At 71.2% G+C, this 56228-nt stretch carries 55 protein-coding genes (1 of these 55 running past the window's edge); 13 read left to right on the top strand and 42 right to left on the bottom strand.

Annotated features, from left to right (window positions below; all coding sequences use genetic code 11):
* From DDE18_RS21395 to DDE18_RS21340, 13 genes are all read right to left on the bottom strand, one after another.
* Positions 1 to 186 carry the 5' end (the start) of an acyl-CoA dehydrogenase family protein gene (locus DDE18_RS21395; RefSeq protein WP_116574439.1) on the bottom strand. 975 nt of this gene lie to the left of the window's left edge, so only the first 186 of its 1161 coding nucleotides appear in the window; the start codon lies at positions 184 to 186; its stop codon lies beyond the left edge, outside the window.
* Positions 186 to 635 carry a Zn-ribbon domain-containing OB-fold protein gene (locus DDE18_RS21390; protein WP_116574437.1) on the bottom strand — a complete coding sequence of 150 codons (450 nt, stop codon included), beginning with the start codon at positions 633 to 635 and terminating at the stop codon, positions 186 to 188. Before DDE18_RS21390 ends, DDE18_RS21395 begins: the two co-directional genes overlap by 1 nt.
* Complete coding sequence (locus DDE18_RS21385; RefSeq protein WP_116574435.1) at positions 632 to 1780, bottom strand: acetyl-CoA acetyltransferase; 1149 nt, start codon at positions 1778 to 1780, stop codon at positions 632 to 634. The genes DDE18_RS21390 and DDE18_RS21385 overlap by 4 nt, the downstream gene beginning before the upstream one ends.
* On the bottom strand, positions 1777 to 2241 hold the full coding sequence (locus DDE18_RS21380) for a MaoC/PaaZ C-terminal domain-containing protein (RefSeq protein WP_116574433.1): 465 nt from the start codon (positions 2239 to 2241) through the stop codon (positions 1777 to 1779). The genes DDE18_RS21385 and DDE18_RS21380 overlap by 4 nt, the downstream gene beginning before the upstream one ends.
* Positions 2238 to 2747, bottom strand: coding sequence for an FAS1-like dehydratase domain-containing protein (locus tag DDE18_RS21375; protein ID WP_116574432.1), 510 nt, complete (start codon positions 2745 to 2747; stop codon positions 2238 to 2240). Before DDE18_RS21375 ends, DDE18_RS21380 begins: the two co-directional genes overlap by 4 nt.
* Entirely contained in the window at positions 2744 to 3973 is a 1230-nt protein-coding gene (locus tag DDE18_RS21370) for a Rid family hydrolase (protein ID WP_116574430.1), read from the bottom strand. Before DDE18_RS21370 ends, DDE18_RS21375 begins: the two co-directional genes overlap by 4 nt.
* Positions 3970 to 5370: an MmgE/PrpD family protein gene (locus DDE18_RS21365; protein ID WP_245916924.1), complete on the bottom strand. Its 1401-nt coding sequence runs from the start codon at positions 5368 to 5370 to the stop codon at positions 3970 to 3972. Before DDE18_RS21365 ends, DDE18_RS21370 begins: the two co-directional genes overlap by 4 nt.
* Positions 5367 to 6590 (bottom strand): CaiB/BaiF CoA transferase family protein, encoded by a 1224-nt coding sequence (locus DDE18_RS21360; protein ID WP_116574429.1) that lies wholly within the window; start codon positions 6588 to 6590, stop codon positions 5367 to 5369. The genes DDE18_RS21365 and DDE18_RS21360 overlap by 4 nt, the downstream gene beginning before the upstream one ends.
* A complete protein-coding gene (locus DDE18_RS21355; protein ID WP_116574427.1) occupies positions 6587 to 7621 on the bottom strand; it encodes an LLM class flavin-dependent oxidoreductase in 1035 nt (344 codons plus the stop codon). The genes DDE18_RS21360 and DDE18_RS21355 overlap by 4 nt, the downstream gene beginning before the upstream one ends.
* Before the next feature lie 4 nt (positions 7622 to 7625).
* The gene (locus tag DDE18_RS21350) at positions 7626 to 8162 is read right to left on the bottom strand and encodes a MaoC family dehydratase (protein WP_116574426.1); all 537 of its coding nucleotides are present in this window, start codon (positions 8160 to 8162) and stop codon (positions 7626 to 7628) included.
* A gap of 112 nt (positions 8163 to 8274) precedes the next feature.
* Positions 8275 to 8994, bottom strand: a complete 720-nt coding sequence (locus tag DDE18_RS21345; protein WP_165821302.1) for a FadR/GntR family transcriptional regulator — start codon at positions 8992 to 8994, stop codon at positions 8275 to 8277.
* A complete protein-coding gene (locus tag DDE18_RS23185; protein WP_165821301.1) occupies positions 8991 to 9629 on the bottom strand; it encodes a hypothetical protein in 639 nt (212 codons plus the stop codon). Before DDE18_RS23185 ends, DDE18_RS21345 begins: the two co-directional genes overlap by 4 nt.
* Positions 9630 to 9711: 82 nt before the next feature.
* Positions 9712 to 10290, bottom strand: coding sequence for a hypothetical protein (locus DDE18_RS21340; RefSeq protein ID WP_116574422.1), 579 nt, complete (start codon positions 10288 to 10290; stop codon positions 9712 to 9714).
* A 177-nt stretch (positions 10291 to 10467) separates the two neighbouring features.
* Here DDE18_RS21340 and DDE18_RS21335 point away from each other — a divergent pair, with 177 nt between their 5' ends.
* Positions 10468 to 12003, top strand: a complete 1536-nt coding sequence (locus DDE18_RS21335; protein ID WP_116574420.1) for a class I adenylate-forming enzyme family protein — start codon at positions 10468 to 10470, stop codon at positions 12001 to 12003.
* Between the two features lie 48 nt (positions 12004 to 12051).
* Here DDE18_RS21335 and DDE18_RS21330 read toward each other — a convergent pair whose 3' ends face one another.
* Positions 12052 to 13704 (bottom strand): alpha/beta fold hydrolase, encoded by a 1653-nt coding sequence (locus DDE18_RS21330; protein ID WP_116574418.1) that lies wholly within the window; start codon positions 13702 to 13704, stop codon positions 12052 to 12054.
* 168 nt (positions 13705 to 13872) lie between these two features.
* On the opposite strand from DDE18_RS21330, the gene DDE18_RS21325 reads away from it, so the two are divergent.
* Together DDE18_RS21325 and DDE18_RS21320 are read left to right on the top strand one after the other, a co-directional pair.
* The gene (locus tag DDE18_RS21325; protein ID WP_116574417.1) at positions 13873 to 14817 is read left to right on the top strand and encodes a VOC family protein; all 945 of its coding nucleotides are present in this window, start codon (positions 13873 to 13875) and stop codon (positions 14815 to 14817) included.
* A gap of 8 nt (positions 14818 to 14825) precedes the next feature.
* Complete coding sequence (locus DDE18_RS21320) at positions 14826 to 15548, top strand: SDR family oxidoreductase (RefSeq protein WP_165821300.1); 723 nt, start codon at positions 14826 to 14828, stop codon at positions 15546 to 15548.
* A gap of 53 nt (positions 15549 to 15601) precedes the next feature.
* Here DDE18_RS21320 and DDE18_RS21315 read toward each other — a convergent pair whose 3' ends face one another.
* The 6 genes from DDE18_RS21315 to DDE18_RS21290 are packed head-to-tail and all read right to left on the bottom strand — an operon-like array spanning position 15602 to position 21505.
* Positions 15602 to 16696: an ABC transporter ATP-binding protein gene (locus tag DDE18_RS21315; RefSeq protein ID WP_116574414.1), complete on the bottom strand. Its 1095-nt coding sequence runs from the start codon at positions 16694 to 16696 to the stop codon at positions 15602 to 15604.
* Positions 16693 to 17745 carry an ABC transporter ATP-binding protein gene (locus DDE18_RS21310; protein WP_116574412.1) on the bottom strand — a complete coding sequence of 351 codons (1053 nt, stop codon included), beginning with the start codon at positions 17743 to 17745 and terminating at the stop codon, positions 16693 to 16695. Before DDE18_RS21310 ends, DDE18_RS21315 begins: the two co-directional genes overlap by 4 nt.
* Positions 17742 to 18698, bottom strand: coding sequence for an ABC transporter permease (locus DDE18_RS21305; RefSeq protein ID WP_165821299.1), 957 nt, complete (start codon positions 18696 to 18698; stop codon positions 17742 to 17744). Before DDE18_RS21305 ends, DDE18_RS21310 begins: the two co-directional genes overlap by 4 nt.
* A 5-nt stretch (positions 18699 to 18703) precedes the next feature.
* Positions 18704 to 19669, bottom strand: a complete 966-nt coding sequence (locus DDE18_RS21300) for an ABC transporter permease (RefSeq protein WP_116574410.1) — start codon at positions 19667 to 19669, stop codon at positions 18704 to 18706.
* Between the two features lie 31 nt (positions 19670 to 19700).
* The gene (locus DDE18_RS21295; protein WP_116574408.1) at positions 19701 to 20630 is read right to left on the bottom strand and encodes a hypothetical protein; all 930 of its coding nucleotides are present in this window, start codon (positions 20628 to 20630) and stop codon (positions 19701 to 19703) included.
* Positions 20631 to 20683: 53 nt separating this feature from the next.
* Complete coding sequence (locus tag DDE18_RS21290) at positions 20684 to 21505, bottom strand: IclR family transcriptional regulator (protein ID WP_116574407.1); 822 nt, start codon at positions 21503 to 21505, stop codon at positions 20684 to 20686.
* Positions 21506 to 21780: 275 nt separating this feature from the next.
* Here DDE18_RS21290 and DDE18_RS21285 point away from each other — a divergent pair, with 275 nt between their 5' ends.
* Entirely contained in the window at positions 21781 to 22521 is a 741-nt protein-coding gene (locus DDE18_RS21285; protein WP_116574405.1) for a hypothetical protein, read from the top strand.
* Positions 22522 to 22608: 87 nt separating this feature from the next.
* On the opposite strand, the gene DDE18_RS21280 is transcribed toward DDE18_RS21285, so the two are convergent.
* The 12 genes from DDE18_RS21280 to DDE18_RS21230 form a co-directional block, all read right to left on the bottom strand.
* Positions 22609 to 23058: a YybH family protein gene (locus DDE18_RS21280; protein ID WP_116574404.1), complete on the bottom strand. Its 450-nt coding sequence runs from the start codon at positions 23056 to 23058 to the stop codon at positions 22609 to 22611.
* Positions 23055 to 23801, bottom strand: a complete 747-nt coding sequence (locus DDE18_RS21275; RefSeq protein WP_116574402.1) for a hypothetical protein — start codon at positions 23799 to 23801, stop codon at positions 23055 to 23057. Before DDE18_RS21275 ends, DDE18_RS21280 begins: the two co-directional genes overlap by 4 nt.
* Before the next feature lie 89 nt (positions 23802 to 23890).
* Positions 23891 to 25486, bottom strand: a complete 1596-nt coding sequence (locus tag DDE18_RS21270) for an ABC transporter substrate-binding protein (protein ID WP_116574400.1) — start codon at positions 25484 to 25486, stop codon at positions 23891 to 23893.
* 77 nt (positions 25487 to 25563) lie between these two features.
* Positions 25564 to 26283 (bottom strand): DUF3108 domain-containing protein, encoded by a 720-nt coding sequence (locus DDE18_RS21265; RefSeq protein WP_116574399.1) that lies wholly within the window; start codon positions 26281 to 26283, stop codon positions 25564 to 25566.
* Positions 26284 to 26320: 37 nt separating this feature from the next.
* Complete coding sequence (locus DDE18_RS21260; protein WP_116574398.1) at positions 26321 to 27661, bottom strand: aldehyde dehydrogenase family protein; 1341 nt, start codon at positions 27659 to 27661, stop codon at positions 26321 to 26323.
* Positions 27658 to 28437: an SDR family oxidoreductase gene (locus DDE18_RS21255; RefSeq protein WP_165821298.1), complete on the bottom strand. Its 780-nt coding sequence runs from the start codon at positions 28435 to 28437 to the stop codon at positions 27658 to 27660. Before DDE18_RS21255 ends, DDE18_RS21260 begins: the two co-directional genes overlap by 4 nt.
* A gap of 4 nt (positions 28438 to 28441) precedes the next feature.
* The gene (locus tag DDE18_RS23180; protein ID WP_165821297.1) at positions 28442 to 28909 is read right to left on the bottom strand and encodes a hypothetical protein; all 468 of its coding nucleotides are present in this window, start codon (positions 28907 to 28909) and stop codon (positions 28442 to 28444) included.
* 63 nt (positions 28910 to 28972) lie between these two features.
* Positions 28973 to 30001: a nitrilase-related carbon-nitrogen hydrolase gene (locus DDE18_RS21250; RefSeq protein ID WP_211754682.1), complete on the bottom strand. Its 1029-nt coding sequence runs from the start codon at positions 29999 to 30001 to the stop codon at positions 28973 to 28975.
* Positions 29998 to 31047: an ABC transporter substrate-binding protein gene (locus tag DDE18_RS21245; protein ID WP_116574395.1), complete on the bottom strand. Its 1050-nt coding sequence runs from the start codon at positions 31045 to 31047 to the stop codon at positions 29998 to 30000. The genes DDE18_RS21250 and DDE18_RS21245 overlap by 4 nt, the downstream gene beginning before the upstream one ends.
* A 74-nt stretch (positions 31048 to 31121) precedes the next feature.
* Positions 31122 to 31934, bottom strand: a complete 813-nt coding sequence (locus tag DDE18_RS21240) for an ABC transporter permease (RefSeq protein ID WP_116574393.1) — start codon at positions 31932 to 31934, stop codon at positions 31122 to 31124.
* Positions 31931 to 32746 carry an ABC transporter ATP-binding protein gene (locus DDE18_RS21235; protein WP_116574392.1) on the bottom strand — a complete coding sequence of 272 codons (816 nt, stop codon included), beginning with the start codon at positions 32744 to 32746 and terminating at the stop codon, positions 31931 to 31933. The genes DDE18_RS21240 and DDE18_RS21235 overlap by 4 nt, the downstream gene beginning before the upstream one ends.
* Positions 32743 to 34503 (bottom strand): thiamine pyrophosphate-dependent enzyme, encoded by a 1761-nt coding sequence (locus tag DDE18_RS21230; protein ID WP_116574391.1) that lies wholly within the window; start codon positions 34501 to 34503, stop codon positions 32743 to 32745. The genes DDE18_RS21235 and DDE18_RS21230 overlap by 4 nt, the downstream gene beginning before the upstream one ends.
* A gap of 183 nt (positions 34504 to 34686) precedes the next feature.
* Here DDE18_RS21230 and DDE18_RS21225 point away from each other — a divergent pair, with 183 nt between their 5' ends.
* Positions 34687 to 35397, top strand: a complete 711-nt coding sequence (locus tag DDE18_RS21225; protein ID WP_165821296.1) for a FadR/GntR family transcriptional regulator — start codon at positions 34687 to 34689, stop codon at positions 35395 to 35397.
* 32 nt (positions 35398 to 35429) lie between these two features.
* Here the strand turns inward: DDE18_RS21225 and DDE18_RS21220 are convergent, their stop codons facing one another.
* The 5 genes from DDE18_RS21220 to DDE18_RS23175 all read right to left on the bottom strand — a co-directional run bounded on the left by DDE18_RS21220 (position 35430) and on the right by DDE18_RS23175 (position 41680).
* Positions 35430 to 36875 carry an FAD-dependent oxidoreductase gene (locus tag DDE18_RS21220; RefSeq protein ID WP_116574387.1) on the bottom strand — a complete coding sequence of 482 codons (1446 nt, stop codon included), beginning with the start codon at positions 36873 to 36875 and terminating at the stop codon, positions 35430 to 35432.
* Positions 36876 to 36971: 96 nt separating this feature from the next.
* On the bottom strand, positions 36972 to 38333 hold the full coding sequence (locus tag DDE18_RS21215) for a DUF4437 domain-containing protein (RefSeq protein WP_116574385.1): 1362 nt from the start codon (positions 38331 to 38333) through the stop codon (positions 36972 to 36974).
* A 4-nt stretch (positions 38334 to 38337) separates the two neighbouring features.
* Positions 38338 to 39390, bottom strand: a complete 1053-nt coding sequence (locus DDE18_RS21210; protein WP_116574384.1) for a VOC family protein — start codon at positions 39388 to 39390, stop codon at positions 38338 to 38340.
* Complete coding sequence (locus DDE18_RS21205) at positions 39387 to 40850, bottom strand: FAD-dependent oxidoreductase (protein ID WP_165821295.1); 1464 nt, start codon at positions 40848 to 40850, stop codon at positions 39387 to 39389. The genes DDE18_RS21210 and DDE18_RS21205 overlap by 4 nt, the downstream gene beginning before the upstream one ends.
* Complete coding sequence (locus tag DDE18_RS23175; RefSeq protein ID WP_165821294.1) at positions 40847 to 41680, bottom strand: VOC family protein; 834 nt, start codon at positions 41678 to 41680, stop codon at positions 40847 to 40849. The genes DDE18_RS21205 and DDE18_RS23175 overlap by 4 nt, the downstream gene beginning before the upstream one ends.
* A 160-nt stretch (positions 41681 to 41840) precedes the next feature.
* On the opposite strand from DDE18_RS23175, the gene DDE18_RS21200 reads away from it, so the two are divergent.
* Positions 41841 to 43226 (top strand): MFS transporter, encoded by a 1386-nt coding sequence (locus tag DDE18_RS21200; RefSeq protein WP_116574381.1) that lies wholly within the window; start codon positions 41841 to 41843, stop codon positions 43224 to 43226.
* On the opposite strand, the gene DDE18_RS21195 is transcribed toward DDE18_RS21200, so the two are convergent.
* Both DDE18_RS21195 and DDE18_RS21190 read right to left on the bottom strand, forming a co-directional pair.
* Complete coding sequence (locus DDE18_RS21195; protein WP_116574379.1) at positions 43186 to 44031, bottom strand: alpha/beta fold hydrolase; 846 nt, start codon at positions 44029 to 44031, stop codon at positions 43186 to 43188. The two genes, DDE18_RS21200 and DDE18_RS21195, sit on opposite strands and share 41 nt — an antisense overlap.
* Positions 44032 to 44126: 95 nt before the next feature.
* On the bottom strand, positions 44127 to 45713 hold the full coding sequence (locus DDE18_RS21190; RefSeq protein WP_116574377.1) for an ABC transporter substrate-binding protein: 1587 nt from the start codon (positions 45711 to 45713) through the stop codon (positions 44127 to 44129).
* 291 nt (positions 45714 to 46004) lie between these two features.
* Here DDE18_RS21190 and DDE18_RS21185 point away from each other — a divergent pair, with 291 nt between their 5' ends.
* The 7 genes from DDE18_RS21185 (at position 46005) to DDE18_RS21155 (ending at position 53239) form a co-directional block, all read left to right on the top strand.
* On the top strand, positions 46005 to 47183 hold the full coding sequence (locus DDE18_RS21185; RefSeq protein ID WP_245916923.1) for a CaiB/BaiF CoA transferase family protein: 1179 nt from the start codon (positions 46005 to 46007) through the stop codon (positions 47181 to 47183).
* A gap of 61 nt (positions 47184 to 47244) precedes the next feature.
* On the top strand, positions 47245 to 48075 hold the full coding sequence (locus DDE18_RS21180; protein ID WP_116574373.1) for a cyclase family protein: 831 nt from the start codon (positions 47245 to 47247) through the stop codon (positions 48073 to 48075).
* Positions 48072 to 49553 (top strand): MmgE/PrpD family protein, encoded by a 1482-nt coding sequence (locus DDE18_RS21175; protein WP_116574372.1) that lies wholly within the window; start codon positions 48072 to 48074, stop codon positions 49551 to 49553. The genes DDE18_RS21180 and DDE18_RS21175 overlap by 4 nt, the downstream gene beginning before the upstream one ends.
* Entirely contained in the window at positions 49546 to 51012 is a 1467-nt protein-coding gene (locus DDE18_RS21170; protein ID WP_116574371.1) for a dihydroorotase, read from the top strand. Before DDE18_RS21175 ends, DDE18_RS21170 begins: the two co-directional genes overlap by 8 nt.
* Before the next feature lie 99 nt (positions 51013 to 51111).
* A complete protein-coding gene (locus tag DDE18_RS21165) occupies positions 51112 to 52158 on the top strand; it encodes an MDR family NADP-dependent oxidoreductase (RefSeq protein WP_133241300.1) in 1047 nt (348 codons plus the stop codon).
* 231 nt (positions 52159 to 52389) lie between these two features.
* The gene (locus DDE18_RS21160) at positions 52390 to 52692 is read left to right on the top strand and encodes an oligopeptide/dipeptide ABC transporter ATP-binding protein (protein ID WP_116574367.1); all 303 of its coding nucleotides are present in this window, start codon (positions 52390 to 52392) and stop codon (positions 52690 to 52692) included.
* Between the two features lie 94 nt (positions 52693 to 52786).
* Complete coding sequence (locus DDE18_RS21155) at positions 52787 to 53239, top strand: DUF3598 family protein (RefSeq protein ID WP_116574366.1); 453 nt, start codon at positions 52787 to 52789, stop codon at positions 53237 to 53239.
* A 152-nt stretch (positions 53240 to 53391) separates the two neighbouring features.
* Here DDE18_RS21155 and DDE18_RS23170 read toward each other — a convergent pair whose 3' ends face one another.
* From DDE18_RS23170 to DDE18_RS23165, 3 genes are all read right to left on the bottom strand, one after another.
* On the bottom strand, positions 53392 to 54120 hold the full coding sequence (locus tag DDE18_RS23170) for a thermonuclease family protein (protein WP_165821292.1): 729 nt from the start codon (positions 54118 to 54120) through the stop codon (positions 53392 to 53394).
* Positions 54121 to 54335: 215 nt separating this feature from the next.
* Complete coding sequence (locus DDE18_RS21145) at positions 54336 to 54857, bottom strand: helix-turn-helix domain-containing protein (RefSeq protein ID WP_165821291.1); 522 nt, start codon at positions 54855 to 54857, stop codon at positions 54336 to 54338.
* 712 nt (positions 54858 to 55569) lie between these two features.
* On the bottom strand, positions 55570 to 55926 hold the full coding sequence (locus DDE18_RS23165) for a hypothetical protein (protein ID WP_165821290.1): 357 nt from the start codon (positions 55924 to 55926) through the stop codon (positions 55570 to 55572).
* Positions 55927 to 56228: the final 302 nt, after the last annotated feature.

The raw sequence follows: 56228 nt of genomic DNA, 5'->3' as shown, positions 1-56228 counted from the left end.
GAGGCCGCCGTACTCCTCGGGCACGGTGATGCCGAAGAGCCCCATCTGCTTCATGGCCTCGACGATCTCGGTCGGGTAGCGGCCGGCCTGCTCCCACTCCCGGGCGACCGGCACGATCTCCTTGTCGACGAACTGGCGCAGCAGGGACTTGAAGTCGCGTTGGTCCTCGTCGAGCTCGAACTTCATCAGTACTCCTCGGTGGGTGCGGGACGGAAGTAGGGCAGGGCGCGCCCGTCGGACAGGACGTGGAAGTGGACGACCACACGGGTCCCGGCGGCGTAGCCGCTCCCCTCCGGGTCGGGGGGCTCCAGCCGGGTGAGGACCAGGGGGCCCTCGGCGAGCCGGACTCTGGCGACCGTGTAGGGCACGACGACGTCGGGCCGGGGGGCGCGGTGCACCGTGGTCGCAACGTCCACCGTGGCCTCGCCGGTGGCGTCCACCTGCGCTAGGTGCTCCATCGACGAGCACCCGGTGCAGACCGCGCGCGGCGGGTGCTGGACGCTTGCGCAGGCGGAGCAGCGCTGGACGGTGAGTCGGTGCTCCCCAGTGGCCTGCCAGAACGCCGCGGTCACCTCGTCGGCCGGCGGTACCTCGGCCGGGGACCAGCCTGTCCCAGGACGAACGCTCTCGTTCATCGGTCTACCCCCAGGACAACCGTCGCGTGGGAGGACAGGATCCCTCCGGTGCCGTGGGCCACGGCGACCTCGGCTCCCTCGACCTGGCGCGGGCCGCACTCCCCTCGCAGCTGCCGGACCGCCTCGACCAGGAGCAGGACGCCGTACTGACCGGGATGGCAGTAGGACAGCCCCCCGCCGTTGGTGTTCAGCGGGAGCTCGCCACCCGGCCGGGTCCGGCCGTCCGCGATCAGGTCCAGGGCCTCCCCTGGCGCGCACAGGCTTAGCCCCTCGAGGCTCAGCGCTGCGGTGATGGTGAACGAGTCGTAGACCTCGACCACGTCCACGTCCGCGGCGGTGATCCCGGCCCGGGCGTACGCGTCGCCCGCCGATCCGAGGGCCGCGGGCACGGTGAGGTCCTCGACCGCGGTGAACGACGTGTTGGTGCTGCGCTCGCCGTACCCAAGCACCCGCACCGGGGGGCGCCTCAGGTCCCGTGCCCGCTCGAGCGAGGTCAGCACGACGGCCCCTCCCCCGTCGGTGACCAAGCAGCAGTCCGCCGTGGTGAGGGGGGTGGAGACGACCGGCGCGCTCAGCACGTCCTCGGCGGCAATCGATCCCTTGCCGTAGCGGAAGGCGGCCGGGTTGAGCAGCGCCCACTCCCGGGCCGAGACCGCGATCTCGGCGAGCTGCTCGTGGGTCTTCCCGTAGCGGTCGAGGTACGCTCGGGCCGCCATCGCGTAGTAGGAGACCGGGTAGAGGACGTCGTAGGGCTCCTCGAACTGCGCCTCCGGGATCCACGGCTCGTGGACGCCGCTCATCTTCCGGGAGCGGGCGGAGCGCTGGTTGGAGGCGAAGGAGATCACGACCACCTCGCACTGCCCGGCCTCGATCGCCTGGGCTGCGCGGGCGACGAACATCTCGTAGGCGCTGCCGCCGGCGAAGGTCGACTCGGTCCATCGCGGCGTGATCCCGAAGTAGTCGGCCAGCTGGGTGGCGGAGAAGCGAGAGACGCCGGTGGTCGCGATGCCGTCCACGTCGGCCAGGGTCAGACCGGCGTCGGCCAGGGCGCGCGTGACCGCCTGCGTCTGCAGGCCCAGGATCGACCGGTCGGTCACGCCGAGGTCGGACTCGGCGGCCCCGACGACGGCGACGCCGGCGCTCATGCCGGGGCCTCGGCGCCCGGTCCGTCAGGACGCCCGACGAGGACCGTGGCGGAGCAGGGCGCGGCGGCGACGCGCCCCTCGGAGCCGTCCTCTTCGAGCACGACCACGCTCATCCGCACCTCGATCCGGTCCTCGCCCACACCGACGACCTCACCGCTGCAACGCAGCGTCTCACCGGCGAAGACCAGGTTGCGGAAGGTGAAGGACAGGGTGTGGACGAAGGACTGCGGACCCAGCCAGTCCTGAAGCATTTGGACCAGCAGTGCCCCGTAGACCTGCCCGTCCACGATCGGCCCCGGCAGCTGCTTCTGCGCTACGTACTCGGTGTCGTAGTGGAGTCGGTGAAAGTCCCAGGTGGCCCCGGCGTAGGCGACCATGTCAACCAGCCTGAACGTCCGCTGCAGCTCCGGCACCTGGTCGCCCACGCTGATCGAGGCGAGGTCCGGCCACGTGGCACTCATCGCTGGCTCCCCTCCAGGCTGACGAAGATGATGGTCTCTGAGTTCTCGGCCAGCGGCTCGCCCTCCACAGTGGCGAAGCGGGCAGTGGATGTGATGACCAACATCTCCTTGCCGGAGCCCGTCGTCTTCGCCGCCACGTCGTCGATCGTCCAGGTCGCCACGACGCGGTCGTCGGGACGGATCCGACGGTGGAAGGTGTAGCTGTTGCCCCCGCGGACCTGGCGGGTGCCGGGCAGGTCCAGACCCCAGGTGTGCCCGGGATAGCCCTCCTCGTCCATTGGGAGGCCGGCGTACTGGTTGGTCTCACAGATCAACGTCAGCGGTGCGGTGACCCCGGCCAGACCCTGCTCCCGGGCGTACTCCGCGTCGGAGTAGAGCGGGTTGTCGTCGCCCACGGCCATGCCGAAGTAGCGACCGGCCACCGCCCCGAAAGGCTCGGGCGCGGTGTAGGTGACGGTCCGGCCCCGGAGCGCGAGGACCTCCTCGGTCAGCAGCGAGCCGGTCACCGGTCGTTCCCCCCGGGCTCGGGGTACAGCGCCAGTGGGAAGACCTCCAGCAGGAACTCCGGCCGGAGCAGGCTGTGGCAGATCGCTCCCGTCGAGGCCGGCCACGGCGCGGAGAGCATCCGCTCCCGGACGCCGGCCACGGCACGGTAGTCCGGGATGGCCGCCTCCACGCAGTACTCGGTGGTCTCCAGGAGGTCGGTCGGCCCCAGCCCGGCGTGCTTCAGCAGGGTGAGGATCGCGTCGAAGGTGACCTGGGCCTGTGCCTCGATGTCGCCGGGGTGCAGTGCCTGCTGGGTCTCCATGTCCAGCGCCGCGAAGCCGGACATGAAGAGCGTGCGACCGGCCTTGATGCCGGGGGCGTAGGTGAGGGTGTCGTAGCGGGACCAGCCGGGGTTGACCAGCTCCAGCGGGTGGCGCGACGCGGTCACGTCGATCGCCACCATCTGACCCGGCGCGTGCAGCCTGCTCATCAGGATCCCGCCCGCACCGGGGTAGACACCGCCGGGGTTGTTGCCGAGCAGCTCCTCGCGGATCCGGTGGGTGCTCCGGTAGACCTCGCGGGTCTCCGGTGTCGAGTAGTCGTACGTCGTCACCGCGTGGCCGAGGTCCAGCCCGACGTCGCGCAGCAGGCCGTCGGCCCGCTCAAGGCAGTAGCGGTACTGGGCGGCGAAGTCACCGGGGTGGACCACCTCGCCGTGCTCGCCGAGCGGGACCATGGTCGGCAGGTAGACGACGCCGTCGCGCCCCTCGGTGACGGGGGACCTCTGCCAGGCGCCGGCCTCGCGGGCCTCGCTGGCCACGCGCAGCTGCTCGCCCCCGCCCCTGACCGCGTGCAGCTCGACCTCGAGCCAGGCTGCGCGACGGACCAGCCGCTCGACCACGACGGTCCGCACGGTCGGCTCGTGGCCACCGAAGAGCTCCCGTCGCACCGAGGCGGCGGTCTCGTAGTCCGACAGCCCGGCGATCGTCACGTTCTCCGTCACGCGGGTGACGTCCTGCGGGCCGAAGCCGGCGCCGGCCAGGATCGTCAGGCACTTCTCATAGGCGATCCGCGCCTGCTCCTCCATCGTGCCCTGGACCGCCATCTTGCCGATCGCCGGGTCGTGCCGGGCGGAGGTGTGGCCCGAGGTCCAGGCCGCGTCCCCCTCGCTGAGGCCCAAGCAGAAGGTGAACCCCTCGTAGGGGAACCAGGGGAAGGACTCGGGCGTGATGGCGTGCAACGTCATGGGGAGCTCTCCTCGCTCGGCGGAACGGGTGCGGCGGCCTCGGCGGCCAGGGTCAGGGGTGCGGACAGGTCGGGAGCCTCGGGCAGGGCTCGCAGCACATCGGCCAGGGCGCCCGCGCGGGCGCCGACGTTCCCCGTCAGCTTGGCTTCCAGGGCGGCCTCGGACAGCGGGGAGCTGCCGCCGCCGGGGCTGCGGTCCACGTGGCCGGTCACGGTCCGGCCGTCGTCCAGGACCAGGGTGACGTCGCCCGGGGCGTCCGCCGCCACCACGGCGGGGTCGCCTTCCTCCCACGTCACCCGGGCGGCCAGCGAGGAGACGTCCGGCCGGCGCAGGCCGTCGGGGCTGTAGGTGTCGGTGCCGACCCGGCCGTCGAGCAGGATCGCCGCGACGCTCCAGGGCAGGGAGAACTTCGCGGCGTAGCCGCTGGCGGGCCGGGTCAGGTCGCGGTCCGTCGCGCAGACGACGGGCGCCGAGTCCGGGTGCACCCGGGCGTGCACCGCGCGGATCCTGTCCGGGGTCGCCCCCGACTCCGCCAGGGCGACCTGGGCGGCCGCCATCGAAGCGTGCGCCAGCTGGCAGGTGGGCCAGGGCTTGATGCCGATCCGGGTGGTCTCCCACCGCTGTCCCAGCCCCTCGAGGATGGAGCCGGCGTCCACCGACCCGGCAGCCCACGCGGCCGGGGCCAGCGCCTGGTAGACCCCGTGCGGACCGTCGAAGACGGTCTCCGGGCCGGTGGCGCCCGCGGCGGCGAGCCGCGCGGCGAGGATGCCCGCCTGGGAGGCGAAGCCCGGGTGCAGCTGCTTGGTGCTCGCGCCCGTCCCGAGGAAGGCCAGCAGGCCGCCCGCCTGGCTGCCCGCGATCCCGAAGGCGTGGGTCGTCGTGGCGGCGTCGAGGCCGGCGAGCCGCGCCGCGACCGCAGCGGAGGAGAAGACCCCCGCCACCATCGTCGCGTGCAGCCCGCCCGCGTGGAAGGCGTGCGGAGCGGCGGCCGCGACGCGACAGGCGACCTCGTAGCCGACGACCGCGGCGTCTACCACCGCGCGACCGTCCGCACCGGTCTCCTCGCCCACCGCGAAGGCCGCGGGCAGCACGACGGCGGTGGCGTGGACCAGCCCGCCCGCGTGGGTGTCGTCGAAGTCGAGGGCGTGCACCAAGGTGCCATTCGCGAGTGCCGCCGCCGGGGCCGAGACGCGCGTGCTGGTGCCCAGTACCGTGGCCTCGGGAGGTCCGCCGAGCCCGGTGGCCACCGCCACGGCGGGTGCCGCCGCCCCGAGCCGGGCGCCGGCCACGGCGTTGCCGAGCCCGTCGAGCAGGTGCCGCAGCGCGGCCTGCTCGACGGCGACGGGCACCTCGACAGTGCCCACCACCCACTCGGCCAGCGCGGGGGCGATCATCATCGTGCCTCGGTCGCGCCTGCCGGCGCACCGAAGGCACCGGCACGGGCCAGCTCCGCGATCCGCTCCTCGTCCAGCCCCAGGATCCCGCGCAGGACCTCGTCGGCGTGCTCGTTGCGCTGGGGCGCCCGAACGTAGGTGGGCTGCTCGGCCCCCACCCGGACCGGCGACGCCACCTGCTGCACCGTGCCGTAGCGGGGGTGCTCCGTCGTGACCAGCATGTTGCGCGCGCTCAGGTGCTCGTCGCGCAGCGCGGTCGGCACGTCGTTGATCGGTCCGCACGGGATGGAGGCGGGGTAGAGATCGGCCAGCCACTCCTCGACCGTGCGAGTGCGGAAGATGGCCTCCAGCTCGGCGATCAGCGCCTCCTTGTGCTCCCGGCGGCCGCCGAAGTCGGCGTACGGCGAGCCGGTCCGGGCCCACTCGGGACGCCCGATGACGTCCGCCAGGCGGACCCAGAACTTCTCCTTCGCGCAGCCGACCACGAACCAGCCGTCGGCCGCCTCGAACGCCTGGAAGGGCACCAGCGAGGGGTGCGCGGAGTGCCGGGTCCGGACCGGCACGAAGCCGGCGTTGAGGTGCCACGTCGCGGGATAGGTCAGCATCGACATCGCGGTGTCGTACAGGCTGACGTCGCAGTCCATGCCCAGACCATCACGCTTGGCGGCGTGCAGGCCCGCGAGCAGCGAGACCGCGGCGACGTAACCACCGGAGAAGTCGACCAGCGAGAGCCCGGACTTGGCCGGCGGACCGCCGGGCTCACCGGTGAGGTCCATCCAGCCGGCCAGCCCCTGCAGCACGTAGTCGTAGCCCGGCTCGCTCTTGCGCGGCCCGGTCATCCCGAAGCCGGTCAGCGAGCAGCAGACGATCGCGGGGTTGAGGTGCTTGAGCTGGTCGTAGGTGATGCCGATCTTCTCCGGCACGTCACCGCGCAGGTTGGAGTAGACGGCGTCCGCGGTCCGCACGAGCTCCTCGAAGACCTCCCGCCCGGCGGGCGAGGAGATGTCGAGGGAGACGGACTTCTTGTTCCGGTTGAAGGTCTCGAAGAAGAGGGAGTCACCGTCCTCGGCGTACGGAGGGACGTAGCGCCCGACGTCGCCGCCGACCCGCGGGTCCTCGATCTTGATCACCTCGGCGCCGAGGTCGGCGAGGTGGACCGATCCGAAGGGCCCGGCGCCGTACTGCTCCAGGGAGATGATCCGGACGTCCTGCAGGGGCTTCACTGTCGACCTCCGGTCACGTGGGAGATGAGCTCGATGATCCGGTCCTGGGCGGCGCGGGTCTCGTCGGCGGCGATGCCGTGGGTGGGCGGGCTGAGCTTGACGGCGTCCGCGAGTCCGTCATACTCCGCGATCCGCGCGGCGACCCGGTCGAAGTCCCCGGTGAGAGTGAGCGCGTCGACCATCCGGTCACTGACGGAGTCGGCCAGGTGGTCGGCCCCGCGGCCGGCGCGGAAGGCCGCGATGACCTGCTGCTGCTCCTCGGCGAGGCCGTGGAAGTCGAAGAAGTCGGCGTAGGTCCGCACGCTGGCGTAGAAGCCAACCAGTCCGGCCACCCGCTGCGTAGCCACGGCGGGCTCGGGGTCCACCGAGCAGCACGCCGAGACGACCAGCTCGATGTCCGAGCGCTGACGGCCCTCGACCGCTTCGAGCCCGGCCTGGATCTCGGGCAGGACCCGCTCGCGCAGGTAGGACGGCGAGCACAGCTCGTGGCTGATCCAGCCATCGGCGATCCGACCGGCCAGCCGCGTCATCGCCGGTCCCATCGCCGCCAGATAGACCGGGATATCGGTGCGGAGCACCGGGAAGGGCCGCTCATAGCCGCGGATGCGCATCGGCTCGAACTCGCCGTCGAGCTCGATGGGGTCGCCTGAGGTGCAGCAGGCCCAAAAGTGCCGCACGTCGCGGACGACCTCGCGCAGGTGGCCGACGGGCTTGCCCCAGCGGGCGTTGTGCCAGTCCTCGTTGAGCCGCTGGACACCGGTGCCGAGGCCGAGGACGAAGCGGCCGCCGGACAGCTCGTCGAGGTCGAGCGCCTCCAGGGCGGTGATCATCGGCGAGCGGGTGAACGCGAGCGCGATGGCTGTCCCGACTTGGGCGGTGGTGGTGGCCTGGGCGATCGCGGCTGCGCTCAGGGTGGCGGAGCGGTGGAGCTCCGGGACCCAGAGCGCCTCGGCGCCGGCCTGCTCCGCGCGCCGCGCGGCGTCGGCCAGTTCCTCCAGGCTCTCGCCCCAGGGGGCGTAGGTGATCCGCATCGGCTCAGGCCTCGTCGAAGGGAGTGCCGGCGGCCAACGGGACTTTGCCCTCGGGGAAGATGCCCTCGAGCTGCTCGGCGCCCCGCTTGTAGACGTAGAAGGTGCGCTTGAAACTGCAGACCTCGTCGCCGTCCTGGTTGACGGTGCGGGTCTTGACAGTGACGATGCCGGCGTGCGGGCGCGTCCCCGACTCGCGCTTCTCCAGCACCAGGGACTCGCTGTAGAGCGTGTCTCCGGCGAAGACCGGGTGGGTCATCCGGATCTCGTCCCAGCCGAGGTTGGCGAAGGCGTTCTGGGTGATGTCGGTGACGGACTGGCCGACCGCGATGGCGACGGTCAGCGTGGAGACGACCAGCGGCTGCCTGAACTCCGACTTCGCCGCGTAAGCGCGGTTGAAGTGCATCTGGTTGGTGTTCATGGTGAGCAACGCGAACGAGGTGTTGTCGTACTCGGTGACGGTGCGTCCCAGCGGGTGCTGGTAGACGTCCCCGATCTCGAAGTCCTCGAAGAATCGCCCGGTCCACCCGCTCTTCACGCCCACTGCACTCTCCTCGATCAGCCACTGGTCCCCGTCACTGTAAACATCAGACATATGCGGGTCAAGGCTTTCGGGGCATTCTGCGGAACATTGTTCCAGATTCGGGGCGAGACTGCTACACCTCGTACACCTCGCGCAGCCAGCGGAGGTGGGTGGCCATGAGGGAGGCCGCCGCGTCGGCGTCGCCCTGCTCCACCGCGGCGAAGATCGCCGTGTGTTCCTCGTCCACCCGGGCGTAGTACCCCTCGATACCCTCCGGCCGCAGGAACTGCGCCTCCAGTACTCGGAAGAGCGGCTCGGTCATCATGGACAGCAGCGGGTTCTGCGCGGCGTCGACCACGATCTGGTGGAAGGTGCGGTGCTCCACGAACCGCCCCTGCCGGCCCTCGGTCGCCACCTCCCGCCGCAGAGCCTGGCGCAGTCCCTCCAGGTGGGCCTCGCTGCGCCGCTCCGCGGCCAGCCGGGCTGAGGGCACCTCGAGGATCTCGCGCGCCTCCAGCATGTCGTGCACGCCGAGCCCGTCTCGTCCTGACATCAGGCCCAGGCTCGTCTCGAGGTAGGCCGAGACCTGGCGTGCATCCACCGCGCTGACGAACGTGCCGCCCGTGACCCCGCGGCGGGTGTGCACCAGGTCGCGCGAGGTCAGCGCGCGCAGCGCCTCTCGCACCGTGCTCCGGGAGACGCCGAACTGGGTCACCAGCTCGGTCTCGCTGGGCAGTCGGTCGCCTGCCCGCAGCTCTCCGCTCAGGATCAGGGAGCGCAGCTGGTCGGCCACCTGCTGGTAGGCGGGGAGCACCCGGCTGACCGGGAGCGCCGGCCGCTCGGTCCCGGTCACGATCGTGCTCCCTCCGGCGCCGGCGCGGACGCCGCGGCGCGCCAGATCACCAGGTCCTCGGCCGTCCCCTGCCACGCGGACGCTCCGGCCGCCCACCGCCGGGCGTCGAACCCGTCGGCCCGGGCCGGCCACTGTGCCGCCGCACCACGGGTCCACCGCGACACCGACGTCACGAGGAGGGGCGCCTCGGTCGCAGTCCCGCCCGGGGCGTCCGCGAGCCGATCGTCCCGCAGGTCGGCCAGGTCGACGACGTGGCACGGCGCGTCGGGGACGGTCGGCAGCTCCGCGGCCGGGACGAAGTGCGGCGGGCCGTCAAACCAGACGAGTGCGAGGCAACCGTCCGGCGTTCGCAGCTCCTCGCGCAGCCGACCGGCGCCGACGTGCACCAGCATGCCGGGGCCCAGCCGACGACCATCGAGCCACAGGGCTCCGGAGAGCACCACGAACTCCTCCGCCACCAGGTAGCCGCCGGGGGTCGACCGCACGAACCCGACCGGGAAGCGGCCCAGCACCGAGAACGGCGCCGAGACCGAAGCCAGCGGGATCGTGCTGAGGTCGTGACTGGCACCCGGCATCGCGGCAGGTCGCCACCGCTCCGGCGGACGGCTCAGGTCCAGCTGCTCCGCGCGCGCCATGGCTCTCCGCTCAGGTTTGGAGGGGCCCATCCACCTCCGAGGTGACCGTAAAAGGTCTGACATCTGGGGTCAAGAGGACCGATCAGACCCAGCGCTTGATCACGACCGGCCCCTCGCCCGCCGGGAGCGGCTCCCCCGCCGGCACATGTGCCCAGCGGTGGCTGGCGGGCCACAGCAGGTCCACGCCTGTCTCGAGCACCGTGCCGACAGCGTGCTCGCGCACCTCGACGGAGCCCTGCAGACCCTCGGCCGGGGGTCGCACCACGCCCGGCGCCAGGTCGAGCACCCGGACCTCCCGGGGAGGGTCGGCGGGCCCCTCGACCCAGCCGCCCGCCTTCCCGGAGAACCACGCGACGACCCGGGTGTCCGGCTCGTTCCTCGTCTCCAAGCGGGTCGCCCAAGGGGCGCAGACAAGCAGCTGGCCGGGCGCCGACCGCCTGCCGCTGAGCCACATCGCCCCGGAGAGGGCGACCATCTCCTCCTGCGAGGGCTGCCGGCCCACCGCGTCGCGGCGCCAGTCGTCGGGGAAGTCCACCAGGACCGTCCGGTCTCCTCGCACCGGGTCGTGGTGCAGCACCGCCATCCGGGCAGGCGCGTCGGCGCCGGCGGGGGTCAGCTCCCGCCACTCGAGATCGGCGGTGCGGAGGTCGACGACGACCATGGCGGCTCCTTCAGCTCGGAGGGCCGGCGCCGCTCGTTCGCGGACAGGCTCTCCCCGGATGGGACTCGATCGGTCTAGACTCAATCTGAAACGCTGTTTCAGTCTTGCATATCCCTGCGCACCACGACCCCGGCGGAGCGCGTTCACAACGGCGCGCAAACCGCCCAGGAGGACCACATGGCCATCACGCCCGGAGGAGCTCCGCTGTCGATCGTCGACGGCGTCCGCGAGTTCGCCCGTTCGACGCCGGGTGCCACCGCCGTGATCGACGGCGGGCGGACCCTGACCTACGCCCAACTCCACGAGCGCTCCAGCAGGCTGGCCAACCACCTGACCGGGACGGGCCTGCGTCCCGGCGACCGGGTGGCCGTCCTGCTCGGCAACCGGTTGGAGTTCCCCGAGGTCGCGGCGGGAATCGCGAAGGCCGGTCTGATCATGGTGCCGCTCAACCCCCGCCTCACCAGGAGCGAGGCCGGCTACATCCTCGAGCACAGCCGCAGCAGCGCGATCGTCCTCGACGCGGCACTGACCTCCCTGGTCGACGACCACGCGGCCAACCACGGGCTGACCGCGACCAGCCTGGACGGCGGACCCCTCGGCCTCCCTTACGAGGAGGCCCTGGCCGCCGCCGACGACCGCGACCCCGAGACCGCCGTCGACGAGCTCGACCCCTTCTGCATCACCTACACGTCGGGGACCACCGGGCGTCCCAAGGGTGTCCTGATCTCCCACCGGAGCCGGGTCCTCACCATCTACATGAGCGCGCTGGAGTGGGGCTTGGGTGCGGGGCGCGTCTCGGCCGCGGTCGCGCCCATGTACCACGGGGCGGGCTTCGCCTTCGGTTACGCCCCGGTGTTCACCGGCGGCACCGTCACCATGCTCAACCGGTGGGACGCCGCCGCCTTCCTCGATCTTGTCGAGCGGGACCGTGTGCAGTCGGCGTTCCTGATCCCGACCCACGCCCAGGGCCTCCGCAGCCTGGGTCCCGAGGCCCTGACCAGCCGCGACCTCGACAGCCTCGACACGCTCTACTTCAACGCCGCCGCGCTGCCCTGGGCCCTGAAGCAGTGGGTGATGGAGTCCTTCCCCCGCTGCGGCGTCCACGAACTCTACGGCTCCACCGAGGCGGGCATCGTCACCAACCTCCGGCCCGCCGACATGCGACGCAAGCCCGGCTCGGTGGGCCATCCCTGGCACATGACCGAGGTCCGTGTGGTCGACGACGAGGGTCGGCCCGTCCCGCCCGGCGTGCCCGGGGAGCTCTTCAGCCGCTCCCCATTCCTGATGAACGGCTACCTGGACGACCCGGAGGCCACCGCCGCCTGCACCACCGAGGACGGCTTCGTGACCTGTGGGGACGTGGTCGTCGTCGACGAGGAGGGCTACATCTCCATCGTCGACCGGAAGAAGGACCTGATCATCTCCGGCGGCACCAACGTGTACCCCCGCGAGATCGAGGAGGTGGTGGCCACCCACGACTCCGTCGTCGAGTGCGCGGTCGTCGGCGAGCCCGACGAGACGTGGGGCGAGTGCGTGGTGGCCCACGTGGTGCTGCGACCGGGCGCGACCCTGGACCCGGTGGCGCTGGAGAAGCTGTGCCGCACCAGGCTGGCCGGCTACAAGGTGCCCCGCCGCTGGTACGCCCTGGACACGCTGCCGCGCAACGCCGGCGGCAAGGTGGTGAAACGCGACCTGGTCGCGCCGCGCGCCTGACGGTGCCACGGGGCGCGGCCCGGACGGGCCGGACCGCGCCCAGGCGCATCAGGACTGGCGCACCGCCCAGGCCGCGTCGCGGCCCGCAGCCGGGTCCAGCTCGACGAAGCTGACGGCTCCGGCGCTGGCCGCCTCCGACCCCTCCCGGAGCATGTCCTCGGAGGTGGCGCACACCAGGACCGGTACCGACACCGCCGCCAGCCGCGAGCGGGTGTCGTATCCGAAGGCGGCCCGGTAGGAGTGCTGGTAGGTCGGTCCGCTCTTCACCCACTCCATCACCAGCGCGTGCAGACGCTCCACTTCGGCCGGGGCAGTGGGGCGCGCGGCGTCCGCGGTCGGCCTGTACCACGGCCACCACAGCTGCGCGTCACGCGTCACGTGCCACGCCCGGACCAGGTGCTCGCCGTGCGGTTGCGGGGCCAGGTCCACGAAGTAGTTCGCCAGGATGTCGCGGCGCAGCTCCTCGTCCAGGAACGGGACCCCGTCGGCCACGACACGGGAGACCAGGTCAGGGCGTCGGCAGGCCAGCTCCAGCGCGATGCAGGCACCGGTGTGCGAGCCATAGACCTCCACCGGCCCCAGACCCAGCTCCTCCAGCACGGCGGCGCTGGCGTCGGCGAAGTCGCCGATCTGCGGTGCGTCCCCGCGCGGAGCCGAGGAGTAGCCGTTGCCGAGGGTGTCCGGCGAGACCACGAGGTGGTCGCGCGCCAGGTCCGCGATCAGGGGGGCGAAGCTGTCGGCCGAACCCGGGGAGCCGTGGACCAGCAGCAGCACCGGGGCGTCCGGGTCCCCGTCGATCCGCACGTGGCTGGTGCCGTGGCCGGTCCGGACGTAGCGCCGACTGGTCCCTCCGGTGTGCGTCACCGCCGGGGACGCCGGCGCCGCGGGCAGACCGAGGTCGTCGGAGAACGCCGCGAACAGCGTGACGAGGTGGTCCACGTCGGAGACGCTGCGCACCGACAGCCCCGAGAGGTCAAGGCCCAGCCGGTCCAGGTGCTCGTGTAGCGGGTCGGCGTGCTTCGCGACGAGCACCGCGGGCACCTCGAGCCGTATCAGCGCGGCCCGGGCGTCGTACTGAAAGGCCGCCCGGTAGGAGAGTCCCCAGTCCGGGCGCGCCCGGAGCATGTCGAAGGTCATCTGCTGCAACTCCGCCAGCGGCGGCATCGACTCCGGGAGCCGGCGCTCGGCCTCCTGGCGGTACCACGGCCAAAAGGTCCACATGTTGCGGATGCGGTGCCACGCCTCGAGCAGGTGGCCGCCGTACCAGTCGGGCACCACCGGCGGGGTGTAGCGCTCCAGCTGGTCGCCCAGCTCCTCGGGGGTGTAGAGCCCCAGTCCGTCCATCACCAGCTGCGCCACCCGGGTGGGGGCGGCGACCGCGACGCCCAGGGCGATCTTCGAGCCGGTGTGGGTGCCGGCGATGACGAAGCGGTCCAGGCCGAGCGCGTCAACGAGCTCGATCACCCGGGCGGCGTAGTCCTCGATCACCGGCACCTCGACCCCGGGGAGCGGGTCCGACTGGCCGTACCCCGCGGTGTCGACCGCGTAGACGGTGAAGCGCCCCGCGAGCGGCTCGATCCAGTGGCGCATCATCTCCGCGGACATCGGCGAAGAGTGCATGAGGACCACCGGTGGCCCCTCCCCCGCCCGCAGGTAGTGCATCTGCCCCCCGGACAGCGAGACGTAGTGGCGCTCGATCACATCGGACCTCCATTATCGGAACGTTGTTTCACTACAGGCAGTCAACCGGACGCCGGCCGTCGCGGCAAGGAGTGTCCGGTCGGCGTGCGATTCCCCTTGACAGCCGGAGCTCGGCAGCACCACGATGAGGTAAGAAACAATGTTCCACACAGCGGAATATAACTGAGAGTGAGTGTCAAGGTGATCAGCGAGATCCGCGTCAGCACCCTGGGCGTCAGCGACCTGGAGGCTTCTCGGTCCTTCTACCAGCAGTGCTTCGACTACGTCGTCCTCGGCGAGGGCCCGGTGAGCACCGAGGAGACCACCGCGCTGTGGGGCGGCACCGCCCAGCAGACGGGCCGGCAGGTCCTGCTCGGCCCCGCCGGTGCGACCTCCGGCCTGCTGCGGCTGGTCCGGTACGACGAGCCGGGCACGCTCTACTGGGGCGACTACTCCCGGATGCAGGACTACGGCCACTACGCGCTCAACGTGCGGGTCCCCGAGATCAACGAGGCGATCGCGGCCATCCAGGCCCACGGAGGACGCACCCGATCCGGGCCGACGCACTGGACCGTGATGCCGGACCTGTCCGCCTGGGACTCGCTATCCTTCGACCCAGACGGCGTCCTACTCGATGTCTTCCAGCTCGAGCCCGGTCCCGACAACCCGTTGGCCCAGTACGACGGTCGCCCATCGCCGCTGCAGACGGTCGCGATCCACAGCAGTGACGCCCGCGCCTCTGCCCGCTTCTACGCGGCCCTGGGCCTGCGTCCGCTCTACAACAAGATGCTGACCGGCATGGAGGACTTTTTCGAGCTGCCTCCCGGCACGGCCCTGCACAACATCAACATGATGCATCCCGACGCGCCCGACCTTGGCCGGCTCGAGATCGCCCAGTACGTCGGCTTCCCCGGTGAGGCGCAGCGCGACCGGGCGGTGGCTGGCGCCCTCGGCACGCTCAGCGTGGCCTTCGAGACCGACGACCTAGACGCCACCGAGCGCCTCCTCGCGGCCATCGGCACCGAGCCCGCCGGAGACCGCGTCAGCCTCGCGCAGCCGGGCTTCGGCCACCTCGACGCGCGGTGCTACTTCGGGCCCGACGGCGAGCGCCTCGAGTTCTTCGTCCGGAAGTGAGCCCCGGAGTGAGTCCCGACCTGAGCACTGAGGCGAGCACTTACGCGACCCCCTCGCTCGCGCTGGTCACCGGCGCCGGCAGCGGCATCGGCCGGGCCGTCGCCCTGGCGCTCGCCGCGCGTGGTCATCACGTGCTCGCCCTCGGCCGCCGTGCCGAGCCGCTGCGCCAGCTGCAGCAGGAGGCGGGCGGAGGGGTGGAGCCGCACCCGTGCGACGTCACCGATCCCGAGGCGGTCCCTGCCGTGCTGGCCCTGACACGGGGCCGACTCGATGTCGTCGTCGCGGCCGCCGGCACCTTCGCCCGCGGCACGGTCGTCGATCAGTCGGCGCAGGTGTGGGAGGAGCAGGTCCGCATCAACCTCGTCGGCGTGCACCACACGCTGCAGGCGACGATCGCCCGGATGCTCTCCCAGAACGTCGTCGACGCCACGCGCGGCCACGTCTTCACGCTCAACTCCGGCGCGGGCGTGCGGGGGTTCCCTGGCGGGTCGGCGTACGCCGCCGCGAAGCATGGGTTGCGCGGCCTCGTGGAGAGCCTGCGCGAGGAGCTCGCCGGCCAGTCGGTGAAGCTGACCGACATCGTCGTCAGCGCCACGGTCGAGAGCGAGATGAGCGCGGGCCGACAGGTGCCGATGATCCCCGCCGACACGGTGGCGCACACGGTCACCGCCTGCCTGGACCTCGGCGGCCTGGCCACCTGGGACCGGGTCGATCTCGCCCAGCTGCGCTGACCGACCCCAGCAGCTAGCCGACGACGGTCCCGTCGGGTCCCCTCCCCCACGCCTCAGGCGCTGGAGGTGACGGTCCCGCGGGCCTCGACCGCCGGCTCCACCAGGTGGCAGGCGACGAGCTGCCCGGACTCCTTGCGCTCGAGCGCGGGGTACTCCTCGGTGCACAGCGTGGTGGCGATCGGGCAGCGCGGCGCGTAGTGGCACCCCGGCGGCCGGTGGATCGCGTTGGGCACCTCGCCCAGCGGTGCGGACTGCGTCTTGCGCTGCCGCGGGTCGGGCTTGGGGGCGGCCGCGAACAACGCCTTCGTGTAGGGGTGCTGCGGGTTGCTCTCGAGCTGCTCCTTGGTGCCCATCTCCACGATCCGGCCCAGGTACATCACCGCGATCTCGTCAGCGATGTAGGAGACGACCGCGAGGTCGTGGCTGATGAACATCAGCGTCAGGCCCAGCTCGTCCTTCAGGTCGCGCAGCAGGTTCATCACCTGGGCGCGCACGGAGACGTCGAGGCTCGCGGTCGGCTCGTCGGCGACCAGGAACTCCGGCCCCGTGGCCAGCGCGCGGGCGATGCCGATGCGCTGCAGCTGCCCGCCGGAGACCTCGTGCGGGTAGCGGTGGAGGAAGTCGGGGTTGAGCCCCACCAGGTCCAGCAGCTCGACCGCCCGGGCGCGCCGCGAGGCGGCGTCGCCGATCCCGTGGACTCGCAGCGGCTCGGCGATGATGTCGATCAGCCGGTTGCGCCGGTTCACCGAGGAGTAGGGGTTCTGGAAGACCATCTGCATGTGCTGGCGCTCGCGGCGCAGCTCCTCCCGCCCGAGGGAGGTGATGTCGCGACCGCGGAAGGCCACCGACCCGGCGGTGGGCTCCTCCAGCCGCAGGATGCTGCGCCCCATCGTGGACTTGCCGGAGCCGCTCTCGCCGATCACGGCCAGCGTCCGCCGCGGGGCGATCTCCACGCTCACCCCGTCCAGCGCGTGCACGACGTTCCGTTTCCCCTGCAGCCGGGAGAGCAGCCCGCCGCCCACCGGGAAGTGGGTGCGCAGGTCGGTCACCTTCACCAGCGGCCCGGGGATCGGCCCGGGGGTCGGCTCAGGTGCCGGCCCCGGAGTGGGTCCCGGCAGCGGTCCGGGAGTGGGCTCGGGGATGCTCATGAGTTGCTCCTCTCCTTCGCGGCGGCGGCCGCGGGGTCGACCCGGTGGCAGGCGGCCACGGTGCCGAGGTCCGGCGCCTGGTAGAGCTCGGGTCGGGTGGTGTCGCAGATATCACCGATCTTGGAGTCGCAGCGGTCGGCGAACCAGCAGCCCTGGATCTCCGCGTCCAGCCGGGGCACCGCCCCACGCATCGCGTAGAGCCGCTCCCCGTCGTGCGGGAATCCGGGGATCGCCTTCAGCAGCTGCTGGGTGTAGGGATGCTGCGGCCGCTCGAAGAGGTCGTAGACGTCGGCGACCTCGACCACGCGGCCGGCGTACATGACGACCACCCGGTCGCACATCTCCGCGACCACCGAGAGGTCGTGGGTGACCAGCACCATCGACAGGTCGCGCTGGGCCCGCAGCTTGCGCAACAGCTCCAGCACCTGCGCCTCGATCGTCACGTCCAGGCTGGTGGTCGGCTCGTCGGCCAGCAGCACCTTGAGGTCCCTGCTGGCGCAGGCCACGGCGATCATGATCCGCTGCAGCTGTCCCTGGCTGAACTGGAAGGGATAGGAGCCGAGCTTGCCCCGGCCGTCGATCCCGACCTCCTTGAGGAGCCGGAGGATCTCGTCGTCGTACTCACTGCGCCTCAGGTCCGGTCGGTGCAGGGCGAGCATCCGGCGGAACTGGCTGCCGATGGTCCACGACGGGTTGAAGGAGTTGATGGGGTCCTGGAAGATCATCGACATCTCCCCGCCCCGCACCCGGCGCGCCTCCTCCGCGGAGAGCGAGCGCAGGTCGCGGCCGGCGAGCACGATCTCGTCCGCCTCGACCTCCGCGGGCGGGCGGAGCATCCCGAGGATGGACTTGAGCACGGTGCTCTTGCCGGAGCCGCTCTCGCCGACGAGTCCGACGATCTCGCCGGGGCGGACTGTGAGCGAGAACTCCTGGACCGCGGGCACCGGGACACCCCGGAACTCGTACGTCGTGCGCAGGCCCGTGACGCGCAGGACCTCCTCGCCGCGGTCCTGAGGGGCCGGCCGGTCGTCGGCCTCGAGGGTGGTCACTTCGACGCTCCTTCCCGGGAGGTCTTCCTCTTGCGGGTCGTGGTCTTGGCGCGCGGGTCGAGCTCGTCACGCAGCTGGTCACCGAGCAGGTTGAACACGAGGACGAAGACGGCGACGGCGATCGAGGGGAAGACCACCAGCCACCAGGCGCCCAGGGTCACGTACTGCCGGGCGTCGGCGAGCAGGGTGCCCCAGCTCGCCCCGGGCGGCTGCACGCCGAGCCCGAGGAAGGAAACGGCCGCCTCCACCGAGACCGCCATCGCCAGGCCGAACGCCGCCTGGACCACCAGTGGCGCCGCGATGTTGGGCAGCAGGTTGCGCAGCAGGATGTCCCTGCTGCGACCGCCGAAGGAGCGGACCGCGGTGACGTAGTCCTCGCGCATCTCGGCCAGGACGCTGGCCCGGGCGATGCGTGCGAAGACCGGGACCAGCACGACCCCGATCGCCATCGCGATCAGCACCACGGGGCCGATCACGAGCGGTCCGACGGCCAGGTCCCGCTGCCCCAGGATGCCGGTGATCACCGGCACCAGGACCAGCAGCGGGAAGGCCAGGATGACGTCCATCAGGCGCATGATCGCCGAGTCGCGCAGCTTGCCCGACTTCATGCCGGCCAGCATGCCCAGCAGCGAGCCGAGAACCAGTGCGAACACCACGGCCAAGAAGCCGACCAGGATGGAGACCCGGGAGCCGTAGAGGAACCGGGAGAAGACGTCACGGCCGGCCGAGTCGGTCCCCATCCAGTGGGTACCGCTCGGAGCCGCGAGCGGGTCGTCCCCCAGAGCCGCGGGGTCGAAGGGTGCGAGGAAGGGACCCACCAGGGCGATCGCCAGGTAGACGCCGACACCGATCAGGCTGACCATCGAGATCTTGCGCGCCGCCAGCCGGCGCAGCAGGCTCACCTCGTCGGCGCGGTGCACCGAGAACTTCTCCGTGGTGGCGGTCGTCGTCACCGTCATCACTCCTTCCCGCTCGCGTAGCCGACCCGGATCCGCGGGTTGATCACCCCGTAGAGCAGGTCGACGACGATGTTGACGAACACGAAGACCACGGCGATGAACATCATCACCCCAATGGTCACGGGGTAGTCCCGGATGGCGAAGGACTCCACGAGGAGGCGGCCCAGCCCGGGGATTCCGAACACCGTCTCGACCACGACCGAGCCGCCGAGCAGGAATCCGGTCTGCACACCGAGCACGGTGATCACCGGGAGCAAGGCGTTGCGCAGGGTGTCCTTCCAGATGATCACCCGCTCGCGCACACCCATGGCCCGTGCGGCGGAGACGTAGTCCTGGCTGAGCACCTCGAGCATGCTGGACCGGGTGAGCCGGGCGACCAGGCCGACCTGGGGCGCGGCCAGCGCCACCGCCGGCAGCAGGGTCGACCGGAGGCTCTCGACGACGTCCTCGCCGATCGGGGTGAAGCCCTGGTAGGGCATGATCCCCGGGAACCACCAGCCGAAGATCAGCACCAGGAAGAGCGCGACGACGAAGTTCGGGACGGAGATGCCGCCCAGCGAGGCGATCCGGATCAGCTGGTCGGTCAGCTTGTTGGCCCGCAGCGCGGAGATCACACCGAGCGGGATGCCGACGATGCCGATGAATAGCAGCGCCATCACCGCGAGCTGGACGGTGATCGGCAGTCGGTCCCCGATGGCGTCGGTCACTGGCGCCTTGTCGGAATAGGAGGTGCCGAGGTCGCCGCGCACCATGTCGGCCAGCCAGCTGAAGTACTGCACCCACATCGGGTCGTCGAGCCGCATGTCGGCCCTGGCCTTGGCCAGTGCCTCGGGCGGCGCCTCCATTCCCACGGACAGGAGCGCTGGGTCTCCGGGCGCCAACCTGAGCAGGGTGAAGGCCACTACCGAGATCAGCAGCAGCACGGGGACTGCGGATCCCAGTCGGGCGGCCGTCATCTTTAGCATGAAGCGCTCCTCCAGGTGGTTGACGGGTGAATCATGCGCCGAGCGCCAGGTGGGGGACGGAGTGGGGAGTGCCGAGCAGGAGCCCCCGGGAGTGCCCCAGCAGCGTGGGGCAGTCGACCACCGGACCGGCCGCGGGGCCGGCCCGGGAGACAAGGGCGTCGAGGTCCACGCCGGTCAGCACGGCTCCGAGAAGGCCGCGCCGGGGCGCCGCGGAGCGCCCCCTCAGCGAGCCGTCGTGCCGCGGTGGGAGCCCGTAGTCGATCAGCCCGAAGTACGGCTCGCGGGTGCTCGGCCCCACGTTGCGGGAGCGCAGCCGAAGCTCCTCGACCCCGACCATCTCGGCGAAGCTGGGGTCGTCGATCGCGTACTCGTAGACGACGTCCCAGCCGAGGACCTCACGGTAGAAATCGACCGAGGGCTGCGCGTCGGTCAGCGGTGCGGAGATGCTCTGCACCTCGCTGACCCGGCCGTCCACGACCTGGGCGAAGTCGGCGAAAAACTCCGCGGGACCGCCGAGGAAGGCGGTCACCACGTGGTCGGGTCCCCACAGGTGCGCCTCACGGAAGGTCCCCTCCGGCAGCTCGTAGGAGGCCTCGAACTCGACCACCTCGTAGCCCAGCCCGCGAGCGTGGGCGATCGCACCCTCGTAGTCGGGGGCGTAGAAGTCGATGACCTTGAGGGCGTCGCGGGAGACCCGCGACTCCCAGTCCCGGATCGTCTCCGGGGAGGTCGGGTCGAACGCGACCAGGACCACTCCAGATTCCACACCGGGCGTCCGCAGAACCGTCACCTCGGCGCCGGCGCCGAGCTCCTCAGGTCCGCCGAGCAGGTCGGCCGTCAGGACCGGGGACAGGCTCACCTGGTCCTCGACCATCATGCCGAACACCTCGGAAAACAGCCGCACGTGGGCGGAGGCCTCCCCCGTCGAGATCAGCGGTCCGAAGAGGCGGGGGGTCTCCATGCCCCACAGTTTCACTCATAGGAACGGTGTTCCGCAAGGGAACCGTCCGACATTTATGAGGCGCTGGACCACCCGAACTGCAGAGACAGGTTCCGCACGGTCTTGAGCAGCTCCTCCCGGCACTCGTCCACGTGGGCCGCGAATCGCTCCTCCGGACCACAGACGCTCACCACCGCCACCGGAAAGCCGTCGTGGCTCAGCACCGGGGCCGCCACGGAGGCCGCGCCGGCCTTGCGCTCGCCACTGGACATCGCCCACCCGTCGGACCGAACGCGGTCGAGCACCTCGCGCAACTCGGCGACGTCCACCACAGTCCGGTCGGTCAGCGCCCGCAGCCCCCGGGCGGCCAGGTAGGTCTCCCGGGTCTCCTCCGGGAGGAAGGCCAGGAAGGCGCGGCCCGACGCCCCCGCGTGCAGCGGGTAGGGCTCGCCCATGGTGACCGACATGATCACCTCGCGGTCCGGGGTGACCTGGTCCACGTAGATGCGCTCGTGCTCGCCCAGGAGGACCGACAGCGTGGCGGTCTCGCCGGTACGCTCCGAGAGTCGCTCCAGCGCCGGCCGGCCCATCCGACGCACGTCGATGCGATCCAGGTATGCGAGCCCAAGGCGCAGCGCACCGACCCCGAGGGAGTAGCGCCGGCTCCGCTCGTCGACCTCGACCAGACCACGGCTCTTCAGCGACGCCATGACTCGGTGGACGGCCGCCTTGGACATCGAGAGGTCGTCGGCCAGCTCGGTGATGCCGAAGTCGGGACCGGGCCTTTCCGCGATGTGCAGGAGGACGTCGACCGCGCGTTCGACGGTGGCGATGGTGCCCTTGGAGGCGTTCGCCGACGCCTCTCCGTCGTTGCTCCGGGCACTGCGAGGGGGCATGGCTCTACTCCTGGGTCCTGGTCGGGGCGACGCGGAGCGCACGCGGACGGAAGGGGGTGCCCCGTCGTGGCCCACGAAAACGTGTTCCGCGTCTCGTAACGCCCTTTCTCCCACGAGGAAGGCGTGCCGCGCAACGGTTTCGCAGGGGTGTCGAGAAGATGCTGGACGAGAACTCCGTACAGTGAAACACTGTTCCGCGGAACGGACCAACGAATCCCTCAACCCCCGCGCCCCACTCGCACCCGATCCCGGGGGCAGTCACGGAATGGAGACCCATGGACCTCGCGGCCACTCTCGAACCGGCGGTCGGCTTCGACCTCCACAGCTTCGCGATCTTCTTGCACATCATCCTCCTGACCTACTGGCTGGGCAGCGACATCGGCGTCTTCTACTCCTCCAAGTTCGTCGTCGACCCCGGGGTCTCCCCCGCCGGTCGGGCCATCGCCATGAAGGTCATGCACATGGTCGACCTCGCCCCCCGCGTCTGCCTGATCCTGATGCTGCCCAGCGGGGTGACCCTCATGGCCGCGAGCGACTTCGGCCGTGACATCTTTTACGGCTGGCCCCTGGCACTCACGTGGGCCGGTGGACTCCTATGGCTGGCGATCATGCTGGTCGCCTTCTTCAAGGCGCCGGCCAAGCACGCCGACCTGGCCTTCCGGGCCGACTGGGTGGTGCGTGTCGCGGTGACGGTGGGTCTCGTGCTGGCGGCCTGCTACGCACTGGCGGTCGCCGAGCCGTTCGGCGTGGAGACCAACCCGAAGTGGCTGGCCGGCAAGGTGCTGGCCTACGCGCTGTGCATCTTCTGCGGGATCATGATCCGGCTCAGCCTGCGTCCCTTCGGCCCCGCCTTCGGCCAGCTCATGACCAGCGGCTCGACGCCCGAGGTCGAGCAGGCGATCGGCGGCTCAATGCGCCGGGCCGTCCCCTGGGTCTACTCGATCTGGGTGCTGGTCCTGGTCGCCGCATTCCTCGGTGTGGTCAAGCCCGGCGCGGACGTCGTCATCGGCGGCTGAGCCACGGGCGGCGGCCCCGGACGCGACACGAGGGTTGCCGCTCCGAGCGGCAACCCTCGTGTCGTCCTGCTTCGTGTCATGCCCGGGTCAGGCGCTGGCCTCCTCCACGTACCAGTCACCGGTGCCGTAGGGGTCGGCGAGCGGCTGGGAGCCGTGCTCGTGGACGATCCGCCACACCCGGTCCTCACGCCGGCGCACCACCCAGGTCATCCGCATCTTCAGGCGCCGGGGCTGGCCGCCGCCCTGGAAGTCATACTCGATGACGCCGCACACGGTCGCCAGGTCGCCGCTCTCGAAGACGTAGGGGCCCTCAGTCCAGCGCCACTGGTCGAGCTGGATCGGCGCCTCGAAGTAGTCGCGCCAGCCCTTGTGGATCCGGGCCCCGCCACGGTTGGTCCAGCGCGGTCCCTCCAGGTAGACGTAGACGTCCTCGGCGTCGTCGAAGCAGTCCAGCACGCCGTCCAAGTCGCGGTCGCGCAGCGAGTCCAGCATCAGTGTCGCGGTGTCCACCGGGGACCGCTCGGGTGATCCGATCATGCGTGCCTCTTCTCCATCGTGGGGTCGGATGCGGCGCCACCGGGTCGACGGCTGCCGCCGGGAGCCGGCTTGTCGGACAGCTCGGCGAGCTCGTAGCTGGTGTCGTAGTGGGTCCACACGGACCGCACCAGGAGGTTGTCGTCCGGCAGCACCCAGAGCTCCTCGGGCGGGAGGTCGTCGGGCGTGCACCGGTAGCGCACGGTGTCGAACGTCCCCGCGAGCACCTCGATCCGCTCCGGTCCCAGCTGCTCGATGGTCAGCGTGGTGGTCGCCAGCAGCGGCCCCGAGGCGCCGTTGGGCAGCGGCGACGAGAGCAGCACGCCCTCGACCCGCCGGGGTCCGGTCTCACCGCGCCCGAGCAGGCCGGCCTGCCAGCCGTCGCCGGCGACCTGGTGAGCACCGAACATCGGCGCCCTGTCACCGGGCGTGGCCATCCGCTGGCTCAACCGCCCCAGCGTCGCGCTCTCCACCTCGGCGTAGGCCGCCTCATCGGCGAAGCGGAACCAGCCGGAGCCGATCCAGCGGTCCTCCACGCAGACCCGGACGTAGCTCTCGAGCGGGCGCCAGTCGGCGCCGACGGTCAGGGTGACGTCGCGCAGCACCTGGGAGTCATCTATTTCGCAGACGGCCCGCATCGTCCGCCGGCCGTCGTTCGCACGGGTCACGTGGAACCACTCCCGGCCCCGCTCGGCGCCGTCGGGCCCGCGGTAGCTCAGCCGGCCCCGCCACGTCCGGTGCTTCATGTCCCTCCTCGCCGAGCGCCGAGCGCCTGGCCTCTGGTACAGCGACGGTGGGTCCCGCGGGGTGTTTTCGCGGGACCCACCGGGTCCGGTTATTCGGCGATCCAGGACCGGTCGAGGTCGCGCAGGCTGAACAGCGACGACGGGGTGTGCCCCTGGAGCCGGTCGGAGTAGGCCTCGACGTAGCGCGCGGTGACCGTCGGGATCAGCGGCACCACCTCGAGCTCGCGCTCCTGGACAGCGCGCCAGGCGGCGTCGGCGTCCTCCGGGTCACTGATCGCCTCCTCCATGAGGCCGTCGAGCTCGTCGTCGGCGAAGCCGGTGTAGTTGGCCCCGGACTCCGAGTGCAGCGCGGAGTAGACGTACATCGGGGTGTAGCCCGAGGTGAGCCCGACCTCGATGTTGAGCATCATCAGGTCGAAGTCGCCGGAGAAGAGCTTCGGCAGGTAGCTGGCGGACTCCTCCGGAGAGAGGCTCGCGTCGAGGCCCAGTTCCCGGAGGTTGGCCTGGATCACGGTGCCCATGGAGATGCTGAGCGGCTCGTTGCGCACCACCAGCTCGATCTCGGTGCCCTCCTCGACGCCGGACTCGGCTAGCGCGGCCTTCGCCTCCTCGAGGTTGGCCGCGTCACCGTAGGTGGAGCCCAGCTCCTCGTCCCAGTGCGGCGTGCCGGTCGCGAGCACCGTGGAGGCCGGCTCTGCGACCCCCTTGAAGACCTGGTCGACGAGCGTGCCGCGGTCGATGGCCCAGGCGACTGCCCGGCGGAAGGCCGGGTCTGCGGTCGGGCGCCCCTCCTTCATCGAGGGAAAGATCGTCGGCGAGAGCGCCGAGCGAGGGGTCACCTCGACGTTGACACCGCGGCCCTCGAGGGCCTCCACCTGGTTGAACGGCACCATCGGCATGACGTCGGAGCTGCCGCTGGCGATGTTGGCCATCCGGCCGGCGTCCTCCTTGACGGTGCGCATCACGACGCCGTCCAGGTAGGGCAGCTCCTCGTCCCAGTACTCGTCGTTGCGCGCCAACTCGACCTGAACGCCCTTCTTCCAGGAGACGAAGGTGAAGGGACCCGAGCCCATCATCGTCTGGGCGTAGGTCTCGGTGGCGACGTACTCCTTCTCCGAGGAGATGATCGGCACCTGGGCGAGGATCCCGGACAGCACCGAGTGGCGGCGCCCCAGCTGCAGCTCGACGGTGTAGTCGTCGGGGGTGGAGACCTGCTCGATCGGCGAGAGGCCCGCGTACCAAATCGAGCCGTTTTCAGGGTCGATCACGTTCTCGATCGTGAAGGCCACGTCCGTGGCGGTCAGGTCGGATCCGTCGTGGAACGTTACGCCCTCGCGGATCGGGATGGTGACGGTCAGCCCGTCCTCGCTGAGCTGCGGCTCCTCGGTGGCGATCTCGCTCTCCAGCTCACCGTCCTCGGTCCAGCGGTAGAGGCTGTTGTAGACCAGGCCTAGCAGGTTGTAGACGCCGAAGACGTTGTACTTCAGCGGGTCCAGGCTGGTCGGGTCGGCCACCCAGTCGATCGTGACGGTCCCGCCGCGCTGCGGCTTCCCGCCCGCGTCGCCCGACGCCTCCTCGTTGCTCCCGGCCCCGGACCCGCAGGCGGTCAGGGCCAGGGCCAGGGCCAGTGCTGCCAGGCCGGCGGTGAGACGCCGTGGGTGGCGCCGGGGGTGCGCTGGACGCATGTGCTGCTCCTTCGGTTGTACCGCTGAGCGGAACGTGGTTTCGTGTGGCGAACTCTAGGAGCGTCTGGTGAGCTACGTCAACAGATCGGCCACAACGCCTCGACCCGGTGCTCGGTGAGGACGTACGTCGTGGTCAGCCGGTCCGAGCGCAGCCGCACGAGCATCGCGGCGTCGTCGTCGGTGACCCACAGGTGCTCCTCGACATCGAGACGTGGGCTGACCACGAAGTGTTGGGTCCGGTACGTGCCCGCGGGGACGGTCACCTCCTCCTCGCCCACCAGTCGCTGACGGATCCCCCGGTGCTGCTCGATCGCGGGCCCGGTCGAGCCGTCGGGCAGCAGCGACGTGGTGAAGCCGTTCCGCACCTCCTGCCAGCCGCTGGCCGCGCGGTCATAGCAGGGGGTGATCCAGGAATCACCGGAAACCGCGTGCGGCACGAAGTAGTCGAGCGGTCCGTCGAGCCGCACGGTGCGCCGCACCGTGCCCTCGCCCGGCGTGCGCGACTCCCCCGTCAGCACCCCATCCTCGAGGACGAACCAGCCCTCCCCCAGGAAGGTCCCGCCCTTGCGCTGGCTCACGAAGGAGCGCAACGGGCGCAGGTCCGCGTCGACGGTATGGACCACCCAGCGCTCCACCCGGCTGTCGAACATCCGGCAGTGGGCCTGGAGCGTCCGGGTGCCGTCGTCGGCGCAGGTGATCGACCAGGTCTCCCGCCCACGCAGGCCGGCGTCCCCCTGGTACTCAATCGTGCCGCTATGCAGGCTGCTCGTGGCCGCACCGGTCCTAATCGTGGGCATGTCCCCACCTCCGTGTCAGTTGCGTGTCGGTCGCGGGTCAGGCGTACCACCAGGGCTGCCGGGCGGGCTGCTGCCGAGTCAGCACCACTCGCTGCCGCCGGAAGCGGCGCAGCGACGCCGGTCCCATCCGGCTCGGCCCCATCCCCGACAGCTTGAACGCCTGCTTCTCGCCCTCCGGGACCATCCCGGTGAGCAGCACGTCGTTGACGCTGAGCCCACCGGCGTGCAGTCGGGCCGCCAGCGCGGGCGCGGTGTCCTGGGGGCCGAAGACCGCGCCGGAGAGGCCGTAGCGGGTGTCGTTGGCCAGCCTGACCGCCTCGTCCATGTCGGGCACGGCCATCACCGGCAGGACCGGGCCGAAGGTCTCCTCGGTCATCAGCTCCATCGAGTGGTCGACCGCGGTGACCACCGTCGGGCGCATGTAGGGACGTCCTTCGTGCACCTCCACCTCACCCCCGGTCAGCACCGTTGCACCGGCCGCCACCGCGCTCCGGACCTGGCCCAGCACCACGTCCGCCTGCCGCGGGTCGATGAAGGGTCCCAGCTCTCCGCCCTCGTCGACGCCGTGCAGCCCGACCCTCCGCGCCTGAGTCACCAGCCGGTCCACCAGCTGCTCGGCGACCGCCTCCTCGACGTAGACCCGCTCGATGGACATACACGACTGACCAGTGTTGGCGGTGCCGCCCCACACCAGCGCGGCAGCGGCCACGTCCAGGTCGGCCCCGACGGCGACCAGCGCGGCGTCCTTGCCGCCGAGCTCCAGGAACGCCGGGACGAAGGCCTCGGCCGCGGCGACCGCCACCTGACGACCGGTCGCGACGCTGCCGGTGAAGCAGACGACGTCCACGCTCGCGACGATCTCGCGGCCGGTCTCGGGCCCGCCCTCGACGATGGCCAGCACCTCGGCGAGGGCCGGGACCGCCTCGATCGTGCGGCGCAGCGGCCCCACGAAGGCGGGACAGACCTCGGTGGGCTTCACGATCACCGGACAGCCCATCAGCAGGGCCGGCACGGCGTCGATCAGCGCGAGCTGCAGCGGGAAGTTCCACGGCGAGATCACCCCGGCCACGCCGATCGGCTCGGACGCGTCGGTGATCGTGACCCCGGGGTCGCTGCTCGGTCGGGGGCGCTGCTCGGGGAGCACCTCCGCCAGCCATCGCCCGTGACGCTGGACCGAGGACAGCACGGCGTCGATCTCCATGTCCGAGAGCACCACCCGGCCGGTGTCGCGCACCAGGGCGTCGCGGAGCTCGTGGCGGTGGGCCCGCAGCTCCTGGACCCACTGCTCCAGGACCTGCAGGCGCTCCCAGGGTCCTCGGGCCTCCCAGGCGGGGGCGGCCCGGCGGAGCTCCTCGACCTTCGCGCGCACGTCACTCACTGCATCTCCTCACTCGTCGTGGCGCGAGGCGCCGCGGGGACTGCTGCGCTCTCCGAGCGACGCTCGGGGAGCTGGGTCAGGTCGATCCGGCTCACGCAGGCGTCGCCCGGCAGGGCCAGGACGTCGCGCACCACGCGTGCCACCCGGTCGGCCGGGAGGCGGCGGACGCCGACGCGGTCGGACAGGTCGCTCTCCACGGCGGTGGCGACCACCAGGTCGGTCACCTTGACGCCCTCGGCGGCGACCTCCTGGCGCAGCACGTCGGAGAGGCCGGCCAGGCCGAACTTGGAGGCGGTGTACGCGGCGCTCTCCACGTAGCCGGAGTAGCCGGCTCCGGAGTTGACGTTCACGACGTGGCCGCGGACGCCGTCGGCGTCGGGCACCTGTGCGCGGAAGGCGGCGACGACCGCCTGGACCATGTGCAGGGCACCGGTCAGGTTCGTCTCCAGGGTGGCCCGCCAGTCCTCGGGGGAGACCGCACTGACCCGGCCGCGCCGGAAGATGCCGGCGTTGTTGACCATGACGTCCAGGCGGTCGTCCCGGTCGACGACCGCCGACACCACCCGGGTGCAGGCCTCGCGGTCGCGCACGTCCAGCTCGTGCGGCACCACCGAGCCCGCGGCCCGGGAGGCGACGGCCTCCAGCGACGCCCGGCTCCGGCCGGCGACGTGCACCCGGTAGCCGTGCTCGGCCAGCCGCAGTGCGGTCGCGGCGCCGAGCCCGGTGCCACCACCGGTGACCAGGACGACCCGCCCGCCCCCCTCGACCGTGCTCACCGGCTCACAGGACTCGGTCCGCGGGGTCCCACCGCACGGGCTCCTCACCCTGGACGCGGCGCTCCTCGATGATGGTGAGCTTGCGCAGCTCTCCGCCGACGAAGTGCTGCCACACACGCGAGCGGTAGGCCCCGTCAGGCCGGGTGATCTCGATGATCCGCTCGTCGGGACGGGCCCGCCAGCCGAAGGAGAAGATCACCGCCTCGCTGCCCACGCGGCTGGTCTCGCCCCACATGTCGGAGTTGTGGAAGGTGACCTCGTCGCCCTCGACGGTGGCGTGGTAATAGTGCTCGTAGGGCTCCTGGCCCTCGCGGAGGTAGGTGACGCGCTCGGTCCACGTGCTCCCCTCCATCCGGCCCTCCTGCCTGCTGCCGAAGCGCTCGAGCAGCTGCCCGCCGGGCGTCAGCACCGTATAGGTGCCGGCCCACACGCCGGACACCTTCGTCCGTAGGATCTCGTTGATCGTGGTCATGCCTGTCGTGTCTCCTTCGGCCCTGCGCGGGCTCCGTGTCGGGGGTGCCGCCGGGGGTCGCACTTAGATGACTCCGCGGTCCGCCAGGTCGGCGATGACCCGCTCCTGTGCGCTACGGAAGTGGGCCCGGGGCGGCACCCCGGTGACCTGGTTGGCCGGGTGCATGCGCACCGAGCCGTACGTCGGTGCGTAGAGCTCGAACCGCTGACGGGCGAGCATGTTCTCCATCGCCACCCGGCGCCGCGCCTGTCGCAGCGACGTGAGGTCGATCTCGGCGTTCGCCGCCATGGACGCCCCCGCCGCAGCCTCGGCGAGCACCAGGCCACGGTGGTCGACGACCTTGCTGGAGCCGTCCCCGGACATCGGTGGGAGGCTCCCGGTGTAGAGGCCCGCGGTGTTCGCGCTGACGACGTACGCCGTGTTCTCCAGCGCCCGGGCCAGCTTCGCCACGTTCTTGGGACTGACCAGTCCGGAGGCGACCTCCGAGGAGTTGTGCACGAACACCTCCGCCCCGCGGACCGCGAAGCAGCGGGCGATCTCGGGGTAGAGGATCTCCTCCGAGGCGATCGGGGCCAGGCGTCCGATCTCGGTGTCGGCGACGGGGAAGAGCGACTCTGGGCCGTAGACCTCGAGGTAGCGGTCGAGCACGTCGTGCGGGGTGACGGACCACATGGAGTTGAGCCGCCGGTAGCGCAGCGCGACCGCGCCGACGGGGTCGAGGATCACGCACGCCTGGAAGTAGATGCCCGGGAAGTGCTCGTCCAGCTCGTAGTTGTTCACCGACAAGAAGACCTCGAGGTCGGCGGCAATCTCTCCCAGCCGGCGGTACTCCTCGCCGTCGACTGCCAGCGCGGCCCGCTCCGCCCAGTCGGACAGCTCCTCCCCCTCGGGCGGGCCGCTCAGTACGTACTCCGGCAGCACGACGAGCCGCGTGTCGGGACCGGTCACCCGGACCGACGCGGCCACCTCGCCGTGCAGACGGTCGATCGCGGCCCGCATGACGTTCCGGGCGGACGCCGCGTCCGAACAGCCGCTGACGGAGTAGCAGGCGGTCTGCAGCGCCAGCGCCCGGTAGCGCGGGGCACTGGTCACAGGAGGTCCTTGGCCTCGTCCAGCATGTCGGCCAGGACGACCTTGGACAGGTCCGCCGCCTTGGTGATGAGGCCGGCCTCCAGCAGCGCCTCCTGCATCGACTCCCAGCTCTCAGGGCGCATCACCATCAGCTGGTCCTCGCCAGCAGCCAGGTAGAGCGGCCGGACCAGGTCGAGCTGCTTCTGCGCGTCCTCGGGGGTGATCTCGCGGTTGTACTTGCGCACCCACTCGATCGTCTGCTCGTCGTTGCTCTCGTCGCAGACGTATTCCAGCCCCTGGTAGAAGCCGGCCAGCATCTTGACCATCACGTCGCGGTTCTTCTCGACCTCCTCGAGCGTGGAGATGTAGGAGTCGGCCGGCACCGGCATCACGTCGTCGAAGTTCCACGCCTTCACCGGGCTGCCGGCTGCCTCGAGCGCCTCGCGCTCGGCGGCGCTGCCGATCCAGGCCGCCACCTCGCCCTTCTTGGCAAACTGGTACGCAGCGGTGCCCAGGCCGGTGACCTTGCGCTCGATGGACTTCGGGTCGATGCCGGCCTTGACCGCCATGAGGTCGACGAGCTGGTCGGTGGTGCCACCGGCGCTGACCACGCCCACGGCCTGGCCCTCCAGGTCCTCGATGCCCTTCACTGGCGCTTCGGCCATGGACTGCATCTCGAAGGCCGAGCGCTGGACGGGGGTGCCGAAGGCGACGAAGGGCGCGTCTTCGTTGGCGATGGTGATCAGGGCGGAGATCGACTGGAACCGGCTGTAGTGGGTGCCCCCGGACAGGAGCCCGGACATTGCCTGCGGTGTACCGGTGGAGGAGATCACCTGGCCGTTCAGCCCGAGGTCGGCGAAGAAGCCTGCCTCCCGGGCGACCATCTCCGGGGCGTTGCCCACGTTGTAGCCGAACGCGGTCTGGTAGGTCCGGGCGATGCTTCCGCTAGCGGACGAGGAGCCCGCGCCGTCGCCGCAGGAGGCGAGCAGCGAGGCGGAGGGGATGGCGATGCCGAGGCCGGTCGCGGCCGTCAGGAACCCACGGCGGGACAGTGAGTGCTGGTGCATGACAGCTCCTGGAGATCGTCGAGGCGTGCTGCCTCGTGCGGGGCGGGACGGGATGGGACTGGACGTGCGGTGGATCAGTCGAAGGTCCTGGTGTGGAGCCGCACGGACTCGTGCCAGGGGATGAGGAGTCGCTTGAGGGAGGTGACGGCCAGGTAGAGCACGAGGCCGTACATGGCCATCAGCACGATCGACCCGAAGAGCAGGTCGATCTGCAGGTTGTTCTGCAGGTTGAGGGCGTAGCGGCCAAGACCCTTGTCGCCCCCGAGGTACTCGCCGACGATGGCGCCGATCGTGGCGAGCACGATGGCCTGCTCAAGCCCGGCCAGGATGTAGGCCATCGTGTGCGGGAGCTCGACGCGGAGGAACCCGAAGACCCGGCCCGCGCCGATCGACCGTGCCATGTCCTTGTGGCCCTGGGGCAGCGACTGGATCCCGAACGCCGTGTTGACCATCAGGGGGAAGAAGCAGACCAGGGCGGCGAGCGCGATCTTGGACCCCTCCCCGAAGCCGAACCAGAGGACGAAGAGCGGCGCGAGCGCCACCTTCGGCGTGACCTGGGTGAGCACCAGGAAGGGCTTGAGAATCAGCGCCAGGAGTCGTGACTTCCCGATGGCGAAGCCGGAGCCCACGCCGATCACGATCCCGATGAGCAGGCCGAGGACGGTCTCGGTGAAGGTGGTCCACACGTGGACCTGCCAGATATAGGGGTCGCTCACCTGTTGCACCAAGGCGTCGAGGACGTTGCGGGGCGCCGGCAGCAGGAAGGCGGAGATGTCGGTCACCACGATGTAGACCTGCCAAATCCCGATCAGGCCGGCGGCCAGCAGCGGCGTGGTGAGGAAGACGAGGTAGCGGTCGAGCAGGCTCTTGCGGGACGAGGCGCTCATGCAACCGCCCCGTTCGTGCCGTGCGCACCGTCGGCCGCGGGCCCGTGGGTCAGCGCCTCGCGCAAGACGCCCGTGTACTCCGCGAAGCGTGCCGTGGCCATGACGTCGACCCCGCGCGGACGCTCGAGGTCGATGGTGACGTCGGCGACGACCCGGCCCGGGCCCGCCTGCATCACCACCACCCGGTCGGCGAGGAAGACGGCCTCCTGGATGGAGTGGGTGACGAAGACGACGGTCTTCTGCTTCTCCAGCCAGATCCGCTGCAGCTCGAGGTTGAGGTTGTCGCGGGTCTGCGCGTCGAGCGCGCCGAACGGCTCGTCCATCAGCAGCACGGCGGGGTCATAGGAGAGCGCCCGGGCGATCGCAACCCGCTGGCGCATCCCACCGGACAGCTCGTGGGGCAGCCGGCGCTCGGCGTGGCCCAGGCTGACCAGCTCCAGCATTTGCCGGGCCACCTCGACCCGCTCGCGCGCGGGCATCCGCCGCTGCGCCAGCGGCAGCTGGACGTTGCGTAGGGCACTCCGCCACGGGAGCAGGTTGTGCTCCTGGAAGACGAAGCCGACGTCGGAGAGCGCCTTGCGACGGTCCGCGCCACCCCCGGTCACGGGGTGGCCGCCGATCGAAACCTGGCCACTGGTCGCCGATTCCAGCCCGCCGACGATCCGGAGCAGCGTGGTCTTGCCGCACCCAGAGGATCCGAGCAGGGCCACAAACTGACCCTCGGGGATCTCCAGCTCGATGTCGCCGAGAACCGGGGCCGTGCCGGGCGGGCCGAACCGCTTGCTGACGTGGCCAATGGAGATGGTTGTCACCGTCTTGCCTTTCCGTGACTGGTGCCATGGGCAGGTCCCGCGTGCCGGTCCCCGGTGTGGGTGGGCAGCAGCGCGTCGACCACCACGGGCGTGCGGTGTCGCCGGACGATCTCGCGGCCCTCGGCGAGGGCTGCGAGGAGCTCGGCCGGGGTGCTGACGGTGAAGGCGACGGCGCCGGCGGCCCTGGCCTCGGCCGCGTGGTCGGGCACCGGGTCGAAGACGCCGCCGGTGTAGTCCTGGGTCCGGGCGACCTCCCCGTCGGGGTAGTAGTCGTCGACGTGGCTGGTCCCGGTCCGGTACCCCCCGTTGTTGGCGATCACCGTGAGGACCGGGACGTCGTAACGGCGCTGCGCCCACAGGGCGGCCGCGGGCCCGCCGAAGAGGTAGGCGCCGTCGCCGGTGCTGCACACCACGACCCGGTCCGGGGCGGCGAGCCCTGCCCCGACACAGGCCGAGGTGGCCCAGCCCAGCGACGAGCCGCCGTTCTGGAAGAGGGTCCCCGGCTCGCTGCGGCGCGACAAACCCAGCGTGTCCCCGAGCTCGTCGACGAGGATGTCGTCGGGGTGCAGCACCTGATCGAGCGCGGCGCCGAGGGCGGCGTGCGTGAGGTGGGGCTCCGCGAGCGCATCGCGCCGGGCGCGCTCGAGCTCCGCCCCGGCGGCCTGCGCATCCCCCGCCAGTCGCTCGGCCCGCCGCCGCGTCCGTTCGTGGTGCTTGGGAGCCTGGCGATCCAGCTCGGCGAGGAGCGCCGTGAGGAACTCGGCGGGGGCGGCGTACATCCGCAGGTCCGCGCCCAATTCGTGCAGCGGTATCTCGGCGGCGATCGGGTCCTGCCCGACGACCGCGACCCAGGTGTCGGAACCGGGCGGGTCCACGGCCGGGATCCACGGGACGTGGTGCTCGAGGACCAGGACGACATCCGCGTCGGGGACCCGGGGCGCGGCGAGCTGGGCCGGGTGCTGGGACGGGAGGCTCATCCGGAAGCGGGTGCTGCGGCAGCCGAGCGCGTACCGCTCGCAGAGCTCGGCGAGCAGGTGGACGGCGCGCGGGTCCTTGCCGGCGCGCTCGGTCAGCAGGAGCGGCCGGTCGGCGCCCAGCAGCCGCCGGGCGATCTCGCGGATACCGGGCTCGTGGCCGCCACCGTGCCCGGCCACCGCCAGCCGGTCCGCCGAGTCCGGGCCGCCGACCACCGTGGCCGCCGCCAACACCTCGGCCGGGACCGTGAGCTGCACCGGTCCCGTGGGCTCGGTGCGGGCCACCTGGAGCGCCCGTGCGACCACCGTCCCCAGCGGCTCGTGGGCCGCGACCCGGTAGTCCCACTTCGTGTACTGCCTCAGCGCCTCGCCGTGATCCCAGCGCTGCTGGTTCCAGAAGGCCTGGCTCGTACGCCGCTCGGGATGGGTGGCCGGGTAGCCGCTGAGGATCAGGAGCGGGTACCCGCCGCGGAAGGCGGTGTGCAGCTCGGCGCCGAAGTTCAGCGGTCCCAGGTCAGCGTGGGCCGCCACGGCGACGGGGCGGCCAGTGACCATGCTCTCGCCCATGGCGGCACAGATGGCCACGTGCTCGTGGATGGCCGGTGCCAGGGCCGGGCACCGCTCCTCGCGTGCCCGCATCCGGGCGGCGGCCTCCTGCAGCGGCACCAGCTCCGAGCCGGAGCAGAACCACAGCCGCTCGATGCCCGCGGCGGCCAGCGTGGTGAGCAGCACCTCGGCGGCGGCGGTGCCGCGAGGGCCGAGCGAGGTGACGGAGAACTCCATGAGACCGCCACCTTTCCGATATGCGAAACATCATTCCGTCGGGCTATCTTTGACTCACGTCACACCGACTGGGAAGGCTTGCGGGATATGTCAGGTTTTTCGCTCGGCTCCCCGGCGGCGGCAGCGCCGGGCGGGACGGCGCCGGTGCGGCCACTACCTCCGCACCCCGGTGAGGTCGGCAGCATGCACGGGCGTCTCGTCGAGATGCTCGGCGCCGGGATCGCCCTGGGCCACGTGCACGGCACCCTGGACCCGGACCGGATCGCCCGGCACTTCTGCGTCTCCAGGTCGGTGGTCCGGGAGGCTCTCCGCACGCTCGCCGCGAAGGGCATGGTGGTCGCCCGGCAGCGGACCGGGACCAGGGTCACCGACCCGTCGCAGTGGGCCACGCTGGACGAGCAGGTCATCCGGTGGCGGGCCGCGGGCGCGGAGCGCTTCACCCAGATGCAGGACTCCCTGGACATCCGGTCACGCCTGGAGCCGCTGGCCGCCCGCCGGATGGCGGAGCGCGGCCACCCGGCCGCGATCGAGGAGCTGGTGGCGGCTGCGCGGATGATCGAGCTCGCCACCCGGACCAAGGACGGCCCCGGCATGCTGGTCGCGGACACGGCCTTCCACCGCGCCCTCTTCATGGGCTCGGGCAACGCGATGCTCGCCAAGCTCGCGGGCACGGTCCACGCCTGCCTGCGGGTGCCGGACTTCCAGCAATTCCAGCGGTTCTCCGCCGGCACCGCGCAGCGTCACCACCAGCTGGCCCAGGCAGTCGCCGCGGGCCTGCCCGACGAGGCCGAGCGGGTGGCCGCCGACGTGATCGCCATCACCGTCGAGCTCTTCACCGACGCCCACCGTCAGCTGTGCGGGCCGTCCGCTCCGACGGGCCGTCCCCCCGCCTGAGACCAGGCGGGGGGACGCTCCGAACGGGCTCGTCAGCGGTCCGCCAGCGCCTCGCCCAGGAGCCGGCCAAAGGTGAGCGCCGGGGTCATCAGCATGCCGCTGCAGAACGTGTTGCCGCACGTCGCCCCGGCGCCGATGACCTCGCCCACGGCGTAGAGGCCCGGGATGGCCCGTCCCTGCCCGTCCCGCACCGCGAAGTCGGCGCCGATGTCCAGCCCGGTGAAGGTCACCAGCGTGATCGCGTGGTTTCGCAGCGCGTAGAAGGGCGGGCACGCGATCGGTGCCGGGAGGTGCGTCCGGCCGAAATCGGGGTCCTCCCCTTCGGCCACGAACCCGTTGTAGCGCGCCACGGTCGCCTGCAGCCCGGCCGGGTCGATGCCCGCCTTGCGCGCGAGCTCCTCGAGGGTGTCCGCGGAGTGCAGGCCCGGACGCGTGTCGACGACCGCGCGCACCTGGTCGGGCTCCTTGCCGACGATCATCTGCTCCATGGTCCCGGTGGCGCGCGCCAGGGCGACGTCGTCGAAGACGGTCCAGAACGTCTGGTCGGGGATGCCTACCAGCGCCCGCTCCTTCTCGTCGATGGACTCCTCGTCCTCGCGGACCCAGCGCCGGCCGTCGCGGTCGACGTAGATCTCCCATGGCGCCCGCTCGCTGGTGAGGCGCTGCCGGTCGCTCCAGTTGGCCCGGCCCGGACTCTGTGGATCGGGCAGACCGCCGAAGGACGGCAGGTAGGTGCCCTCGCCCTGCAGCCCGGCGCCGATGGCCATGCCGAGGTACAGCCCGTCACCGGTCGAGGTGCGCGACGCGGCGGAGACCAGCGGGACCCCCTCAAGCTCCTGGAAGAGCTCCGGGTCCGCGCCGTACCCGCCGGTGGCCAGCACCACGGAACCGGCACGCACGGCCACCTCGGTTCCGCCGCGCAGCACCGAGACGCCGACCACCCGTGCGGCGTCCGAGCCGCCGGTGTCGGCCGTGAGCAGCTCGGTCACCGGCGCCTGCGTCCACAACGTGAGGTCGTGGGCCTGGGTGACCGTCCTCAGCTCGGCCTCGAGCACCTCGAGGACGGAGAGGCCCTCGTCCTTGCCGTAGTAGGTCCGCGCCTTGGTGTATGGCTCGTGGCCATAGACGATGCGCGGCGTCTCGGGGGCGAAGGCGAAGCCGCGGTCCTGCAGCCACTCGATGGTCTCCGGGGCGCGCCGCGCCACGACCTCGACCAGGTCCTCCCGGGCGGTGCCCTGGGTGATCCGGTGAATGTCGGCGAGGTGCTCTTCGGGGGAGTCCTCGATCCCGTGCTCGGCCTGTCGCCGGGTGCCGCCGGCGGCCATGTGACCACCGGTGATGTGGAGCGTCCCGCCGATCCGGGCGTCCTTCTCCACGAGCAGCACCCGGGCGCCGCCCTGGGCGGCGTGGATCGCACAGGGGATGCCAGCCGTGCCCGCACCCACCACGACGATGTCGTAGGACTCTTCGCTGATCACTCTTCGCTCCACTCGGGGTCTGGTCCTCGCGGACGGATCTCCGTCCGGGAGAGGGGAAGGTGCGCCCCGCGTCGGTGCACGCGGGGCGCACCTGGCTCACATGCCGTCGCCGTCCCAGCGACCGCGGGAGCGGCTGCGGACGGGCAGGCTGGACAGGATCGGGGCGGGGATCGGGTCCCCGGCCTTCCACGTGTGCCCGGCGCCCCAGTTGTGGGCGTCCTTGCCGGTGCGCTCCTCCGCGTGCTCGGTGTCCTGACCGCTCCAGCCCCAGTCCAGGCGGATGGACTCGCGACCCGTCTCGGCTTCCGCCTCGGACCCCTGGTCGTGCGCGTGGTCGTGCGCCTGGTCGTGCGCCTGGTCGTGCGAGTGGCCGTGGTCGTGGTCGTGGTCGTGGTCGTGGTCGTGGTCGTGGTCGTGCGAGTGACCGTCGCCGTGACCGTCGTGCCCGCCCTGGAGGTTGAAGGCGTCCAGCGCCTTGGCGATGGCGATCGCGCTCTTGTCCGGGCCGGTGCCGTGGTGCTCGGGCCGGGCGTTCTGCTGGCCCTGGTCGACCTGGAACTGCCAAGAGTTGCGCAGCATCTCCAGGTCCTTCTCGCTGCGCCACGGCTGCGCCATGTCGTGCGTGGAGTGCGCCCAGCGCACCGGCGGGTGCGGCTCCTCCTGCAGGCCCTCGGGGCCGTAGTTGACGCCCTCGCCGCCCCAGCGGACCCACTCGTTCTGGGTGTACCAGTTGGCCAGCTCGCCGTCGGAGCGCAACAGCCAGGTCGCACCGCCCTCCATCGTCGTGAAGTGGCCGTGCTTGACCCGGGCGGGACGGAAGAAGTACGTGCCCAGGTCCAGGGTGCCGAAGTTGTACTCCATGTGGCCCTGGGTCGTATAGGCCTCCTCGTAGCAGGGGTGGTGCGCCAGGCGGTGGTCGGCCCAACCCTCCTGGGCGTGCACGAGCCGGGTGTAGAAGCCGGTCTCGGGGTCGACGTGCAGGTACTTGATGAAGAGGCCGGGCATCGGGCCGGGGTTGGGCACCGCGTCCCAGTTCATCGCCTCGGAGTCGATGACGATGACGTCCTCACGAGCGACGTCCCAGCGGGTGGCGCCGGCCAGGGAGTCCACCGGGTCGAAGCCGGCGTCCCCGTACTCGCGGTAGTGCAGGATCTGGCTGCCCTCGGCGATCTTGAGGTAGTCGTTCGGCACGCCCTTGGGGGCGTAGACGTACCCGCCCTTGCCGATCTTCCGGCCGCCGTAGTCGATCTCGCCCTCGAGCACGTAGTACTCGGTGTTGGCGTGGTGGATGCCGGGACCGCGGCCCCAGTCGGTGTGGAAGTCGACGCGCAGCGAGGACGAGCCGTCCTCCTCGTCCACGGAGAGGCGCCGTTCACTGGCGCGGCCCTCGCCGCCGGGGAGCTCCGCGGCGTGCCAGACGTAGTCGTCCTCCTGGATCAGTTCGACGTGTGGTCGCACAGTCCTACCTCTTCTCTGTCGTTGCTGTTCGCTGGTCGTGTGACTGTCGTGGTGCTCGAGCGGGGTGCTGCTGGGTCATGGGTGACGTCTCGGCGTGGGGGGCGTCCTCGATGAACGTCACCGGCAGGCCGTTGGGGGTGTCGACAAACGCGACCCGGGCGCCGTCGAAGAGTGCCTGGGGCCCGGTGTGCGCCTCGCTGAGCACGGAGCCGCCGAGGTCGCGCACCCGGGCGAGGGTCTCCTCCAGGTCCCGGACGAGGAAGAGCCAGCCCGTGTGGCCGAGGTCGCGCGCCGTCCGCTGGTGCGGCCGCCGGTCGGTGCCGAGCGAGCGGTCCGCCAGCCGGGTGATCTCCAGCCGGGCGGTGGTCGGGCCAGCTAGGAAGGACAGCCGCATCTCGGAGCCCGCCGGGAGCTGGGCCATCTCGTCGAGGCCTGGGTGCGTGAAGGAGACGTCGTACCAGCTGTCCAGCCCCAGGCCGTCGGGCCCCCAGAAGGCGACCTCGGCCTCGTAGTCGGGCACGTGGCACACCACCGAGGTGAGCTCGGTGTAGTGCCGCTCCGGCTCGGCGTCCCACGCTGCGGTGCCGCGCGCGGTGGCGGGCTGGACGAAGACCACGTCGACCCCGTCGGGCGCGAGCAGGAAGGTCTGGGTCACGGAGATCAGCTTCTCCCCCAGCGGCACGGCCCACGTGGCGGGCGGCGTGCGGAAGCGCTGGCCGGCGGCAGTCAGCTCGCGGTGGCTGACCTCGATGTCGCGGGTGTACATGTTGATCGCGACGAGTCCGGTGTCCGCCTGCGAGGGGTGCTCGGGGGCCTTGCGGCCGCCGACCCGGAGCAGCACCAGACGGCCGTGCCCGGCACCGGCGGCGCGCAGCTCGACGTAGCCGACCGAGCCGACGCCGTTCCCCCACAGCCGCTCCGCGGCCTCCTGCGCGATGACGCCCTCGGCGGCCACGGACCAGCCGAGCTGGCCCACGTAGAGGTCAAGGTGGCTCGTCAGGTCGTCGACACCGACGAACGCGGCGTTGACCCCGCCGACCAGGCACTTGTCGCTCACTGCTGCTCCTCCGCTGCTCCGGCGCCCAGGGCCCGGCCGAGTAGTCGGCCGAGGGTCATGGCGGGCGTGATGCTCATGCCACCGACGTAGTTGTCGCCGGCGAAGACGTTGTTGCCGAGGACCTCGCCGACGGCGTAGAGCCCGGGGATCGGCTCCCCCTGCTGGTCCTGGACCCGCAGGTCGGTCCCGGCGCGCAGTCCGTCCCGGGACAGGATCGAGGCGGCGACCGTGGTGATCGCGTACCACGGCCCCTCCTCCAGCGCGGTGGGGAAGGTCGTGCGCCCCAGCGCGTCCACCACCTCGCCGCGCACGGCCGCGTTGTAGTCCGCCACGTTCCGGGCGAGGGCGTCGGCGGGTACGTCGAGCGCGCGGGCGAGCTCCTCCAAGGAGTCCGCGCGGGTGATCCAGGGGCTGGAGCGGCAGGACTCGGCGAAGCGCTCGGGGGTCCACTCGTCGGCCGGGTTGCGGATCAGGCTCACGGGTGCTTCGCGCACGACCGACGCGTCGAAGACGATGTGCATCAGGTTGCCCGGCTGGCGGATCAGCGCACGCTCGCGCTGCTCCGGGGACCGGGTGTCCTCGGCGACGAAGCGCTCCCCGTGCCGGTTGACCCAGATCTCGTGCGGGGTCCGGTAGGCCGGCGCCATCTCCACGAAGGCCTGGCGGTAGTCCACGGCGTGCTGCGGACGGTCGGGGTCGGGGATCATCCCCATCACGGGGAGGAAGATGCCGTCGGCGGAGACGGCCGCGCCGACCTCCTCGGCGGCGACCAGTCCGTCTCCCGTGGCGTGGTCCAGGCAGCCCACGAGCACGTCCGCGCAGTGCTCGGGCATGAAGCGGTTGCGCAGCCCGATGTTCGCGTCGTAGCCGCCGGTGGCCAGCACGACCGCGTCGCCACGCAGCTCACGGGAGCCCTCGGGGTCTTCGACGGCGACGCCCACGACCGCGTCGGCCTCCCGCACCAGGCCGCGCAGGCGGGTGGAGAGGTGCAGCACCACGCGCCCCGCCTGCACCTGCTCCTCCACCAGCGGCAGCAGCACCTGCAGGACCGAGTGGCCCTGTTCGACGCCCCAATAGGTGCGCGGCACGTCGTAGACCTCGTGGCCGTGGATTAGTCCGGGGCAGTCGGGATGGAACTGGAAGCCGAGAGACTCCAGCCAGTCGACCGTCTCGCCCTGGCGCAGGACCGACATCCGCGCGAGCCCGGGATCGACCCGGTCGTGGGAGATGCGTCGCACCTCGTCCCAGTGACGCTCCGGGGAGTCCTCGATGCCGCGCTCGGCCTGACGGCGGCTGCCCGCTCCGGAGAACTCGCCGTTGGCGATGCGCAGCATCCCGCCCATCGTCGACTGCTTCTCCACCAGGTGCACCGTCGCCCCCTGGCTCGCCGCCTCCAGCGCCACGCAGAGACCGGCACCGCCGGCGCCCACGACGACGACCGTGGGTCGGCCGACACTCACCGGGCCGCCTCGGCGACGAGCTCGAGGACCACACCGGCGGGGCCGCGCAGGGCGCCGTCGGGCAGGCTCTCCGCGCCAGCCGCCAGCAGGGCGTCTCGGGTCGCGGCCACGTCGTCGCAGGCGAAGCGAAGCCGCTGGATCCCCACGGGGTCCTGGCTGCGATCGGTGGCGTCCACACCGGTGAATGACATGATCTCGAACCGTGCGGGCTGGTGGTCGGGGCCGCTCAAGAAGGCCAGGCGGAGCACGGCACCGGTGGGCATCCCGACGAGCCGCTCGAAGTCCGCCCCGGCCATCTGCCCGTCAAAGACCGTGTCGAGCCCACCGGCGGCGAAGAAGGCGACCGCGGCGTCGTGGTCCTCGACCACGATCACAGCGCTGTGCAGCTCGGAGTGCAGCCGTTCGGGCTCGGCCTCGTAGGCCGCGCTCGGCCGGTGGCCTCCTGGGACGGCCCGCGGGATCGTCCACCAGACGCTGTCCAGCCCGTAGCCGACCATCTCGGTCATCGTCGCGGCCCCGTAGGGATAGCTGACCCGTGGGAGCGCGAGGCCGCCGGCGGCCTCGATGGCCTGCGCCGTGGCCTCCAGGTCGTGGCTGTAGAGGCCGAAGAGCCGCGGGCCCGGGTCCCACACCCGCGCACTGTCGGTAGCTGCACTGCCCGCGGCCGGCACCAGCCGGAGGCGTCCGGCGGGAGCGTCGGCCGCTGCCAGCAGGATCTCCTCGCCGTCCCGCTCGACCACCGCGAAGCCCAGCGCTTCGCAGTGGAAGCGGACGGCACGGTCGACGTCGGCGCAACCGACCACTGCTTCGCGGATGTACAGCAGGCCCATCGACTCTCCTTCTTGCGGACGTCCCTGGATCTCATCCCAGTCGTCACCATGGCTCCACTCGTTCCATACGGCGGAACACTGTTTCTACTATAGTGCGGCCCTCGTCCTCCGTCAACGATGTTCCCACCGCCGTTTCGCATAGCGTAATGTCGTTCCACAAATGAGACCAACGGAGGCAGGACCGCCGGGCGCCGGGGCGCCGTTCCCCCCTTTCGTGGTCGCCGTGATCTGTGCCCTCGGGGTCGGATGCGTCATGTTCGACCAGACCTCGCTCGTCGTCGCGGCACCCACGATCACCGACGAGTTCGGGGCCGGCATCAGCGGGCTGCAGTGGCTCACCGCCATGTTCCCGCTGGTCGCTGCCAGCACCATGCCGCTCAGCGGGCTGCTGGGCCGACGGTGGGGCGCCCGCACCACGCTGCGCTTGGGCCTGGGCATCCTGGTGATCGGCGGACTCCTCGCCGCCTCTGCGCCCTCCATGGAGATCCTGCTCGCCACCCGCGTCATCCAGGGTGCCGGGGCCGCCCTGGTCCTGCCGAACGCGGCGACGCTGCTCGGCGGCAACGTCACCGACCCCCGGCAGCGCACCCGCAGCATCGGCCCCTGGATGACCGCCAGCTCCAGCGCCCTGCTGCTCGGCCCGCTGACCAGCGGGCTCATCGCCGAGCACCTCGGCTGGCGGATGACCTTCCTGGCAAACATCCCCTTCGCCCTGCTGGCCGTCGTGCTGCTGCGACGGCTGCACAACACCCCACGCCAGCGCGCCGGCCGGGTCGACGTCGCCGGACTGCTGCTCGCCAGCGCCACCCTGGCGCTGCTCGCCTGGAGCCTGATCACCAGTGGCCGCGGCGGCGCCGACTGGGCCCTGGTCGCCGGCGGCTTCGCCCTGGCCACGCTGCTCGCCGCCGTCTTTGCGATCGTTGAGCGGCACGCGCGGGACCCGCTGCTGGACGTGGAGCTCTTCGGCAACAGTCGCGTCCGGATGATCCTGGTCGCCAGCTTCGCCTACAACGCCGCGATCAACGGCACCGCGATCCTGATCTCGGTCTTCTTCCAGGGCCACCGAGGCTTCAGCGCCACCGCGGTCGGCTTCTTCATCCTGGTGGCCAACTCCGGGATGCCGCTGGCCGGGGCCATCGTCAACGCCGTCCGGCCCTGGCTGGACAACCTCCAGCTGATGACCGCCGGGCTCGCCACCCTGACCCTCGCCTTCGTGGCGCTGGGTCTCGGCAGCCACCTGCACCCGGCACTGCTCTTCCTGCCGCTGCTGGGCATCGGGCTGGGCGCCGGGGTCCTCTACTTCGTGGACACCAACGTGGTCCTGGAGCAGGTGCGGGGGCCAGAGGCGGCGAGCGCCATGGCCGCCCTCTCCCTGATGCGGCAGATCGGCAGCGTGCTCGGGATCGCGGCCATGGCCTCGGTGGGCCAGCTCGCGGTGTCCGCCGGGCTGGCCAGCACTGGCGCGCCCATCGCCTTCCTGGTCTCCGGGGCGATGGTGGGAGCGATCACGCTGGAGGCTGCGCGTCGTCTCCGGGCGCGTCGCTGACGGCCTGGGCCGAGTGCTCGCGCACCATGTCGGCGACCTCCCGGGTGCGGGTCACCATCATCTGGTGGCCCCACCCGGGCAGGTGTAGGAAGCGCCCCCGGTGTACCAGCGGCCGTGCGCGCAGCGTCGGCACCTCGAGGTCGTCCTCGGGGCACAGCAGTAGGACCGGCTGGGCGACCCGCGGCAGCATCTCCGCGTGCTGGTAGTCGAAGGCCGCGAGGTAGCCCCAGTGGGCGTGCTCCCCGCCGCGCTGCTGCTCGGCGAACTCGCGCTGCACCAGGGAGAGCGGCGTCCCCGGCGGTGACCAGCGGACGAGCTCGGCGAACTGCTCCACGAGGTGCGACCCGTCGGGCCGGGGCGTGCGCGGGGTGGCGAGGGCGGCTCGCTGACGGGCGAGCTCCTCGGCGGTGTAGACGGGCGCGGAGACCAGGACCAGTGAGCGCACCCGGTCGGGCTGGGTCAGGGCGAGCTCGACCGCGATCTTGCTGCCGGTGTGGTAGCCCAGGACGTCCACCTCGTCGAGACCGAAGTGGTCGAGCACGGCCACCATGGAGCGGGCGAGGTCGGGGATGGTGGCCGGACGGTCAGGGGCGTCGGAGGCGCCGAAACCGGGGGTGTCCGGGGCCACCGCGAACCGATCCTGGCCTACCTCGGCCAGCAACTCCGTGTACATCCGGCCGGAGCCGGGCGAGAGGTGCAGGCACAGCAGCGGCCGGACCCCCTGCTCCGGAGTCCCTGCGTGCCGGACGTGCAGCTGCCCGTGGGGCCCCGGCAGGTAGGCCTTCACCACCGGTGCGTGTGACACGGTCGTTCCTCCTCGTGATCGGGACTCAGGGGCCTCGGACGCGCGGACGGGGGTGCCGGGCGGATCACGCCCGGCACCCCCGTCTCACGTGCGGGTCACTCCAGGTTGCGCAGCGTGTTCAGCCAAAGCAGCGAGGAGGGCTGGTAGTCCTCACCCAGCTGGTCCGACCAGCCCTGGGCGCCCTGCGAGACCACCAGCTGGATGTTGCCCTGGGTCTCCAGGTCGCGCTCCTGCACGGCGTGCCACGCCTCCTCTTGGGCCTCCTCGGTCTCGGCCGTCATCGCGGTGTCCAGGAGCCGGTCCATCTCATCGTCGGCGAACTTGGCGAAGTTGTTGGCCGCCTTGGAGTTCAGGCCGCCGTTGACGTAGTCCGGGGCGAAGCCCGTCGACGTCGAGGCGGGGCTGTCGAAGAGGATCAGGTCGAACTCGCCGGTGACGAGCGCCTCGTAGAAACCGGCGACCTCCTGGGACTCCACCGAGACGTCGAGGCCGAGCTCCTTCAGGTTGGCCTGGAGGATCGTGGCCGCGCTGGTGACCTGTGCATCCTTGACCGCGATGATCTTGAAGGTGCGGTCCAGGTCGACGCCGGAGGCCTCCAGGTGCTCCCGGGCCTTCTCGAGGTTGGGCTCCTCGCCGAAGAAGAGGCCCAGCTCCTCGTCGTGGAAGAGGGTGCCGTAGGTCAGGTAGGTGCTGTTGGGCCGGCCCGCGCCGCCGTACACCTGGTCGACGATGCGCTGCCGGTCGACGGCGTGAGCGATCGCCAGCCGGAAGTCGACGTTGGAGGTGGGTCGGTCCCCGTTCATCGACGCGTAGGCAAAGAGCCGCGAGATCTGGCCCTCGATCACCTCGGCGTTGGCACCGCGACGCGTGACCAGGTCGATCTGGTCGACCGGGAGGTCGGGAACGATGTGGGTCTGGCCGTCAGCCAGCCGGGCGATCCGGGACGCGTCCTCGGGGACGACCTTCAGTGTGATCGTCTCGAAGGCGTAGGGATCGCCGTAGTAGTCCTCGAAGCGCGCCAGCTCGATCGAGTCGCCGCGCTTGAGCGCCTGGAGGGTGTAGGGACCGCTGCCGTTCTCGGTGGTCGCGTAGGTCTCGTTGGGGGCGTAGTCGTCCTCGTCGGAGAGGATCGGCAGCATCGCCAGCTTGCTCTCCAGGTAGGCGTAGGGCTCGGAGAGCTGCAACTCGACGGTCAGCTCGTCGACCGCAGTGGCGGACTCGACGTAGGCCAGGCCGGAGAGCCAGACAGCGCCGTTCTCCGGATCCTTGGCCTCGGTGACGGTGTGCACCACGTCGTCGGCGGTCAGCGGGGTGCCGTCGTGGAACGTGATGCCCTCACGCAGCGGGATGGTCCAGGTCAGCCGGTCCTTGCTGGCCTCGGGCATCTCCGCCGCCAGGTCCGGACTGAGCGACCCGTCCTCGTTCCACTGCAGCAGGCTGCTGTACACGAGCCGGTAGTAGCGCTGGGCCTCCGCGGTGTTGCGGTAGAAGGGGTCCAGGGAGTCGGGCTCGTTGGTCACGTCGACCACGAGATCCGTCACCTGGTTCTCCTCCGGGCCGGACGCCTCTCCCGAGTCGCCGCCCCCGCCGCCGCACGCGGCCAGCACGCCCAGACTGGTGGCGAGCGCGACCGCGGCGCCCAGACGGCGGGTGCGGGCCGCACCTGGCTGGTTCAGCTTCATGAGAACTCCATTCTCGCTTCCCCCGATGATTAAGGACCTGTTGCTCCGCACCCGAGAGCGTCGGCGTTCCGCAGAGAGAAACACTGTGCCGACAGGTGTAATGAAAGCCCACCACTCTCGACCGGTCAAGGGGTTGGGCCAGAACGGTTCGCGGACCCCCGCCACCCAGGCACCACCGTCCCCAACGGGGCCATTCGCGCTCTGGCGCGGAACGGCGGCATCGGATACATTGCCATTGTCGGAATGATGTTTCACTCATCGGAACAGGGGACGATTATGAACGACGGGCCGATGTCGGGACTCCGGGTCATCGACGTCTCGACCATCCTCGCCGGCCCGCTGGCCTGCCAGATCCTCGGCGACTTCGGCGCCGAGGTCATCAAGATCGAGCACCCCACCAAGGCCGACGGCATGCGTGGCCATGGGCCCGCCGTCGAGGGCGTCCCGCTGTGGTGGAAGGAGATCTCGCGCAACAAGCAGACAGTCGGCCTGAGCCTCTCCGACCCCGACGGCGCCGCCCTCTTCCTCCAACTGGCGGCAACCGCCGACGTGGTCGTCGAGAACTTCCGGCCCGGCACGCTCGAGCGTTGGGGCGTGGGCCCTGAGGAGCTGCACGCCGTCAACCCCAGCCTGGTGCTCGTCCGGATCACGGGATTCGGCCAGACCGGCCCCTATGCCTCGCGCGCCGGGTTCGGCACGCTGGCAGAGTCGATGAGCGGCTTCGCCCACCTCACCGGCCAGGCCGACGGCCCGCCAACCCTGCCCGCCTTCGGCTTGGCCGACTCCATCTGCGGTATCGCCGCGTCCTCCGCGGTCGCCATGGCCCTGCTCGCACGCGAGAAGGACGGCCGCGGCCAGGTCGTCGACCTCGACCTGCTCTCCCCCATCATGACCGCGGTGGGCCCAGGCCCCACCGTCTATCAGCAGACCGGGGTCGTCGGCACCCGCCACGGCAACCGGTCCACCAACAACGCGCCACGCAACACCTACCGCACCAGCGACGGCCACTGGGTGGCCATCTCCACCAGCGCCCAGCCCATCGCCGAACGCGTGATGCGACTGGTCGGCCACCCCGAGGTGATCGACGAGCGATGGTTCGCCGCCGGCAGCACCCGCGCCGAGCACGCGGACGACCTCGACGAGATGGTCGGCAGCTGGATCCTCGCGCGCACGCGGGAGGAGGTGGTGGACGCCTTCACCGAGGCCGGCGCCGCGATCGCGCCGATCTACTCCGCGAAGGAGATCGTGGAGGACGCCCACATCCGCGAGACCCGGATGCTCACCGAGGTCGACGATGAGGACCTCGGCCCGCTCCTGCAGCACAACGTCCTGTGGCGGATGTCCGGGACCCCGGGCGGCATCCGGTTCACCGGCCGGTCCCACGGCGCCGACACCGACGACGTCCTCGGCCGCCTAGGCGTCACCCACGAACGACTGGCCGAGCTGCGCGAGCGCTCGGTGATCCGTTGACCGGCTGCCGAGCCCGCTGACCGAGCAGCCGCCGAAACTACCGAAGACGACGAGAGAGACGATGAGCGACCCGACTACCGCGCAACTCCTGGCCAGCGCCGCCCAGGGACTACGGATCTTCGACCTGGGCCGGACCCTCACCGTGGGGATGCCGCAATCCCCCAACCACCCCGCCTACTGGCACGCGCTGCCGCGCCGACACGGTGACATGGTCCGCTCCGACGGCGCGTCCGCGGCCAACGACATCATCTCGATGGGCACCCACGTCGGCACCCACGTGGACGCCCTGGCCCACGTCTCCCAGGACGGCCGGCTGCACGGGGACGTCGACGCCGCCGAGGCGCAGGCCGGCGGCAAGTTCGTCGAGCACGGCGCGCACACCATCGAGCCGCTGGTCTGCCGCGGTGTGCTGCTGGACGTCCCGGCAACACTGGGCGTGTCCCGGCTCGAGCCGGGCCAGGAGATCACGGTGGCCGACCTGGAGGCGACCCTCGCCCACCAGGGCACCGAGCTGGGCGAGGGCGACGTCGCCCTGATCCGCTCCGGATGGGGCCAGCACTTCGACGCCGGCGACGGCGACACCTTCCGCGGTCTGAGCACGGGCGTCCCCGGGGTCTCCACTGCCGGGGCCATCTTCCTCGCCGACCGCGGCGTCCGCGCCACCGGTGCGGACACCATCGCCTACGAGCAGCTCGCGCCGGGCGCCGGCCACGGCCTGCTGCCCGCCCATCGCGTCCTCCTCGTGGAGCGAGGCATCTACATCATCGAGGCGATGGACCTCGAGGAGCTCGCCGCGGCCGGTGTCAAGGAGTTCCTCTTCGTGCTCTCCTCGCTGAAGTTCTTCGGCGCCACCGGGTCCCCGGTGCGTCCCCTGGCGGTGGTCGGCCGATGATCGACGGTCCCGCCGACCTGCGCGGCAACCCCACCGGCGACCCGGCCGGCGGCCCGACACTGGCCCAGCAGCTCGCCCGCTTCGCCGCCTCGGCCGCCACCGACGGCGTTCCCGACGACGTCGCCCGGTCCGTCGCCCAGCGGACCCTGGACGTCCTGGGCCTCTGCGTCGCGGCGCACCGCCTTCCCACCAGCACCGCGGCCATCGGGTACGTGTTGGACCAGGGCGGTCACGAGCAGGCCAGCATCGTCGGCGCCGCGCGCCGCGTGACGGCCACGCAGGCGGCGTTCGCCAACGGCGTGCTCGCGCACTCGCTCGACTACGACGACACGCACCTCCCCTCCGTCCTCCATCCCAGCGCCTCGGTCGTACCCGCCGCTCTCGCCGCCGCCGAGCACGCCGGCGCGTCCGGGGAGCTCACGGTCCGCGCCATCGCCGCCGGCCTGGAGGTCGCGGTCAGGCTCGGCATGGCCGGCTACGACTCCGGCCTCGGCAACTCAGTCTTCTTCGAGCACGGCCAGCACGCCACGTCGATCACCGGGGCCATGGGGTCTGCTGTGGCGGCCGGTCTCGCCTACGGGCTGGACGAGGACGGCCTGGTGCACGCGCTGGGCCTGACCGCCTCACTGGCCTCCGGCATCCTCGAGTGCAACCGCACCGGCGGCACGGTCAAGCGGTTGCACTGCGGCACCGCCGCCCAGGCCGGCGTCTCCGCCGCCCAGCTCGTGCGGCGGGGCTTCACCGGTCCGCCCACCGTGCTGGAGGGGCGCTTCGGGTTCTTCGAGGCGTGGCTGCACGGGCAGTACTTCCCCGAGGCGATCACCGCCGGTCTCGGCGAGGAGTGGTCGGTCCCCGGCATCTTCTTCAAGCCCTACCCGGCCAACCACTTCACGCACACGTCGGTGGACGCAGGCAGGGCGCTGGCCGCACGAGGGGTCCGCCCGGAGGAGGTCGCGCGGATCGTCTTGGGCGTCCCCGGCGCGGTGATCCGCACGATCGGCGAGCCGATCGAGGTCAAGCGCGCGCCGCAGACGGGCTACCAGGCGCAGTTCTCCGGCCCGTACGCGGTGGTCGCCGGCCTGCTGGGGGGCGGCGGCCTAGGCACCGGGCTGGATGACTACACCGACGAGCTCGCGCAGGACCCGGCGCGCCGGGAGCTGATGGCCAAGGTGGAGGTCGTCGCCGACCCGCGGTGCGACGAGATCTACCCTTTCCAGTTCCCAGCCCGGGTGAGCGTGACCACCACGTCGGGCGCGGAGCTCCTCGAGGAGGTGCTCACCAACCGTGGCGGACCCGACCGACCGCTGTCCGACGACGAGCTGACCACAAAGTTCCGCGACAACGTCGCCGGCCGGTTGTCCGGCGCGGTCGCCGACGCCGTGCGCGAGGAGATCCTGGCGCTGTGCCTGACGACCGACGTGACCTCCGTGCTCAAGCCACTGACCACCTTCATCGACCAAGGAGACCACCATGAGTGACTTCGACCTGCTCCTCACCAACGTCCGTGCGGTTCTGCCAGGACAGGAGGAGCCGCAGGCCCTCGACGTCGCCGTCAAGCACGGCCGGTTCGCCCTCATCGAGGCGGGGATCTCCCCCGACCGGGCTGACCAGGTGGTCGACGGCGGCGGCAAGGTCGCCTTCCCCGGCGTGGTCGACGCCCACCAGCACTGGGGCATCTACAACCCACTCGCCGAGGACGTCCGCACTGAGTCACGCGCCAGCGCCCAGGGGGGTGTCACCACGTCCCTGTCCTACATGCGCACGGGTCAGTACTACCTGAACAAGGGCGGCCCCTACGCCGACTTCCTCCCCGAGGTCCTGAAGCTCACCGACGGCAACGCAGCCATCGACTACGCCTACCACCTGGCGCCGATGAGCAAGGAGCACATCGAGGAGATCCCCGCCCTGGTCAAGGAGCACGGGATCACCTCGTTCAAGATCTTCATGTTCTACGGTAGTCACGGGCTGCACGGCCGCAGCACCGACCAATCGTCCTTCCTGATGACCCCCGAGGGCGAGCGGTACGACTACGCCCACTTTGAGTTCGTGATGCGTGGCATCCAACGTGCTCGCCAAGAGAACCCGGAGATCGCCGACAAGATCTCGCTCTCGCTGCATTGCGAGACCGCGGAGATCATGGCGGCCTACACCAAGATGGTCGAGGAGGACGGGTCGCTGACCGGCCTCCCGGCGTACTCCGCGTCCCGGCCGCCGCACTCGGAGGGGCTGGCCGTCACCATCGCCTCCTACCTGGCGCACGAAACCCAGCTCCCCACGATCAACCTGCTCCACCTGACCTCCCGCAAGGCGGTGGAGGCGGCGCTCACCATGGCGGCCGCCTTCCCGCACATCGACTTCCGGCGCGAGGTCACGGTCGGCCACCTGCTGGCGGACTGCGACAGCGCGCACGGCGTCGGCGGCAAGGTGAACCCGCCGCTGCGGCCGCGCGAGGACGTCGAGGCGCTGTGGGACTTCGTCCTGGACGGAAAGATCGACTGGGTGGTCTCCGACCACGCCTGCTGCCGGGAGGAGCTGAAGTTCGGCACGCCGAAGGACGACGTCTTCCTGGCCAAGTCGGGCTTCGGTGGCGCCGAGTACCTGCTGGCCGGCATGGTCACCGAGGGCGGCCGGCGCGGCCTGCCCTACGGCCGGATCGCCGAGCTCACCGCGACCAACCCGGCGGAGCGCTACGGCCTCGGTGCCACCAAGGGCTCGCTCGAGGTGGGCAAGGACGCCGACCTGGCGCTGGTGGACACCGCCCACGACTGGACGGTCCGGGCCGAGGAATCCCTCTCCACCCAGGAGTACACCCCGTTCGAGGGAGCGGAACTGACCGCGAAGGTCACCGACACCTTCCTCCGTGGCCACCGGATCATGGCCGACGGAGTCGTCACCGCGGAGACCCACGGCCGATTCCTGGCCAGGCCGACCGCCTGATCCACCCTCCCAGCAACCGGGCCGGCGCTCCCTCCCATCGTGCCGGCCCGGTTGCGCCTTTTCCGGCTCCACTTCGACCCCCCGCCCCGAGGAGACACCGTGCCCGCGTCCGACACTTCGTCCCACCCGACCCTCACATCCGCCCCGGAGACGGTCAGCGCCGTCACCCTGGCCCGACGTCCCAGCGGCGTGCCGCAGGTGGACGACTTCGAGCTGCGCACCCTGGACCGGGAGCCACTGGCCCCCGGTCGGGTCCGGGTGCGGGTCCGCGACCTGTCGCTGGACCCCTACCTCATCTCGCTGCTCGGCGAGGGCCACATGGGGGACAGCGCGCTGCCCCTGGGCGCCGTCGTCCCGGGCCGCGCCGTGGCCGAGGTCGTGGAGGTCGCTGGCTCCATCGCCCTCGCGGTGGGCGACCTGGTGGTCGCGGAGACCGGCTGGCGGAGCGAGGCGGTGCTGGACGCCGCCGCGGTGACCCCCGTCGAGGCGCCCGAGGACCTTCCCGCGTCGGCGGCGCTGGGCGTGCTCGGCATGCCCGGCCTCACGGCGTACGCCGCCCACGTGCGGCACCTGCGACCCAAGGTCGGGGACACCGTGGTCGTGAGTGCCGCCACGGGCGGGGTTGGCTCGCTGGCCGGCGCACTGGCCCGACTGGCGGGGGCACGGACAGTCGCCGTCGTAGGGAGCCGGGAGAAGGCACGGGTCGCCGTGGAGGAGGTCGGCTACGACGAGGCCGTGGTGCGCACCGAGGACGACTGGGTCGAGCAGCTGCGGGCCGCGTGTCCGGCACGGGTCGACGGCTACCTCCACATGGCCGACCAGGCCACCCTCGACGGCGTGCTCGAGCAGCTGGCGATCGGGGCGCGGGTGTCGCTGGTCGGGGTGATCGACCAGACCCTAGGGGCACCCCCCACCCGGCTGCGGGCAGGCGCCGTGATGGGTGCCCGGGCGACGGTTCACGGCATGGTCGTCTACGACCACCACGACCTCGCCGCCGAGCACCGCACGCGGGTGGCCGCGCTGCTGCGCGCGGGGCAGGTGACGCTGCGCGAGCACCGCTTCGAGGGCCTGGAGCAGGCCGCCCGCGCCTTCCACACGCTGATGACCGGGGCGAACGTCGGCAAGGTCGTCGTCGGGGTGTCCTGACCGGGAGCTCCGCGCGATGCCCTCGCAGGCCACCGCACGGCCTCTCCTCTGGCCAGTTGGCCGTCCTTTTGTCTGACTTTCTTCCCCAGGGCCCTTCCTGCTCCTAGGGTTTGCGAAACTACGTTACACAAGGCGGAACATGCGAGGAGGGGCCGGTGCTCAGCTATACCCTGCGACGCCTCGGCGGTGCCGCCCTAGGGCTGCTGCTCGCCCTCCACCCTGGCCCTGCTGATGCTGCACGCCGCCCCTGGCCGTCCGGAGACCGCCTACCTGGGCAACAACCCCACACCCGACAAGCGCGCCGCCGTGACGGACCAGCTGGCGCTCGACCGACCGCTGTGCTCCACCCGCCCCGAGTACATGTACACCCGCGCCCAGCTCGCGGCCGCCCCCGCCGAGTTAGTCATCGGGTGTCTGCACGTGGACGGCCTGACCGGCGAGATGCCGTCAGCGATCAACGCGCCGTCGGGGTGCCGCTTCCATACCCGGTGCCCGGTCGCGACGAGCGCGTGTGTCGACCGGACCCCGCCCTGATCGGCTGGCCCAACGACCGTGTCGTCGCCTGCCTGCGCACCGACAAGCTCGCCGGCGACAGCGCCGGCAGACCGCCTATTGAGAGGAGACAGTCATGAATGCCTGGGAGAAGGAGTTCCCGATCCTTGACCGCCACTTGGGCGAGTGGGAGGGCGAGTACGTCCACCTCGACCCCGAGGGCAACGAGATCGACCGCCACGTCTCGCACCTGCGGATGTGGGTGCCGGAGGACGGCTACTGCGACCTCAAGCAGGTCAACACCTACACCTGGTCCGACGGCCGGCAGGAGGCCGTCGAGTTCCCCGGCGTGCTGAAGGGACGTGACGTGCTCTTCGAGACGGACCGGATCACCGGTCACATGCACCAGACCGACGAGCAGACGATCCTGCTCACCTGGACCTATAAGGAGCTCCTGAAGCCGGGCAACTACCTCTACGAGATGATCCAGCTGAGCAAGGACGGCCAGCAGAAGGTTCGCACCTGGCACTGGATGGAGGCTGACCGGCTGGTGCGCCGGACCGTCATCCGTGAGCACAAGGTCGGCTGAGGTGCCGGCTGACGCGACCGAGGATCCGGCTCCGGATCGCTATGTCACCACGCCGCTGGCAAGAGGAGACCTCGACGCTGGCGATGACGCAGTCCCGCATCCACCCCGCCGCCGGTGCCCCGGAGATGGCGGACAACCTGCGAGTCAGGCACTCAGTGCCAGCACTCGCTCCACAGGCTGCGGCCCTGCGCCTTCGCCTGGCGCTCGACGCGACGGTAGTCCGCAGTTCGACGGAAGGGGTCGTTGTTATAGACGTAGACCTGGGCGTGGCCGGTGAAGACCTGGGCCCGACCGACGTCGCGGCCCTTCCGCTCGACGTAGCGCAGGAGCCTGTCGTAGCGGTCCCGGTCTGCCTGGCTGGGGTCGGAGAAGAGGACCACGCTGGACCCCACTGGTGCCCACCTGTGCATGCTGTCGGTGGCCTTGACCGCTCCGCACTCCCGCTGGCCGTACTTCTCGGGAGTGTCGATCCCGATAAGCCGGACATCGCGGATCCCGACGCCCCGGATGCGGACCTTGAGGGTGTCACCGTCGGTCACCTTGACGACGTTGCCGACGTTCCGCTTGACCACTGCCTGGCCGCCGGACCCCCCGGCGCTGCCGCTCCCACCGGTGCTGTCGCCGCCCGTGGACGGCGGGGGCTGCTGGCCACCGCCGGTCGAGCAGGGGCAGGGGTTGGACTCGCAGGCGATGCCGTCGCCCTCGGAGTCGAGGCGGTGTGGGTCGCCGGGCCCGGCGGCGTTGAAGAAGGCCTGGGCGGCGGCCTGGGTGGCGAAGTCGCCGCAGTCGCGGTCGACCAAGGCCTGGGCCGGGGTGGTGGTAGTCAGGAGTGCCGCCATGATGGCGAAGAGGGCGGCAACGGTGCCGAGTGCGCGCTTCAAGAGATCCCCCGAGCGGTGAAGTAGTTGGCACCGTGGACGCTATGAGGCTCGCCGGGGTCCTGTCCTCGAAATCGAAGAACCCATCGAGCACGTCACTCGGAGTTCGGCTGCTTTCCCCCCAGGGCGACTCTCGACGTGGCGGAGGAGCCCGACCAGGCGCCGGCGGGTCACGTCGGCACCTGCGGCTGGTCAGCTGACTCGAAGTACCTGGTTGGCTAGTCGCTGGTGTCAGCCCTGGCGTGGAACGCTGCGGCCGCGGAGGCCCGCTCGACGTCGACGCGGCGTAGCCACCAGCGTCGGCCGCGGCGGGTGGCGGGAAGCCGCTCGTTGTTGATGCGTTGTCGCACGGCGTTGGGGGTCACGCCGAGCACGAGGGCTGCCGTGGTGACGTCGAGCCACACCTCGCCGTCGTCCGGTGGTGTGGTGCGCTCGAGATGTTCCTGCTCTCGGGACGCTCGGGCTTGGGCGGCCTTGTCGAGCTGCGTGGCGTAGTGGTGGGTCGCGGCCTCCACCGAGGCTCGGGACAGCGAGGCGGCGCGGTTCACCTGCCGCTGATGGAGGTGGCCCTGTTCGATCAGCTGCGCGATCGCGTGGCGGGTGCAGCCGATCAGGTCGGCGGCCTCCCGCCAGGACATCCATTGCCGGCGTTCCTCACGCACGCGTTGGACCGAGGCCTCGGTGACCCACAGTTGGACGCCGTAGTGCGCTTCAAGGGCGTCTGACGCGAGGCGCTGCACGGTGGTCGGGGTAACCCCGAGGATCTCGGCGGCTTGCCTTGTCGTGAGCCAGACCTGACCCTCGGGCGGCGTGGCTCGCCACTTCCCCGCACCGGCGCCGGTCCGCGGAGCCGATTTCGAGGCCCGCTCTGCGCGTCGACGCTCAACCTCGGCCCGTTGCTGTGCGCGCTCAATCCGCCGCCTCTCGCGGCGATCGTGGACTCCGCGGTACCACTGGGCCCACTCGAGAACTGAGGCGTGGTCCAGGGTGGGCTGGCTGCCGTGCCGGGCTCGCCGCGTGATGCGGTCGACGCGGACTGCGTGCTCGATGGTGGGCACCGGGATGCCAGTGAGCTGGGAAGCGTCGTGCCAAGAAATCCAGTCGGCGCTACTACTCCCCCGCCCGGCGTTCCCCGAGACCGACATGTACGCAATCCTGCACCTATTTCCCGGATGTTGCTCGCCTCCCTCCACAGGGACGGCGAGCGTGGGTGGCGGCGCCGCAGAATGGCCCTGATCCACTGGGTGACCTAGCGAGAGGCGCGCCACAGGACCGTGACCGCCGCAGCGAAGATGGCCTGGCCAGCACGCCGCCCAGACCAGCCCGCCCACGGGGTCATGGTGCCCTTCCAGCTGACGAGGCCATATAGGTCCGGGCACCGCCGCAGGCCCGCCTCCCTGCGTCGCCAACGGTGGACCCGCTCCACCGGCCGAGCACCGCACTGGCCACAACTCAGCGCTCTTCCGCCGCGCCAGCCGGCGCCGGGTTCTCGGCGGCGGCCCTCGCCTGCCGGAGCCGCCGTACCGTCGACTGGTCGAGTCCGGTCAGCTTCAACACGTCCGCCGCGGAAAGACGCTCCGCCAGAAGCCGCTCTACGGCGGCCGCGGCCGCAGCCTCCGCCGAGGCAACCGCCCGTTCGGCGTCGGCTCGAGCCTCCCAGGCGAGCTCGACGTCGACGGTCGCCTCGTCGATGCTCTTCTCCCGGGCCAGACGGTCGGGGTCCAGCTGTAGCCGGCGGTCGCGGACCGCCTTCAGCCTGGCCTCCCGCGCCCGGTCCCGCCCCGCCTGCGCCTGTGCCGCCGTGCTCACCGGTGACCACCACCTTCTTGACCGATGCCGCGGCACATCGCCGCGTCTGCTTCACAAGCCAGAAGCAACACCGACCGCCCACTCATCGGACGCCCAGCGCCCAACCATCCCGACGCCTTCTCCGATGCCAATGCCGCGCACAGCCCATCCACCGCCCCGCGACCCCATCACCAGCCTCGCACCTCATGCATTCACGGACACTGTGGTTACGTCCGCACGAAAGCGGACGGACCGCGTCACCATCGGGAAGGCTCAACCTCATGCTGCCCACCACCGCTTCAACCGGTGGTGAGGCTTGGACA

The organism is Nocardioides gansuensis (assembly GCF_003076135.1).
Taxonomy (GTDB): Bacteria; Actinomycetota; Actinomycetes; order Propionibacteriales; family Nocardioidaceae; genus Nocardioides; species Nocardioides gansuensis.
Note: the sequence above shows the minus strand (reverse complement) of the source record. Positions and strands in the feature narration are given on the sequence as shown.

What these genes read in the sequence shown, in the direction of transcription:
- DDE18_RS21380 (WP_116574433.1), bottom strand. Translation starts at nt 2,241, where the DNA reads ATGAGTGCCACGTGGCCGGACCTCGCCTCGATCAGCGTGGGCGACCAG.
- DDE18_RS21300 (WP_116574410.1), bottom strand. Translation starts at nt 19,669, where the DNA reads ATGCTAAAGATGACGGCCGCCCGACTGGGATCCGCAGTCCCCGTGCTG.
- DDE18_RS21270 (WP_116574400.1), bottom strand. Translation starts at nt 25,486, where the DNA reads ATGCGTCCAGCGCACCCCCGGCGCCACCCACGGCGTCTCACCGCCGGC.
- DDE18_RS21390 (WP_116574437.1), bottom strand. Translation starts at nt 635, where the DNA reads ATGAACGAGAGCGTTCGTCCTGGGACAGGCTGGTCCCCGGCCGAGGTA.
- DDE18_RS23185 (WP_165821301.1), bottom strand. Translation starts at nt 9,629, where the DNA reads ATGGCGCGCGCGGAGCAGCTGGACCTGAGCCGTCCGCCGGAGCGGTGG.
- DDE18_RS21190 (WP_116574377.1), bottom strand. Translation starts at nt 45,713, where the DNA reads ATGAAGCTGAACCAGCCAGGTGCGGCCCGCACCCGCCGTCTGGGCGCC.
- DDE18_RS21245 (WP_116574395.1), bottom strand. Translation starts at nt 31,047, where the DNA reads ATGCACCAGCACTCACTGTCCCGCCGTGGGTTCCTGACGGCCGCGACC.
- DDE18_RS21155 (WP_116574366.1), top strand. Translation starts at nt 52,787, where the DNA reads ATGAATGCCTGGGAGAAGGAGTTCCCGATCCTTGACCGCCACTTGGGC.
- DDE18_RS21185 (WP_245916923.1), top strand. Translation starts at nt 46,005, where the DNA reads ATGTCGGGACTCCGGGTCATCGACGTCTCGACCATCCTCGCCGGCCCG.
- DDE18_RS21295 (WP_116574408.1), bottom strand. Translation starts at nt 20,630, where the DNA reads ATGGAGACCCCCCGCCTCTTCGGACCGCTGATCTCGACGGGGGAGGCC.
- DDE18_RS21265 (WP_116574399.1), bottom strand. Translation starts at nt 26,283, where the DNA reads ATGCCCACGATTAGGACCGGTGCGGCCACGAGCAGCCTGCATAGCGGC.
- DDE18_RS21170 (WP_116574371.1), top strand. Translation starts at nt 49,546, where the DNA reads ATGAGTGACTTCGACCTGCTCCTCACCAACGTCCGTGCGGTTCTGCCA.
- DDE18_RS21335 (WP_116574420.1), top strand. Translation starts at nt 10,468, where the DNA reads ATGGCCATCACGCCCGGAGGAGCTCCGCTGTCGATCGTCGACGGCGTC.
- DDE18_RS21315 (WP_116574414.1), bottom strand. Translation starts at nt 16,696, where the DNA reads ATGAGCATCCCCGAGCCCACTCCCGGACCGCTGCCGGGACCCACTCCG.
- DDE18_RS21290 (WP_116574407.1), bottom strand. Translation starts at nt 21,505, where the DNA reads ATGCCCCCTCGCAGTGCCCGGAGCAACGACGGAGAGGCGTCGGCGAAC.
- DDE18_RS21340 (WP_116574422.1), bottom strand. Translation starts at nt 10,290, where the DNA reads ATGGTCGTCGTCGACCTCCGCACCGCCGATCTCGAGTGGCGGGAGCTG.
- DDE18_RS21280 (WP_116574404.1), bottom strand. Translation starts at nt 23,058, where the DNA reads ATGATCGGATCACCCGAGCGGTCCCCGGTGGACACCGCGACACTGATG.
- DDE18_RS21365 (WP_245916924.1), bottom strand. Translation starts at nt 5,370, where the DNA reads ATGATGATCGCCCCCGCGCTGGCCGAGTGGGTGGTGGGCACTGTCGAG.
- DDE18_RS21180 (WP_116574373.1), top strand. Translation starts at nt 47,245, where the DNA reads ATGAGCGACCCGACTACCGCGCAACTCCTGGCCAGCGCCGCCCAGGGA.
- DDE18_RS21175 (WP_116574372.1), top strand. Translation starts at nt 48,072, where the DNA reads ATGATCGACGGTCCCGCCGACCTGCGCGGCAACCCCACCGGCGACCCG.
- DDE18_RS21160 (WP_116574367.1), top strand. Translation starts at nt 52,390, where the DNA reads ATGCTGCACGCCGCCCCTGGCCGTCCGGAGACCGCCTACCTGGGCAAC.
- DDE18_RS21200 (WP_116574381.1), top strand. Translation starts at nt 41,841, where the DNA reads ATGAGACCAACGGAGGCAGGACCGCCGGGCGCCGGGGCGCCGTTCCCC.
- DDE18_RS21385 (WP_116574435.1), bottom strand. Translation starts at nt 1,780, where the DNA reads ATGAGCGCCGGCGTCGCCGTCGTCGGGGCCGCCGAGTCCGACCTCGGC.
- DDE18_RS21285 (WP_116574405.1), top strand. Translation starts at nt 21,781, where the DNA reads ATGGACCTCGCGGCCACTCTCGAACCGGCGGTCGGCTTCGACCTCCAC.
- DDE18_RS21225 (WP_165821296.1), top strand. Translation starts at nt 34,687, where the DNA reads ATGCACGGGCGTCTCGTCGAGATGCTCGGCGCCGGGATCGCCCTGGGC.
- DDE18_RS23175 (WP_165821294.1), bottom strand. Translation starts at nt 41,680, where the DNA reads ATGGGCCTGCTGTACATCCGCGAAGCAGTGGTCGGTTGCGCCGACGTC.
- DDE18_RS21230 (WP_116574391.1), bottom strand. Translation starts at nt 34,503, where the DNA reads ATGGAGTTCTCCGTCACCTCGCTCGGCCCTCGCGGCACCGCCGCCGCC.
- DDE18_RS21355 (WP_116574427.1), bottom strand. Translation starts at nt 7,621, where the DNA reads ATGCGGATCACCTACGCCCCCTGGGGCGAGAGCCTGGAGGAACTGGCC.
- DDE18_RS21370 (WP_116574430.1), bottom strand. Translation starts at nt 3,973, where the DNA reads ATGACGTTGCACGCCATCACGCCCGAGTCCTTCCCCTGGTTCCCCTAC.
- DDE18_RS23180 (WP_165821297.1), bottom strand. Translation starts at nt 28,909, where the DNA reads ATGACCACGATCAACGAGATCCTACGGACGAAGGTGTCCGGCGTGTGG.
- DDE18_RS21275 (WP_116574402.1), bottom strand. Translation starts at nt 23,801, where the DNA reads ATGAAGCACCGGACGTGGCGGGGCCGGCTGAGCTACCGCGGGCCCGAC.
- DDE18_RS21240 (WP_116574393.1), bottom strand. Translation starts at nt 31,934, where the DNA reads ATGAGCGCCTCGTCCCGCAAGAGCCTGCTCGACCGCTACCTCGTCTTC.